This window comes from Pedobacter antarcticus (assembly GCF_900103515.1).
In the GTDB taxonomy this organism is placed as follows: Bacteria; Bacteroidota; Bacteroidia; order Sphingobacteriales; family Sphingobacteriaceae; genus Pedobacter; species Pedobacter antarcticus.
Window position 1 is genome coordinate 1 of sequence record NZ_FNGZ01000016.1, and the last position, 47,888, is coordinate 47,888.

A 47,888-nucleotide genomic window follows, 5' to 3' on the forward strand; every position below is an offset into this window, starting at 1 on the left:
CCGGCTTCTGGCCAGTAGTTGCTTCAGTGTATCTCCGATTGATAGTACCTCAGCTCGAAAGCTGGTCTTGGATTTTCTGGCTTGGTCAATAGCTTCATTTTCTGCATCTAAAGCTTTCCATCGGTATTTTATGCGCATCTCCTGCAGCGCTTCAGTTGCTAATTTCTGAACATGGAACCTGTCAGTTACCCGAACTGGGTAATAGTAAGCTTATTAAAGAATCGTAACCCTCTTGCATGAACTAAGAAAATATCAAACCCAAAACTAGAAATTTAATACCTACTCCACAAGTTTATGATTTGATCCAAAAATTGAATATTTCGGGAGATTCTTTAAATCAAAAAAGCCCTTAATCGTGTGATTAAAGGCTTTTGAATGTTTTACTACTTTTTTTTGCGGACCGGACGGGACTCGAACCCGCGACCTCCGCCGTGACAGGGCGGCATTCTAACCAGCTGAACTACCGGTCCGTTTCTCCCTTGCGGGGCTGCAAAGATAGAAAATAGAATTTCAATTGCAAATCTATTTCTGTTTTTTATTCTTTTTCTTTCTTCCCAGCCAGATCATCAGGCCTGATACGGGTAAGCTAGCAGCTACAAGTCCCCCAATTAGTGCTAGGATTTTGCCGGGCAGGCCTAAAATTGCGCCCACATGAATATCGTAGTTCATTGCCGATAATTTTTCGCCGGCATTCATTTCATCGTAATTTCTCCTATTTAATAATTTGGCGGAATACTGGTCAAACTGCAGTACATCAAAGTCGTAATACACTTCTTTGCCGCGTAGTCCGGTAACAAAAACTGCTGCTTCCTCACTGAGTGGCGGACTGACTGCAATTCGGTCTGTTTCTTTAAATAACTTTTGTGATTCGATAAATATTCTGTCTAATGGTTTTCCTGTAAAAGGAGCGGGGGTAGATACCTCGTACTTAATTTCAGGCTGCTCAAAAGTACGGGCAGCAATTACGTAAACCGTTTTTTGAAACCAGGGTAATGCATATACCAGTCCCGATAACGCTAAGATTAGTGTGATAAACATAGTGTAGAAACCGGGTACATTATGTAGGTCGTAATTCAGTCTTTTAAAGCTGGCACCCCATTTAATCGTAAAGCTCTTCTTGATGTTGGTTTTGCTCCATTTTTTTGGCCACCATAAGATTATTCCCGTAATCAGCATGAAAACAAAGATTAAGGTGCTGTATCCAACAATATATTGCCCATAATCCGGATTCAATAACAGTCCCCAATGAAGATATTTAATGATATTGAAAAAGTCATATTTATAATCATAGTGACCGGTTATCTTTCCGTCATATGGGTTGACGAATATCGATTCATAATGTGCTAAGGATCCGAAATAAGTAAGTGCCTTCGGGTCACCCGCTTTATAAGTCATGAACTCCCATGCTCTTGCCGGATCTTTATAGGTCACAGTATAATTTATGGCTTTATCTTTTCCCAATGCGGTTGAAGCCTGGCTCAGCAGGTAGCTGAATGGCAACTGAGTCTTTTGGGCAGGAGGTTGTATGAAGAATGTCTTTTTATGAACCAGATCGGATATTTCTTTTTGAAACACAAATAAACAGCCTGTTATGCTAACTATGAATACGATTAAACCAGTTACCAGGCCGAGCCAGAGATGTATTTGTTGCGTAGCCTTTCGAAATTTTGTCATTATTTATAGGAGTGCCTTATTTAGACTTGTTAAGGTTTAACAAAGCACTGCAAATTTATTTAATCGAACAAATTTGCCTGCACAAATATTTACCTGGCCTGAAAAGTAGGGAGCTACCCGGTTTTCACTGTTAATGCCCGGCTATTATAATAACTATTAATCGGAGTATTGCCTGTGTTTTGTGTGGGTCTTGCGTGTACCAGGTTTTAGCCTTGTTCGACTGGAACCCGAACTTTTATTGAGCCCAACCCGATGTTGACCCGAAGCCGACCCGAACGTTACAAATCTTATTTTGCAATCATCGTAATGATGATGCCACCTTGCAGATTTTCTAGATTCAAAGAAAAAAAGAGCAACTTGTATAATTGAATAGGAATAACAAATTTGCGTGTATAGTCTATCTAAAATTAATTCAGTAAACTGTATAGCCATTTCAGGATAAGACAAGGATAAGACATCGATAACTATCAATTGGAGTATTGTCCGTGTTTTGTTCGGGTCTTGATGGGGTGAGCTGTTACTGTTGCTCCTGTAAAACCCACATGAACCCTACAACATACCCACATGAAACCCACATGATACCCACAAGACTATGTGTTATTGGTAAGGTCGCTGACGATAATTGAGATTTTTAGTCGAATCCGACTCCTGCAAGACTAAAATGTACCTGGTCACAGCCTTGTTCGGGTCTTGTGCTGGTGTCGGTCTTAGTTGGCCCATTTTTTACCGGGGTTGGCCTATCTAAAGCCCATCCTTTGCCCAATTATATGCTTAGAAACACGTTTTTTTATAATAGAAATAAGCTAATTGTTCCATTAAGTGTAAATGGAAACTAAACTATAACTATCTGATTGTTAAATATTTGTAGGTATAATTATTCAAGTTTTGACAGAAGTCGTGTTCAGGATTAAATATAAAAAATGGAACATTTCGCTTGAACCCTAGTCGACGTTTTATGTGGACACTGCAAAATGTTCCGCCTTGTGTTATATAATATTCGTTAAATGAATAAAAAATGGATTTTCGAAGAATGTGAGGCTAATATGCTGCTGTAAAGCGCTCACGGATATGAGCCGGTTTTTCCAGCTCGTCCAGTACTGCCACAGCTAAATCTTCTACTGAAAGCTTGCTCCGGCCGTGTTCATCAAAAACGGGAGTATCTTTCGATGTTCTGTATTTTCCGGTTCTGGTACCAGGATTGCCTACATTCATTTCAGGTGCCGGGCTGAAATAAGTCCAGTCCAGTTCGTTTTCTTGTCTGATGATATTCAGATAGTCTCTTGCTGCAGATGCACCTGGTTTGTAGGCTTCCGGGAAATCAGGAGTATCGATAAGCTGTAATCCAGGTTTAATTTCAAGGCTGCCTGCACCACCGATAACAATAAGCCGCTTCACACCAGATTCTTTGACACCTTGTTGTATAGCTTTAGACCCCGCGATAAAATCATCATAAATATTGGGGTTAGACCATCCGGAATTGTAAGCGCTAATTACTGCGTCATTACCCGATAATGCATCCTTTACCTGTCCGATGTTAAGAATGTCAGTTTTAACAATTTTCAAATGCTCGTGGTGTACGCTTAATTTTCCAGGGTTTCTGACCAGCGCTGTAACCTGATGGCCTCTGTTTAATGCTTCGTTTAAAATGGCTGAACCTACAAATCCTGTGGCTCCAATGATTGCAATATTCATAAAATTCTGTTTTAAGGTGAAATTCAATTCCCTGCCATTTTATTGCTTCGCAGGCCTGCGCGTTTTTGGCTGGACAGCTTCCACCGGATAAAAAAGAACCCGCATGAATAGTTCAATGCGGGTTCTTTAGAACTGGATTTAAGATTTTTTTCTTTCCTCTAAGATGAAGCTGTTTCCTGTTTTTCTTTTGCCGGAGTGATTAATGACAATATTATATTGATTCAGGAATGCCGCACCAACCAGATGGTGGGGGAAAGCTGTGCTGAGTGTAATTTGTTGATTTTTAAGAGTTAAACCGTTAAACTGTAACTCCGGTACCTGTATTTTATAGATTGTATCTACGAGTTTTCTTGCATGTACTGTAGAGGTGAGTGTAACGCGGGGGCGTGGCTGATATTTTTTCAGCAGGGCCTGGCCAAGCGGACTTTCTGTGTTTACCTGAAAGGACGCACCAGAACCCAGATCCAGTTTGAAGTCTTCTATAATACCATCAATTCCCACAGAGACCTGCGGTGCAGTGTTTTTGGCAAAGGGGATAGCAGTGAACTCATTAGAAGGCAGAAAGGCACCTTTAGAGAAAGCCAGCTTCTTATTATCATTATCTATGCTCCAGTTATATCTGCTGAGCATTTTTGTGCCGGTAGATCCGGTAACCAGTGAATCTGGAAATGCATAGTTAACCAGTACAGGCAGTGATCTGACTTTGGTTTTGCCAATCTCCATCTTAGGCAGATTAAATATGAGCCTTCTATGGCTTTTCCCGTTTCGGTCCGTCTGCGTCATGTATTCCCAGCCAGGAAATAGCTCTTCCGTCTTCTGAAAATAGGAACTCAGACGTACAGGTTCTCCGAATGTACTGAACAATAAAGTTGCAGTGTCTTTGCTAATCTTTACCGGGAAGAAGATCCGCCCGAACTTGTCCTGCTGGAAATCCACCTGTTCTACCGGCTTTCCCTTCACCGTCGTCTGCGCTGAGCCTGCTTCCGGGTTAAAAGTCAATAATCCGGATATGCCTGCCACGGTAAGCATAAATTTTCTTATTCTCGATTGGATTATATTAGAATTGTTCATATTCTTCTATTTTAGTATAAAAATACTTTAGAAACAGGCCAAAAACAAATTCTCCTGTCAAATGTTTATCATTAAATAATTTACGCCTACTCTATGCCAATCTGGTTAAAACGTGTCCTGCAGGTATTTACTGCCCTTATTTTATTGATTATCGTTGTGTTCATTGGCCTTGGCATTTACGTAAGTTCTCATAAAAAAGAACTCCTGGTTTCGGTCACGAAAGAGCTGAATAAAAGTCTGAACGGTACTTTAACAGTAGGTGGTATGGAGCCAAGTTTTTTAAAGGGTTTCCCCGGTGTTTCCGTTAAATTATCAGATGTGGAACTTAAAGATAGTCTATGGAACACTCATAAACATACTTTCTTAAATACGAAGGATCTTTCTGTTTCTGTTAACGCATTGGCCTTGTTAAAAGGGACTGTTGAAATTCGCAGGATATATATCAATGATGCTGAGATTTATCTCTATACAGACAGCACCGGATACAGTAACACATCGATATTTAAATCCACTAAAGATACGACCAGAACTAAAGAAGATAAGTCATCTCCGGCAGAGATTAGACGTTTTGATTTAAACAATGTCCGTTTTATTCTGGATAACAGAAAGGGGAACAAATTGTTTCTGTTTGCCGTTGATGAATTCAGCGGTAAAGTTGACTATCCATTTTCGGGCTGGAAAGCAGATATTAAATTAAAAACACTCGTCAGAAGTCTGGCTTTTAATACCAAACGCGGATCCTTTATTAAAGATAAAGTGCTGGAAGGTAAAATGGATATTTCGTACAGCAACAGCACCGGTATCCTTACCGTGGAGCCAAATAAGTTAAACATCGGCAAAGACCCGTTTGTCATAGGTGCGAAGTTTAATATCAAAAGTGATCCTGTAGATTTTGCAATCAATATAGAAGCTAACGGCATTTTATGGCGTAATGCTTCTGCTTTGCTTGCACCGAATATTACCGCCAAACTAAATATGTTTAACCTGGAGAAGCCGATAAATGTAAAATGTATTATATCTGGCAATATGGGAGCGGGCGATCCTTCAATTTTGGTAAATGCATCTGTGAAGGATAACAAATTAACCAGTCCTGGTGGCGCAGTAGAAGACTGTAATTTTGCAGGCGTGTTTACCAATAATTTTATTAACGGAAAGGGTTTCACCGATGCTAATTCGGCTATTAAGCTTTATCGTTTTTCCGGGAAATATAAAGACATGCCATTTACAATCGATACAGCTTTTATTCATAACCTGGATAAGCCGATAGCTACGGGTACTTTCCGCTCTAAGTTTGAGGTTACTAAACTAAATCCTGTTGTTGGAGAGGATATTCTGAAATTTACGAAGGGAAGCGCAGACTTAGCCTTGCATTATAGTGCAGATATTGTAGATTTTAAATTGGTCAAACCAGTAGTTACCGGTTTGGTCAGTGTAAAGAATGCAGATGTGAGTTATGTACCCAGAAATGTCAATTTTAAGAATACTTCCATAACGCTGGACTTTAAAGGAAATGATCTATTTATACGTGATATCCGCCTACAAACCGGAAAAAGTATAATTAATATGGACGGCAGTATTGCCAACTTCATGAATCTGTACTATAACGCTCCCGAAAAAACCCTGTTAAAATGGAAGATGTACAGTCCCCAGATACATCTTGGAGAATTTATGGGATTTCTGGGTAGCAGAAAGGGCAGGAAACCGGTTGCTAAAGCTAAAAAGAATTCAAATTTCAAGGATCAGATGAACGAGATGCTGGAGAAAGGCAAAGCTGAAATCGAGATGAAAGTTGACCAGGTTCATTATGGGAAGTTTATCGGCACGGGTATGAATGCCAACGTTTTTCTTTCAGAAACAGGTCTTGAGCTTAAGAATGTAACTATGAAACATGGGGGAGGTGCAATTCGTCTGAATGGGAGTTTAACGCAGCAGGGCAGCGGGAATAAATTTAAGCTGAATTCGGTGGTTGACAACGTAAATATCCGAAGTTTCTTTTATGCTTTTGATAATTTTGGCCTGAAAAGTCCGACCTATAAAAACCTGAAAGGTAATTTCTTTACGAAAGTTAATCTTAGTGGAAATATCTCGAATCAGGGAAAGATGTTACCTGGATCTATGAACGGGGATATACAATTTGACCTGAAAAGAGGGGCCCTGCTTAATTACGACGCGGTGAAAAGCGTCGGTAAATTTGCATTTCCATTCCGTGATCTTGATAATATTACATTTGACAATTTACATGGCAACTTTCTGGTACGGGGTAATCTGATTACTATTAAACCTATGCAAATTAATTCAAGCATTCTGAATGTAGATTTGGAAGGGGTTTATTCGATGGGTAAAGGAACGAATATCTATTTGGACGTACCGCTAAGAAATCCTAAAAAGGATGATGGTATTCAAGATAAGAAAGAAATAAAAGAAAGAAGAATGAAAGGGATCGTCGTGCATATTCTGGCCACGGACGGCGATGACGGGAATATCAAATTTAAGCTGATTCGCAAGAAAGATAAGAACGGCTAGGCCGTTCTTTAGGACTGCAGGCTTTCAAATTTGTCACCAATTAATAGGATCAGGTCTTCTTCAAGTCCGTTCTCGTCATTGGTTACCCATTCATCATCTTCTGACAAGAATATTTCAAATTTTTCTTCACCGGGTATTTCTACATAAAAAAATACTTCTTCGTCAATTTCAGTTTCGGTAATTCTTACCTGAATCTCTGCTCCTTCATAGGATACAGTAAAATTGTATATGATATCTTCCATCGGCGGCAAAGATATTTATATTTGCCTTATGAAGTATTTTTTAGCCTGTTTGTTTTTATGGGTTTTTCATTTCAATACAGCCTCGGCACAGAATCTTGCCCTGGAAGATTTGAATGGCTACATTGGACAAACTGTTTTCAAAGTTAATGAGTCCCTAAAAAGTAAAGACTGGGTTCTTCATCCTGAACTTTCCGGAGAGCAGCAGAACCAGCTTTACAAAACATTTGCCTTCGGTAATGCCGAAAATGAACAGGGAAAAGCGATTTCCTGGTTCCGTCTCCATGCAGACAACCAAATGGTTAACCAGCTTTATTATCAATTGCCAGGTAAGGCAGAACTGGAGAACTTAGTTGCTGCTATTATCGCGGGTGGCGCACAGAAGAAAAATATAGACGAGATTTCTAATGAGCAGCTCAGTTCTTACTATATCGGTTATGATCTGGTTTATCAGACTATAACCGGGAAAGACAGCTATACACTCATGGTCGTTAAAAAACCTCTCCAAGATTGATCTGAAAGCCAGAGAAACCTTTACTGAAACCGTAGTCTATCGCAATATTAGTATTAGATGCCTTATTGAATTTTATTCTCAGTCCTGTACCTGCTGCCGGATGAATCTTCTTAAACTGATTATTGGCTTCTGTCACTGAGGTTGCGTTGGCAAACACTACGAAACCAAATAATCCATTATCTGTAATGTCCCTGCGGTATTCTCCCTCCATATAAAATAAGCCCTTTCCACGATAGCGATTCTGATCTATTCCCCGTCCCGATTTGTTATATGGATCCCAACCAATACTAGGCAGGTTAAGGTAGGGGATATTGCTGGATAGTCCGGTCCAAAGATAAGTCCAGAGGGCGAGTACATTTTGCTGGTGAGGTCTGGTGTTCAGGGGGATATATTTACGTGCATCAATATAAAGTGACTTCCAGTTGGTTTTACTACCCAGAAATACAGGATTGTTTCTCACAACCAAGTTAAGGTAGGCACCCGGAAGTGGGTTAATTGAACTGTTTCTAGTATCATATAATACGTTCAGTGAAATTCCGGAAGAGAAGGAGTTATTGCCTTGTTCTGTGCCGACATCGTAACCTGAAAATTCCTGCAGGCGCTGTTCTGGTGTTTTGATATTCACAAAGTAATCTACATTGTAACCCAAACCGACGTAAAGAAAAGGTTTGATTCTTTTCAAAGCACTCTGATAGAACCTAACATATTTATAATCGACCAGCATTTTCTCATCTTCCTTGCCGCTACCTATTCCCCAGGTATACTGCGGATACACGAGAAAACGGGTGTCTCCCTGAATATTCCAGGAGTTATCCGAAAGCCAGATACTGGAACGTAAAGGTAATCCGAAACGGCTTTTGAAATTCCAGTAGGGCGTGAAAGTAACGTTGGAAATATCGGTAGTTTTTCTATCCCCGAGATAAAAACCCGCACTGGTGGAGGTAATCAACGCACGGCCACCCCCCGGCACAGTAGCACCTATTGGAAGCAAAGAAAACATAACCTTCTTAGGGGTTTCCTGACGCGCAGGCGAAGTTCTGATATGAAATATAGATTTACCTATATCAATCAGATCTCTCTTCCTCGCCGTGTCCCGGACTTCATTATTTACTTTAAGCGCATTGTTCGCATTTTGCGCGCTGGCGTTATAAGAAATGAATAAAAAAAGGAGGAACGTTGTACTTTTATGCATATAGAGCCGAATTTGTAATTCGCATATGCAATTAGTTTGCCAAACGAATAACTAAAGCATTTTTGCTTAATTGATACAATTAATGGCTATCAATAAAATGCCCGATACGCCCTGCGATGGGTTTCAGAACATTGTAAACGGTTGTCCACTTAGCCTCGGGTTGGCTTACTGTATCCTTTAAAAGAATTCCCAGTAAAGAGCCGTCACAAAAAATGCGGTACTCAGTGTTGTCTTCTTTGCCGATGATTAATAACTCTCTTGCTTTACCTCTAAAAATATCCTTATATATATACTGTTGCACGGGCCTAGATAGCTTTAATTTGTATTCTGTTGAGTTTAAATACTGCATACATAATTACCAGTGACATAAATATTAGTATCATGTAGCTGTAACTCAGGTTTCTTTCGTCACTTGCCGGTAATAATGAAATGATCCCATAACTCATCATGGATACAATAACATAATTTATTCCGCCTGTAAGTCCGCCCGCAATTCCTGCATTTTTAGGAAACTGACTCAGACAGTAAGTAAAATAATTATTAAAGGTGAAACCGGCACCCACGTGTATAACAAATGCAAAGCCTAATAATGTATAGAGGTTGTTTATATATAACGTGCTGATCCACATTAGTGCTACAAAGACAACCTGAATAGATACATTGACGATTAGTCTGTTAAAGAAAGGTTTATTGATAGTTGCCTTGCCAATAAAACCACCCGTCATCCAGGCAAATCCCAGGAATAGTGAACTGTATCCTGCAATGATCGGAGAAAGTTTGAAATGATGTTCTATGATGAAAGGACCAGACATATTATAAATCATAACCATCGAATAGGCAAGCCCAAGCATGATAATTCCCAGTGTAAAACTCCAGGTACGGATCATGTCGGCGTAAACCAATGTGATCTTCTTCAGGTTAAATTCCATAGCGTGTTTAAGCGTTTCTCCGCTATAAACAAATTCCAGTATGGCCAGCAGGATGGCAAAACCGCCCAGGAAATAAAAATTGGATTCCCAGCCCATAGAAGTTTGAAGATACCCACCTATAAAAGGGGCTATAATCGGGCCTGTAGACCATATAATAGAAAATAAACTTAAATAGTGTTTGAGTTTTTCGCCGGTAAATAAATCTACGAAATAAGCTCTTTTAGCCACAACGATTGTACCCACTGTTAGACCATGAATAATTCGCATCAGGTAAATCAGGTAAATCTGGTGGGTTGTTGCAATTACAAAACTGGCTCCCGCAAATATCAGCAGACTGATCAGACTGAGCTTATATCTGCCAAAGCTATCCAGCACACTACCTATAAATAGTTGCGATAATCCGTAACTGATTAGAAAAAGACTTAATGTTAACTGGACCTGTATGTCGCTGACCTGTAGCGATGCAGCCATTGAAGGTAGTGAAGGTATGTAGACATCGGTGGCAAAGCCAGATAGCGGCAGCAGCGCGAATGCAAGCAGCGTAGCCATCCCCTGATTCTTCGATTTGATTGTTTTATGTGTTAACTTGCTCATCATAATAAGGGCGCAAAAGTACAGCTTAAAATGATGCGTTATGACAGGACTACGTCAGATTGTATTTAGTACTTGTCTATATGGAGTATATTACTTAAATTATGCAATATAAATTCAGGAACTGATCAAGATAAAAAAGTCCTGTGAGCGGGCATCCGCGAAGGGCAGGCACACCATAAACGAATGTCCGGTATACTATACAGAAGGCCCGCATTTATTGCAGGCCTTCTGCGTCGATAAGCATGGCTAACCTTGCTTTCTTACATATTTGGTCAGGATAACAATCAGCTGTCCTTCTACTTTTCCTTCGATCTGGTCTGTGTTATCTTCAACTATTCTAATGTTCTTTACTACCGTACCCATCTTCGCATTTAAAGTAGATCCTTTAACATCGAGCGATCTGGTGAGCACCACTGAATCTCCGGTCTGCAGAATGTTTCCGTTGGCGTCTTTGTGGAAATCTATTGTTGTATCATTCTCATGATCACCCGTGCTTTTTGCCCAGGCCAAAAGGTCGTCATCCAGATACATCATATCCAGGTTATCAATTGCCCAGCTTTCGTTGCGTAGACGATTAAGCATCCTCCATGAAACGACCTGCACAGCCGGAACTTCCGACCACATACTTCCGCTTAAACACAACCAGTGCTTGCTGTCAAGTTCTTCTTTCTTTTCCAGCTGCACTTCGCATTTACTGCAGATTAATATTGTATTGTCTGTTGTACTTCCATTAACTGGCGGAACTTCGTATAGTCTCAGCGAGTCTTCCGATCCGCATAACTCACACTTATTCTCACTTCGTTGTTGTATTTGTTCTTCCAGTTTCATATTTGTACTTTGTTAATGAACGGCGAAGATAAATATTTTATGCAATAAGACCTTGTCTGTAAATGTATTGCTAATATTGATAGTTAACCGAACCCGGAATAGCTATTTTTATCCTAATTTAATTAGTATATTTCCTGCTGAGGAACCGCTGCCAATTGCCGGTTCCATAATCATTAATATTGCTTATGAGAATTGAAGAAACTTACATTATTGGTCTTCCTGTGAGAACTACCAATGAAAATGGCCAGTCGGCAAAAGACATACCTTTATTATGGGAGCGTTTTTTTTCAGAGAATATTGCTGCGGGGATACCTGGTACGACAGGGCCGGAGGTCTATTGTATCTATACTGATTATGAAGATGACTATACCAAGCCTTACACTACCATATTAGGATGCCCGGTTGCGGACCTAAGCCAGATTCCGGAAGGATTAACCGGTCATACTATTGCTGCCGGAAACTATAAGCATTTTCAGGCTAAAGGGAAATTGAATGAAGGAATAGTTTATAAAGAGTGGACCGGCATTTGGAATTCCGATATCCAAAGGACTTATGATTCCGATTTCGAAATTTATGGTGAAAAGGCACAAGACCCTGAAAACGCAACGGTGGATATTTTTATTTCCGTCCCCCGATAATGAATTCCGTACAGCCTTTGGAATTAATATAAACTTAACACAGGCTGAACGTGGGTTTACCGCGCCGACCTTAGTTTTGCCCGCAAGCCATTATTGGCGGGCAAAACTAATCAAGACGGAATTCAGGTAAACTAAAATAAATGAAAAGAAGAGATTTTTTTAAGAACAGTACCCTTGTCGCGGCGGGTTCATTGCTGGCCCCTTTATACGGCTTTTCAGCCGGAACAGACTTGGCCGGTTCAGCAAGCGGAACGGCTAAGAACATTATATTTCTGGTTAGTGACGGAATGAGTATCGGGACGTTAACACTGGCCAATCTCTTTGCGCAACGTAAATTTGGTAAGGTAACAAACTGGATTTCATTATATGAGCAGCAAAAGGCAGTTAGAGCACTAATGGATACTGCATCTGCAGATGCGTTAGTAACAGATTCTGCTGCGGCAAGTTCTGCGTGGGGTGGAGGAGTGCGGGTTAACAATGGCGCCATCAACGTCGGGCCGGATGGTACTTTTCATAAACCTATTTTGCAGAAATTTAAAGACGCAGGAAAAGCAGTAGGCTGCGTAACTTCTGTTCCTATTACCCATGCCACACCTGCAGGTTTTTGTGTAAATAGCGATGCCAGAAGTGACCAGGATGGAATTGCATTGCAATATCTTGATTTACGTTTTGATGTGATGCTGGGTGGCGGAGAAGAATTTTTTGATGGTGCAAAAAGAAAAGATAAAAAAGATCTTTTTAAAGCTTTTAAAGAACGAGGATATTCGGTGCTCCGTAATAGAAAAGAACTTCAGGCTCAAGATTCAAAAGAGACCAGACCGGTTTTGGGTGTTTTTTATGAAGATGGCCTGCCTTATGCACTTGACAGAAACAGTAGTTCTGAATTGACCGCGCAGACGCCTTCTCTCGCTGAAATGACCAAAACTGCAATTCAGCTGATGGACGGCAAGAAAAACGGCTTTGTGTTACAGGTAGAAGGCGGAAAAGTTGACTGGGCAGCACATGCTAATGATGCTGGAGCATTAATATCCGATCAGCTCGCTTTTGATGAGGCTGTTGGAGTTGCTGTTGAATTTGCGAACAGGGATAAAAACACATTAGTGATCATTACTACTGATCATGGGAATGCAAATCCTGGTTTGTTCAGTGCTGAAGGCGATGTCAATGCTAATTTTGACCGGTTTATGTCTTTCAAGCAAACCAACGAATGGGTATTAAAGGGAATTACTAAAAATGATTCTCCGGTCCAGGTTATCGACAGAATTGAAGCCGCGCAGAAATTGGTGTTCACGAAGGCTCAGGCTACAGAAATTCTATCTCACTACCTTAAACTGGACGACACCGGTTTGTATAACCCTAAAAAACTGCCTTTCAAATTATATGGAGAGCTACAATCTAAACATACATCTGTGTCTTTCGGCTCTATGAACCATTCGGCAGATTTTGTAGAACTAGCGATGTTGGGGCCTGGCAGCGAGCAATTAAAACCTTTTATTAAAAATACAGATTTGCATAACCTGATGCTGAAAGCAACAGGCGTGATGAAATAAATTGCTTATCTGCAGCAGGTTTATGAATTAAATCTGCTGCAGATATCTACTAACTCTATTCTGATATGTATTTTTGCTATCAAGCCATCGATAAAGGTGGATGAGACCTAAGAATATGATGTTTTTTAAAAAAATGGCTTTCTGTGCACTGTTTATGTCCATTGCCAACTCTGGTTTTGCACAGCATAACGTTTTACGGCAAAAAGCAGAGGAGTTGGTGAAATCTAAACCAGCCGCTATTGGTTTTTCAATTATAAACCTGAAAACAGGAGACACACTTTCTGTAAACGGAGAGAAACATCTGCCTATGCAAAGTGTTTATAAATTTCATCTTGCCCTGGCGGTACTAAAGCAGGTGGATCAAAATAAGTTCACACTTGATCAGAAGATCCTGGTTAAAAAAAAGGATCTGCTACCAAATACCTGGAGCCCCCTAAGAGATAAGTATCCAGGGGGTAATATAAAATTACCGCTATCGGAAATCTTGTTCTATACTGTCGCTCAAAGTGATAATAATGGCTGTGACATTTTATTCAGACTCCTGGGTGGCCCGGAAATAGTAAATAAATATATCCATAGTCTGGGTATCAAAGATGTAGAAATAAGATCTACAGAAGAACAGATGCACGCTGACGATCAATTGCAATTTAAAAACTGGACGACCGCAAATGCTGCTACGCAGCTGTTGAAACGTTTCTACATGGGTCAGTTACTTAAACAACCGACAAATGATTTTCTGATGAAAATTATGGCAGGAACAACTACAGGTACAGGAAAGCTCAAGGGAAAACTACCCACAGGAACAGAGGTTGCACACAAAACAGGCTATTCCGGTCAGAATGAAGCCGGAATTATTGCAGCGACCAACGATATTGGCATTATAACGCTGCCAGATGGAACTCATTTCGCTATTGCCATATTTGTATCTATGACCGCATTAGATGAGAAAGCATCAGACCAGATTATTGCTGAACTTGCAAAACTGAGCTGGGATGAATTCGCTTCATAAACCGGATTAAGTCTTTAGTAAAGCGCTCCGGATGCTGATAATGAATATTATGTGTTGTGTTTTGGTAGATAATGTATTCTATCAACCGCGAATGTTTTTGGTGTAAAGCCTGATTCTCTTTTTCAAAAGGCATGGGATCATTTTCGCTAACCGGATCGAGCAGGAGTAGGGGAACATTTAGGTTTCTGAAGATGGCCCCAGGATCCATTGTTACAATTGATCTCGCAAATAAGGGGACGGAGAATGGCCTTAAAATTAGGTCAAGAAATTGTTTGCTGCTTGCCATGTTAAAAAGAGGCATCATTTTATCGTAAATAACAGACCATTTTTTTGCAGAATCCATACGAAGCAATGCTAGAATGGCGAATTGATTTCCATTTTCATCAGGTTCATACAAGGCTTTGTAGGCATCAAATTCAGAGGTATAAGTGGTGTCCCAAGGCATTTTTTCTGTCAGGTCAAATTCGGTGGCTTTTTGCGTTAAAGCTTCGGTTCCAAGTTTATGATAATAGTTGCTGAAAGGCACAGAACCTCCATCCTCAAGAATTAATCCTTCAACTTTTTCAGGATAAGCATCATAAAAGGCAGTCGCAATATACCCGCCTCTGGAAAAGCCGCCTATAAATGCTTTTGGTATATTAAGCTTGTCGAGTAAGAATCTGATATCATCAGCGACGTGGTAAAGCGATACCTCATGTTTTGGGATTGCAGTTTGTCCATGTCCGTAGTAATCTATTGCGATCACATAAAAACCAGCCTTTACAAGACTGTCAGCGATATTCAAGAGCTCATATCCATTATTCATACTGCCATGAACCCAGATCAGGCATGGTTTTTCACGATCTCCCCAGCTCAGGTAATGCATATTGACATTGTTTGTCTGACTAAAATTCCCATGTTCACGCTCAAAAGTTTGGAACTGATTTTTGGCGCTCAGATAGCGTTTCTTCATTTCCGCATCATCGGCTGTTTTCAGTTGCGCCATTGCAGGCAGACTGAAATGGGTTGTCATTATTAATAACAGAAATAGTATCAGCCTCATAGCTCAAAATTAGAACTTAATGTCAATTTTTTCTATTTTTGCACCAATCGCAATGAGAAAATTAGATAAAGTTTCATATAACCCTGTGACAAAGCACTGATCCGTTTTTGAATCCATCCATACTGATCTTATTCCTGATCAGGTAATTCTACTTGTCTCTTTTATTTACATTTTTCTTCGATATGTCTTCACGTATTCGTTTTTTCGACTTTTCGCAAAAAGTTAATTATAAAACCGAAATTTTAGCTGGCCTGACTGTGGCGATGACCATGATGCCGGAATCTTTATCTTTTGCAATTTTAGCAGGATTTCCACCACTGGCTGGTTTGTATGCTGCGTTTATAATGGGTTTAGTCACTTCGGTTTTTGGCGGGCGCCCCGGCTTGATTTCCGGTGGGGCGGGTGCAGTGGTGGTTGTTTTAATAGCCTTGATGAACTCTCACGGAATTGAGTTCGTTTTCGCGGCGGTGGCGCTGGCGGGTGTAATCCAGATTATGATCGGGCTCTTCAAGCTTGCCAAATTTATCAGGCTTGTTCCTCAACCGGTTATGTATGGTTTTGTAAATGGTTTAGCCATAATCATATTCATGGCACAGCTTAAGCAATTCAAAACCATTTCCGGTGGGACGGAAGTCTGGCTGACAGGTATGCCTCTTCTCATAATGGGGAGTCTGGTTGCATTAACTATTGCGATTGTTATATTCCTGCCTAGGTTCACGAAGGCAGTTCCACCTTCTCTTGTTGCTATCGTAGTCGTCTTTTTTATTGTGCTTATTTTTGGTATCCAAACCAAAACTGTCAGTGACATCGCCTCAGTAAGTGGTGGTTTTCCACCGTTTCATATCCCGAATATTCCGTTAAATCTGGAAACGCTTCAGGTTATATTTCCCTATGCTTTAATTATGGCCGCAGTTGGTTTAACAGAAGGCTTGCTTACCCTCAACCTTGTGGATGAAATTACAGCGACCAAGGGTAATGGAAATAAGGAATGTATCGCGCAGGGGAGCGCAAACATTCTCAATGGTTTTTTCTTTGGTATGGGCGGTTGTCCGATGATTGCGCAAACGCTGGTTAATCTTTCTGCAGGTGCAAGGGCCAGGCTTTCTGGAATTGTCGCTTCATTGACGATATTGTTGATTATTTTGTTTGGCGCGCCTGTGATCGGACGGGTTCCTATGGCAGCGCTAACCGGTGTAATGATTATGGTGGCGTTCGGGACTTTTGAATGGGTAAGTCTTAAGATCTTTAACAGGATGCCCAGACAGGACGTATTTGTAGGGATACTGGTTGCAGTAATTACCGTTTTATTGCATAATCTTGCCTTGGCTGTATTGATAGGGGTTATAATTTCTGCACTTGTTTTTGCATGGGAAAGTGCTAAACGGATCCGGGCAAAGAAATATATGGATGAAACTGGTGCCAAACACTATGAGATTTATGGTCCGTTGTTTTTTGGATCCGTTGCGGCGTTTAATGACAAATTTGACATTATGAACGATCCGCGGGTGGTAATTATAGACTTTAAAGATAGCAGGGTTGCCGATATGTCTGGAATTGATGCGCTGAATAAATTGACAGAGCGTTACCATAAAGCGGGTAAAAGCCTTCATCTTCATCATCTGAGTGAGGACTGTATTAAACTGCTAAAAAACGCAGGTGACGTGATCGAAGTGAATATTCTTGAAGATCCTGAGTATAAGGTCGTAGCCGACTAGTGACTGGGTGATTAATGATATAAAACCACCAAAAAAGCGATGACTCTTTTGGTGGTTTATTGTACGTAATCTTTATTTATAAAATTCTGGAATTGGATTTAATTTCAGATTTAAACGCTGATGCCAGTATGGATAAACGGGCTCGACTTCACTTGCTTTATCCAGACGTTTAATCTGATCTGTGGTTAAGTTCCAACCAGTGGCGCCAAGATTTTCAATTAATTGCGCTTCGTTACGTGCACCGACAATTATACTCGAAACGGTAGGTCTCTGCAGTAACCAATTGAGCGAAATCTGAGATATGGATTTTCCTGTTTCTTCTGACAGTTCTTCTAAGATATCTGTAATTTTAAACAGATGCTCTTTCTCCAAAGTTGTCTCTGGTACCGGGCTTCCACCCTCTATTACACGGCCTGTGCTTGGCCAATCCTTTTTCCGGCTGAATTTTCCACCAAGACGGCCTCCGGCTAAAGGACTCCAGATTAGAGAACCTACATTCTGATCCAGACCCAATGGCATCAGTTCCCATTCGTATTCCCGGTTGCTTAGGGAATAATAGACCTGGTGTCCTACGTACTTGTTCCAGCCATATTTCTCTGCGATACCCAACGACTTCATTAAATGCCAGCCCGAGAAATTCGAAGCAGCGATATAACGTACTTTCCCGCTCTGAATTAAATCGTCCAGGGTGCGGAGTGTTTCTTCTACGGGCGTATTACCGTCGAATCCGTGCATATGGTAGATATCCAGATAATCGGTACCTAATCTTTTTAAACTGCCTTCAATCTGTCTGAGTATATGAAATCTGGAAGAACCCTGGTTATTTGGAGCTTCTCCAAAAGTAAATGTGCTTTTGCTGGATAGTAATATTTTATCCCTTTGCTTGCCGGCAATGGCTTTTCCTAATACCTCTTCAGCTAAACCGTCTGAATAGATATCGGCGGTATCGAACAGATTTACGCCATGCGCTAAACATGTATCTATTAATCGGGTCGCTTCTGCTACCTGCGTCTGTCCCCATGCTTTGAAGAACTCATTACTTCCTCCAAATGTCCCCGTCCCAAAACTTAGTACCGGAACAAATAAACCAGATGCTCCTAATTGTCTGTATTCCATTTTATAGTGATTTAGTGTTAATAAAAACCGTAATAAAAAAACAGTTCATTATTTATAACACAATAAATATCAGTGAATAGTTCGGTTAGAGGATTAAATTTTAAAATGACTACATCCAGATTACAATTTCTCAACCTTCATAATTTGTCACCTGGAAATTGATTCCAGCACCGATTTACGTAAGTATTTACTGATCGGCACCCGATATTTCTGAATGGATATGATATTACCCTCGATGGAATCTATATTATTTATGCTTGCGATGTAGGATTTGTGCGTTTGTATAAAACGTTTTACAGGTAGTTTCTCCAACAGCGCTTTAATCGTACTTAACGTAATTATTTTTTTATCCCGGCAATAAATTGCTACATAATTTTCCATGCCTTCAATAAACAGAATGTCATCAAAAACGATTTTCTCTAACCGACCGTTTGTTTTTACGAACAGATAGGGCAGCTGATCTTTACATTGTTTGAGCTCAAAATAATTTCTGGCCTTCCAGGCGGCTTTAATGAACCGGTCGTAGGAAATTGGCTTAAGCAGATAGTCTATTACTTCCAGTTCGAACCCTTGAATGGCATACTGTTCAAATGCGGTTGTGAATATAACTTTCGGCGGGTTTTGCACAGTTTCCAGAAACTCAATTCCAGAGATAAAGGGCATCTGTATATCCAGAAAAAGGAGATCTACTGGTTGGTGGCTCAATAAATCACTGAGTTCAATCGCATCTTCACATGAACCTCTGAGTTCAAGAAAATCTATTTTTTCGATATACCCTTGTAATCCTTTACGGGCATAAGGTTCATCATCTGTTATAATACAACTGATCGGGTTATTCATAGTCAATTTTTATAGTGGCTTTAAAACTGTCCGCCTCTTTTTTAAGTGTCAGTTCATGCCGTTCTCCGTAGAGCAGGTCCAGTCGTCGTTTTAAATTTTCCAGGCCAATACCACCAGACTTTAAATGTCCGTTAGTGATTAGTGGTATGGAATTTTGTACACTGAAAATTATCCATTTTTGATCTATACTGGCATTCACACTCATTTTATAGGCCCCACCGATAAATTTAAACGCATTTTCGACCAGTGGTAAAAAAAGCAAAGGATAGACCAGCTGATCACTCAGCTTTTCGTCGAAAAACAGCTCCAGTATAAGCCGTTCACTACTACGGATCTTTTGAAGATCTATATAACTTTTAAGATAAGCTATCTCTTTAAAAACAGGAACTTTTTGCTGCTGATCGTAAAGCTGATAGCGTAATAACTCTGAGAATTTTTCAATACTCTTTTTTGCGCCCGGTAAATCCTCATCCATTTGAAAATAAACTGTGTTTAACGCGTTAAAAAGGAAGTGAGGATGATACTGTGCTTTTAGAAATTTAAGTTCAGTTTCCAGTTGCTGATTAGTTATTTTTTCCAATAGTAACCGATTACCGACATAAGCTTTAAGCCAAAGCCTACTGCGCGCAATGCCGTAATAAATCAGCGCATAAAGTGTCGGTATGATAGTGAGGTCAGCAAGATCTCCCCAGGATAGCCCATCATCGGTCAATGCACACATTGGAATAAATACGGTGCTTACAACAATTAAATTCGCGATGACCAACAAAGCCAGTTCCTTTAATACGCCCTGATAATTACTTTGTAATGCGCTGGTAAGATCGTAAAAACGGAAGAGTTTTTCGAAGGTATATACGCATAAATAGCCAACGAGTACACTACAGGCCATTTCCAGCAAATTTAACATCCAGTCCCGTTTCCAAAACTGTTCGTCGACAGCCAGGTCATGCAGCAATCTTATGGTGAAGTAAATGAGTAGTCCGTAGAAAGCCGGGGAAATATATTTACGGAATGTATTCATCTGGTGCCGGTTGATTACTGATTGGGGTTTTCGGCTTCATGCCGAATAGCAGATGCGTTAATGCAAAAGGACGGATCAGTAAATGATAAGTAAGCAGGGTAATAAAAAATGTGAACCCTAAAGTATAAATATATTTAGATAAAATACTTTCGTGTTGTAATGGAATTAAGTAATAAACCAGAATAACAATGACAGTTTGATGCAGAATATAAAAGGGATATGCGGCCTGATTCATGTAATTGAGTGCTGAGGCTTTACGATTTAAATAGTGTTTGCCATAACCGACGAGTGCGAGTACCCAACCCCACGCGACGATTGGTTTGATGGCATCAAAGAGGTACACATACAGGTGGCTGGTAAAAGGCCAGTCCTGATTGCCCGGTTCTATTTTATTCCATCTAAGATAATTAAGGAACATGATTGCTAAAAAGCCTGTAGTTAGTGCAAAACGTCGGTTTCTTTCCAGGCTATCCATTAATTTTGGTTGCACAACACAGATAAACCCAGCCAGCAGGAAAAAGATCCAATAGATAAAATAACCGCCGTCATTTATCAGGTCGTTGGTTTCCGGATATTTCCTGCTGAAAAGGGCATACCAGATCACACCTGGAATTATTAGTAAGTAAACCCTCTTACCTCTGGTTAATGATTCCAGTAAATTTTTAAAGGTTTCACTTTTGCCGGCACTCATCCAGGAAAAAAGAGGTGCAAGCATGATGTCGTAAATAAAGAGATAAGCTATAAACCACAGATGATGCCAGCTGAAACTGCCTTTAGGATACAGTATGAAGTTAAAAACATCAGGATACCAGCTCCAGAAATTGCCCTGATATCCGCTAGCGAGTCTTTCCATATAGATCTGTGGGGGAACAATTATAAACATTCCGGCTAGAAGCGGAATGAAAAGTCTGCGAAACCGGAGACCTATAAACGTTACTGCAGAACGTTTTTGCATCATATAATAGCTTACCGTTCCTGAAATAAAGAATAGCAGGGGCATACGGAACAGATGCAGGAAAAAGTTAGACTCCATTAATAAATTACTGGTTTCCGCATTTTTAAGGTGCCATCCATCTTCGGCAACAAAAGGCATTGCTGAGTGAAAAAATAGTACGCCCGCAATAGATAAAATTCTTAACCAATCCAGGTAGGTCTGTCTTTCTGTATTTTTCATTTACATTTTCTTTTGATGCAAAAGAAAGATTTAGACTTATCGGATAAGATTTTTCTTGACCAGGGGGTATATTTCACTGATAAGCGGGCATTATTCTAAAATTGAATATCTTCAGCATTGATTAATTCCTAAATTTACCAGATACCTATTCTTAAAATTATGAAGCCGACTATTGTTTTTATCAAAAGAATCCTGTTCAGTTTTTCACTCTTATTCTGCCTTTTTCTTGGAGGGACGAAGAGTTACGGACAGACTGCCGTTTTACCTTTGCAGGACATTTCTTATTATAATAAGGCAGAATCTGGTGACGATTCTTACCTCAATGCGCAGTGCAAATTAGATGTTTATTATCCAAAAGGCGTAAAGAATTTCGCGACAATTGTTTGGTTTCATGGAGGAGGAATTACTGGAGGGAAGAAAGAAATCCCGCAGGAATTAAAAGATAAAGGTGTTGCCGTGATCGGTGTTGGATACCGGTTATCGCCTAAAGCTAAAGCACCCGCTTATATTCGGGATGCTGCGGCAGCGGTCGCCTGGGTTTATAAAAATATTGAAAGTTATGGAGGAAATAAAAAACTAATCTTTATTTCCGGTCATTCTGCAGGTGGTTATTTGGGAATGATGATTACCCTGGACAAGCAGTATTTAAATAAGTACCAGATTGATGCAAATAGCATTGCCGGGCTTATTCCGTTCAGCGGACAGGCAATTACACATTTCACAGTCAGACAGGAAGCCGGTATAAAAGATACACAGCCGGTAATTGATAAATATGCTCCTTTATTCCACGTAAGGGAAAACGCACCACCTATGCTGCTCATTACAGGAGACAGGGAGATGGAATTGCTTGGGAGATACGAAGAGAATGCATACCTGAACAGAATGATGAAACTAGCAGGGCATCATTCAACGAGACTTTTTGAACTGCAGGGATTCGATCATGGTGGAATGGCTCAACCGGCTTTTCCACTGCTGCTGAAAGAAGTAAATGCGCTTAGTAAGAAAATACTGGCAACTAAATAAGGATGGATACAAGCTTGTTTGATGAGGCTATTTTAAAAGAATTTACACTTTCATTTAAAACTATAGAGGTTCCAATTCACCCATATTCCGCAAAAGAATGGGAAAAACCATTTTAAAAAGACTGTTTGTTTACCAGAAGCTCTTTTTATCAAGGATAAAATGTCGGCAGTCTTCCGGCAGACGCACTCCGGCAATTGTTCTCTGTTGTACTTCCGGATGTTTACGCGCTCGCAGCCGCGGGTAAGTTGAAAATCGACACGGTAAGCGCCAGGCTGGCAGACGTAGAAACCGATTTTTACAAAGAGGTTGCTGCCAGCAAGAGACTGGTATTCGAGATTTAATCTGATTATAGAGTTTACTTGTCGCACAACTAAGCGGAGTGAGTGACAAACTACAGCTTTAAATGCAGTAGTTTGTCTTTATAAAGCATTAGGTGGCGGCTGGAAGTTGTAAGAGACTTATTTTTCTGTGAGAGCGACTTTTATACCAAGTAGAATGAAAATAAAACCAGATGTTTTATTCATGATCTCTTCGGCTCTTTTATGTCTGTTGAAAAGTACCGCGACCTTACTACCCAGCAGTGCAAGCAAGGTGCACCAGATCAGCGTAATCAGCAGGATTATTGTACCCAGGATAAAATAGGGAGCCGGGCTGTTTATGGCTGCGTGGTTTACGAATTGAGGGAGGAATGCAAGGAAGAAAATGGCAATTTTAGGGTTTAACACATCACTGAGAAAGGCGGTGTAAAACATCTTAAAATTACTTCCTGATTTTGTAGTTACCACAAGTTCAGTTGGGGCCGGTTTTGCGGTAATGGATTTATATCCGATATAAATTAAATACGCCGCGCCGAGATATTTGATAAAACTGTAAGCAAATGCAGACTTTGCCAGGACAAGTGACAGACCGAAAGTAGCGGCAGATGTATGCACCAATAAACCCATACTAACTCCAACGGCAGAATATAAACCTGCTGTTTTACCTTTAGAAATACTTCTGGTTAACACCATGATGGTATCTACTCCAGGACTGATTACAACAATTATAGCCGTTAATATAAAAGCAGAAAGATTTTCTATACCGTACATAAGCGGATGATGTATATGTTTGTTTCAAATATAAAATTTTGTATTATAAATAAGGATTTTTGTAATCATGAGTTCAGATTATGCCATGCGGCCGGGTTAAACTAAAATGATGCGCTATTATAACTAAGATTAATTGGTAAATTTGGACTCTTTATTCTTTTCCGGAACAACTCCATGAAAAATATCCTCACCCATAAGCCAGGGGAAACCTCCAATAATCTGCGTAAAGTATTTATACTTTTTTTAGCGTTTACATTTCTAATGGCAGCAGGCTCATTATTACTTCGGCATTCTATTTTTCAAAAGCTGCACATACTCAGCGATAAATTAAGAGAACATGCACCAGGGCAGGAAATCAGCAATATTCTGCTGGATCTGAATGGTGCCGAAAGTGATTTTCAGCAAGCTATTTTATCCGGAGAAAACGAAAAACTCGAAAATTATAAGACTAAGGTTAGCAATATCTTTATTCAGATAGAAGCTATTTTAAAAAAATACGATCTGGACAGCGGTCATGTACTCGCTAAAAGCAAAGATAGGATTGGAGAATCATTTGAGCAGAAACTCGAGCTTTCCAACCAGGTTTTTGGTCTTAAACACAATTTTGACTCTTTGCTTAAAATTACAACAATTCAGAAGATCTCTGGTTCTTCGTCAAATGATATACTTGGTAAATATCAAATTAGACGAAGTATTAAAGGTACAGTATCAAAGGCAGATACATCTGTAAGGATCATTAATGGGGAGCCTGGTAAAAAGGGTTTATTTAAGCGCTTACAAGACGCTATTGCAAATAAACAGGAGGGTGGCCAGTCGGTGAAAGTAGTGACTGTTAACCGCGAAAAGGAAATCCGGGATTCTATCAGCCGAACGCTGGCACACAAAGATTACAGTTCACAGGGTGGGCTACTGAGGAGGTTAAATGAAGAGAATAGCCGTCTGGCAAAATCTAATCAGCAACTTATTTCTACAAATTTAAGTCTGGTAATCGGATTGCACGAGTTAGTACAGCAGTTGAAAGATATTCATCTGACTGAATGGGAGCAAACCCGTGCCGAGATGCTAAACCAATACCAGTCAGCGACTGAAGATATGAACACTTTTACTGGGGTCGCTGTTCTGATGGTATTAATTTTTATTGTGCTCTTGATTATCTACATCCGGAAGGCAGGTGAAGCAGAGGACAACTACCTGCTTGAAAATGAACGTGCAGTTGCATTAGCAGAACAAAAATCAGAAATGCTGGCCATTATGAGTCATGAGATCAGAAATCCTTTGACCGCGATTACAGGCATCATTTATCTGCTGAACCGGTCTGAAATGACGGAAGATCAGAAGAAAAAGCTTAATTCGATAAATCTGTCTTCCAATATGCTGATGGAAACCGTTAATGACATTCTGGACGTCAGTAAAATTGATAACCAGAAAGCAGGTGCACTACATATTGTATCCTTTCAGCCTTGCGTGGAAATTAAAGAAACGATAGCCGCAATGAGTTTTTCTGCAGAAAGAAAACATATTAAACTGCAGGCGGAGTTTACGGGAGACCAGGAGATTACCGTAAAAGGGGATCCCTTTAGATTGAAGCAGATTATGATTAACCTGCTTAATAACGCGGTCAAATATACAGATCAGGGGGGAGTAACGGTAAAAGTAACGATCGGCTCGCATAGCGATACAGAATTATTGACAGTTAGCATAATTGACACAGGGATAGGAATTCCAAAAGAGCAGCAAGCTAAATTATTTACACGATATTATCAGGCCAACCGGTCCGCAGGAAAACCTGGCACTGGTCTGGGTTTGTATATCTGCCAGCAACTGATACAGATTCAGAAAGGAAGTATCAGTGTGGAAAGTGAAGCAGGGAAAGGTTGCCATTTCAAATTTGAAATCCCGTATGCCGCTGATAAACCAGATTAGGAAGACTCCTTAAACGATCTTAACCTACATCAAGGCCGGACTGGTTATAGTTTCTTATTTTTGAATAAATAAAAAATAAGGAGAATTATGGAACTAGGAATTGGAATGTTTGGCGACTTATCATTTGATCCTCAAACTGGAAAACCCCGTCAGGCAGGAGTTAAACTTCATGAAATTCTGGAGCAGATTAAACTGGCTGATGAAATCGGACTGGACGTATTTGGTTTGGGCGAACACCACCGCCCTGACTACGCTGTCTCTTCTCCGGAAATCGTTTTGGCCGCTGCTGCAAGTATCACAAAAAATATAAAACTAACGAGTACTGTAACAGTATTAAGTTCAGCCGAGCCTGTAAAAGTATATCAGGACTTTTCTACCATAGATTTGATTTCGGGCGGACGTGCCGAAATTGCTGTTGGGCGTGGTAGCTTTATCGAGTCGTTTCCGTTATTTGGGTATGACCTTAAAGATTATGACCAGCTGTTTGAAGAAAAACTGGACCTGCTGTTAAATATTAATAATAATGAAGTGGTGAACTGGTCTGGAAAATTAAGGGCACCACTGGTTAATCAGTCTGTATTTCCAAGAGCTACAAATGGGGGGAAACTGCCTGTATGGATTGCGGTCGGTGGTACACCTGAATCGGTTTTGCGTGCTGCCAGATTAGGGTTGCCGTTAATCGTTGCTATTATAGGGGGAATGCCAAAACAGTTTCAGCCGTTGATTGAATTCTATAAAGCTGAATATATTAAGAATGGTCATGATGTTAGCCAAATGCAGATCGGTATTCATTCACATACATTTATGAGTGAGGAAAGTACTGCTATAGATCAATATTATTCAAATTATGCTTCACAGATGAACAGAATAGGCTCGAGCAGAGGCTGGCCTCCATATAGCAAAGCACAATATGATGGCGGAAGGTCGAAAGAAGGGGCATTGTTTATTGGATCACCGGAAGAGGTGACTGAAAAAATCTTATACATGCATGAGTTATTTGGGATAACGCGTTTTATCGGACATATGGATGTCGGCGATCCTTCACATGCCGATATGATGAAAGCTATTGAATTATTCGGGACTCAAGTGGCCCCTGCAGTAAGAAAAGCTTTAGCTTAAGTATTTTAACAATGGCTGGATCGAATTTCCGGCCATTGCTTTTTAATGCGAGTTGGTTCCTTTAATGATTAATCTGGTAGATTTTAGCTTTACCGATAACGATACCTTTCTTGATTTCCGGATTTCCCTTGTAACCTATTTTGGCCTCTCCGAAAGCGGTAACCCTGATTACATCAGATACATTTAATTCCAATTCTGATTCACCATAGAGTGTTGCTTTCGCTGTTTTACCCGTTACGGCGAGCGTATTTATCTTACTTTCCCCATAAGCGGTAAACCTCTGATCTATAATGTTTCCGGACTTAATCTCCAGCCTACTCTCGCCGTAGATCGTTGTACCTAGTTTTTTTAACTGAACATCGTCAAAGGATACTCTTGCTTCGCCGTAGATTAGTAAATGGAAGCTATCCTGTTCTAGTTTACTTTGCAAGCGGATAGTTTCTTCTCCTCTTAAAGATAATTCCTGCAGGGTTTTGTAAGAAATCGAAACGGTTAAAACTGTTCCGGTGTAGATACTCTTTTTTATTTTACGACCATTTTCTTCTGTTTTTTCATTACCGGTTATCTCTTTAGCACCTTCCAGATAGACTCGTAAAGTATTGCCCTTCGACTCGATATTCACTTTTTGACGGCTCACCGTGCTGTTCTCGATAGTAACACTTTCCTTGTCACCTTTTATGAAGACAACCTGTACGTGAGGACTAATGATAACTTTATCGAAATGATCAACGGATACAACTTCCTGGGCGATTATCCTTCCAGAGGTGAACAGTGTGAAAAGGCTCAGGATTATCACGTGTTTTCTTAAATTAAGCATGGCGAAACTATTGTTTTGGGTTTATCGAAGATTGGTTTTTATAGCTATTGAGATACTAGCAATTGCGCTGCCGATCTTCTATTTTTCGTTAAGTGGTTGAAAATAAGAGTAATAATATGAATGCTTATTTGTTTTTGTCCGGATTCGGACACTTGTAATCCGAATCCGGACAGTTTAACTGATGGAAACATGATCTATATATAATTCCCTATTCAGAATTGACCACTTTGCAAAAATTTGGACAGGTAAGGGGCAGTTTTGCTTTCGCTGATTTTTGCAAATACTTCAGGTGTACCGGAAGCAGTTACCTTTCCGCCGAGATCTCCTGCACCTGGTCCGATTTCAATTACCCAGTCGCTGTCGGCAATTACCTGCATGTCATGTTCAACTACGATTACTGTGTTTCCCTGGTCAACAAGCCTGCCAAGCTGGAGCATGAGTCTTTCTACGTCTGCGGGATGTAACCCGGTAGTAGGTTCATCAAGTACATACAGCGAATTTCCATGTTGAGTTCTCTGTAGCTCAGTGGCGAGCTTAATACGTTGCGCTTCTCCCCCGGAAAGTTCAGTTGCAGATTGACCGAGTTTAATATAGCCAAGTCCGACCTGGCGAACAATATCCAGACCGCGGTGTATTTGAGGTTCATCTTTAAAAAATGCCCAGGCTGAGTCAACGCTCATTGCCAGGACTTCTGCAATGTTCTTATCCCGATAGTTGATTTCCAGTGTTTTGGCATTGTATCTCGTTCCCAGACAAACCGGGCAGGGAGTGTAAACACTCGGTAGAAATAAAAGTTCGACCATTACAAATCCCTCACCCTGACAATGGCCGCACCTGCCTTTTGCGATATTGAAAGAAAAGCGCCCCGCATCGTATTTTCGTCTTCTGGATTCAGGAAGGGTGGCGAAAAGTTTACGAATTGGGTCAAAAAGACCTGTATAAGTTGCAAGGTTTGAGCGTGGAGTTCGGCCGATCGGCTTCTGGTCGACTACGACCAGGCGCTTAATAGCGTCCATTCCCTTAGCGATTTTGCCTTTCGGAGCAACGCTTATTTCTTTTTCCAGTAGGTTTATTTGCGTGTCATCGCTACCAAGTTGTTTCAATCCAAGTTGCGCTGCCACTAAAGAAACAAGCACCTGGCTAACCAGACTGCTCTTTCCTGATCCGGAAATGCCTGTTACACTCGTGAAAACTCCAATTGGAAATGATACATTCAACCCCTGCAAATTATGATGAGTAACTTTTTCAAGTTCCAGCCATCCTGCAGGCTCCCGATTATCCTTTTTCTTCTTTATTTTCTGGCCATAAAGGTAATCTCTGGTTTTAGAGCCTTCGGCATTTTTTAAACCTGCTGCAGGCCCGCTGTAGATTATCTGTCCACCATTTTCTCCGGCACCCGGGCCGACATCTACGATCCACTCTGCATGGCGGATCACATCGATTTCATGTTCAACCACAAATAATGAATTGCCCGAAGCTTTTAACTTATCAAGTGCCCGGAGCAGTGCTGCTGTATCGGCTGGGTGTAAACCTGCAGATGGTTCATCCAGTACATAGACCACTCCGAACAGATTAGATCTGATCTGTGTTGCCAGGCGAAGCCGTTGTAACTCGCCTGGCGACAGGGTAGGTGTACTTCTGTCCAGCCCGAGATAACCCAATCCGAGGTCAAGCATGACGGCTAGCCTTGCAATAATATCTTCGGCTATTGTCTTGGTAACAATATGTTTCTCCGGATGTCTGTGATCTCCGGCTTTCTTTTTAGCTGTTCCATTTGCATAGGGTGTAAAAATCTTGTAAAGTGAATTTATAGGTTGCGCCGAAAGTTCAGTGATATCCATTTCGTCGAACAATATAGAGAGTGACTCTTTTTTGAGCTTTTTTCCGTGGCATACCGGACATTCAGCACTTAGCATGAATTTACTAACACGGTTTCTCATCAATTGACTTTGTGATCCGGCAAAGGTTTGCAGTACATAGCGCCTGGCACCGGTAAAAGTACCCATATAGCTTGGCGGAATGTCCTTCTTTATGGCGTCTTGCACCTGGACTCCATTTAGGCCTGGGTAGACCGGAACGACGGGCTTTTCTTCTGTAAATAGGATCCAGTCACGATCCTTCTGAGAAAGATCTTTCCATGGAGTGTCGACATCGTAGCCGAGGGTAATTAGAATGTCGCGTAAGTTTTGTCCCTGCCAGGCAGTTGGCCATGCAGCAATAGCACGTTGTCTTATGCTGAGAGTATCATCCGGGACCATAGACCTTTCGGAAACCTGGTAAACCCTTCCCAGACCATGACATTCCGTGCAGGCGCCTTCTGGTGTATTATAAGAAAAAGCCTCTGCGTACAGAATATTCTGCCCTTCGGGATATTGGCCCGCCCGGGAGTATAACATGCGTAGCAGGTTAGATAAGGTAGTTATACTTCCCACTGAAGATCTGGAGGAGCCCGATCCGCGTTGCTGCTGTAATGCGATTGCCGGCGGCAGTCCTTCTATTTCATCAACTTCCGGGACAGACATCTGGTTGAACAACCGTCTTGCATAAGGAGATACAGATTCCAGGTACCTGCGTTGTGCTTCAGCATATAAGGTCCCAAAAGCAAGGGAAGATTTTCCTGAACCCGAAACCCCTGTGAAAACGACCATTGCGTCTCTGGGGATTTCCAATGATACATTTTTCAAGTTGTTTTCTCTGGCTCCTTTTACGCTGACAAATCCATTATGTTGGCTTTTACTCGCGGTTGATTTCCTTTTCATATCACTTCTGAAACAGCAGTCAGGTTGGATTGTTTTTCGCCAATGGAAGCGCCTTCACATTTCTGTGAGGCGCTTCCGGCTACTAAATACTATGTCAGGTATAACGTCTTTTTACTTTTCGCCACCATAGTAAAGCACCAGTAATAGAAAGCAGGCCTGGTGACAGGCCGACGATCACATAAAGGATTTTAATGGCCATGCCTCCAAAGCTACCCACATGCAAAGCAAAAAAAGTAGCCTCTATCTTTTCCCATAAACTTCGGGTCGATAATCTTTCTACAGATTTAATCACGCCGGTAGATGGGTCAACAGACACAGTGTTACCTTTGTAGAATAATGCCAGTTGATGTTTTACTGGACCACTGATCCGGAAATCTTTCTCCGGCTGGGTGGGTAGGTAGACATTCTGTATGATCAGATCCGGCATACTTTTTCTAGCTGTAACTAACATTTCGTCTATAGATTGTACTGCAAAGGTATTTGCAGGAGCAGAGACTATTTGTTTTTGCCAGTAAGAGCGGTCCATGGAGAACTTGTTCATCCAGAATCCGGTGAAAAATATAACTACGTTAAACACCATTGCCCAAACGCCCACTATTCTGTGGAGACCTGAAGAAATGGTCCGCCAGTTATCCCATTTAATGCCGACCTGGAAAATCAGGACTTTCCATACATATTTCCGGTAAATGATGAAACCGGAAATTGTAGAAAAAAGCATTGTAATCCCAAAAATAGTCGCCAGTAACAACCCTGGAATTCCCAATTGAAAGCTCCAGTGGAATTGTATTAACCACTGCAGGAAACCTGTATTCATATCTTTCAGATTACCTTCGCGTAATGTTTCTCCGGTATATGGATTGATGCTGATCATACCCAGGTCATAAGTAGTTAACTTTCCATCATTCTGATAGAGCCTGAATTCATAGGCATCATTAGGCGCGGCATCTGCATTTAACCAGCCAATACCCGCTAAATTTGGATGGTCAAAACCAATCTTCCTGTAAATAGAGTCCAGTGATTGCCTTTTTCCCTTCGGTTGTACAGTCAGCAAATCTGCATTGAGTACATGATCTATCTCTTTCAGAAAAACCAGAGCAGAACCGCTTAACCCAAGCATAAGTAGAAAAACACCACTGATCAGTCCAAGCCAGCTATGAACGGAAAAGGCGATTTTGGTGGTTGAGTTTACTTTTTTCATCGGATCTGATAGCTAATTCCTATGCGATAATTGAAAGGGTCACCCAATCCAGCAGTTACAGTACTGGATCTGCTGCCTGTAAAATAATGCTTGTTCGTCAAATTGTAAGCATTAAACTGTATGTTGTAACGACCTCTCTGGTAGTTTACCGCCGCATCAAATACAGTGTATTCCGGAAACACGAAGTTTTGATTGCTGATCAATCCAACCTGGTCGCTCACATATCGTACACCGGCCGCCAACCCTAATCCTTTGGCAGCTGTAGTACGTAAATTATATTTTAACCAGAGGTTAGCGATATGTTTGGGTGCATTTGCGAAACGGTCACCCTTTTTGCCAAATGCGCTGTTACTCAATACAATATGTTCATTATAGGCATATCCGGCGATAATGTTAAAATTACCGATCGTTCCCGTCGCTGATAATTCTACACCTCTGCTTCGGGTTCCATCTATAGCTGCCTGACGGTGAGAATTTTCTTCAGTAGGGGCTGCGGTCAGAATATTAGCATAATTGATTTGATACAAGGATAGTGTGGCCGACAATTGTTCATTAAAGAAGTCTGCCTTCGAGCCTAACTCATATTGCGTTGCCGTTCGTGTTGGAAATGGCCCTCCCGAAAGAACATTATTAGATGTTTGTGGGTTGAACGACCGGAGAAATGTTCCGTATACGGAAACGTTGGTCATTGGTAAATACACCAGTCCAAATCTTGGAATCCAGCCAGTCGCCTGAAGTTCATCACCCTGTTTATTATCTCTGGCGGAAAGTGGCGTTTCCTTCCCATTGTAATTATCATATCTGATGGAAAGCAGCGCTTTAAATTTTTCGCTGAAGCTAAGTTGATCCTGTATATAGAGGCCAAGTAGATTGGTAATTCTCTTATTATCATCAGACTCTTCTGCTTCTACACTTGAGGCGGGAGGGTCGTTACTGTAATCGGGATTGAAAATCGAGATCCGTGTAGATGGTTTGTATTGATAATCATTTTTTGTCCAGCCATAACGGTTATAATCGGCACCAATAATAAACTGGTGTTTAATTGAACCGGTTTTAGTTGTATAAGTCCCATAAGCGGTGGTTTGCAGGCTAAAGCGGTCTGTTCTCCAATCCTGGTAGGCTCTGCTGACAGAGTCGTTCCTGATCTTGCCGACGGGAATATGATCTGTAAAATCGAGCACATTTCTTACCGCACGCTGTACTACAGTTAAGTCTAGATCTTTAGCGAACCTATGATTAAAGGTCAATGTAGCTGAGGCATTATCGGTCTTTCCGTAGTCTGATGGACTTTGAATGGTCAAATTGTCTGGATAGTAATTGAAATCAAAAGTCCCATCCGGACGGGTACGTATAAATGTTCCATTGTCATATTGCTGAACAGCTTTCTGGTGAGCATAATTCAGTTCCAGATTTAGATTTGTATTTTCAGAGAAGATGTACGTCAGGGACGGAGCAAGGAAAATGTTCTCTTTATCCTGATTATTGCGGAAACTTTTCGATCGGTCATAACCTATAATTGCACGATAGAGCAGCTTTTTATTCTTTGTTAAGGGGCCTGTCAAATCCAGTGATGCCCTGCGGAAATTCCAGCTGCCTAATGATAGATCGACATTATACCTGGCTTCCGTTAAAGGCTTCTTAGTTACAAAATTGATTACCCCTCCCGGAGCCCCTTCACTGAAAAGAGCTCCTGAAGGACCGCGCAGTAATTCGACAGATTCTACGTTATATAATAATGGTTGCTGACTCCATAAGAATAGGTTTCCGCGTACGCCGTTATAAAGCAGAAAACTGGCATCGGTAGGAGAATAAGCAGTGAATCCACGCATATTGAAGGAACCGTTACCATTATTGGCTTTCATACCGGTAAATGTACTTGCAATCTCATTCAGTGTAAATGCCTGTCGGTCCTGCATGACCTCTGATGAAACAACCTGTACCGATTGGGGGGTAGAAAGTAGAGGGATATCCATTCTGGTAGAGCTATTAGACCGTTTCACCTGGTACCGCGTTTTGGTCGTATTGATCGCCACCTCCTGGAGTTCATTTTTACTTTCAGAAAGCTGGAGGTTAAGAAACGTGTTTTTTCCTGATGCAATGACAAGGTTTTGTTTTAGAGCGCTGTAGCCGATATTTGATACGACCAGAACGTAGGTTCCTGCAGGAACTCCGTTTAGACTAAAACCTCCGTCTGCGTCTGTTTGCGTTGTGATTTTTGTATGCTGGAACTGGACCGTTGCGCCTCTAACAGGCTCATTGTTAATTGTAACTATGCGACCCTTTAACATACCTGTGTTAATTTGTGCAAAGGAATTCGTGGTGACTACTATAAATAGCACCAGTAATGTGAAAATATTGATTTTCATTTGAATGATAAAAATTGGTAATGACAGCACTTTTTGGCGCTATCATTTATACCCGATAAATATTCGTGAACACTAAAAGGCCATATAGACCAGCGGTAGCCAATATCAGTCCAGCCCGTATTGAGCTTTGTCACAATCTGGCGTTCTTGCAGTATTGTGTTAAAAAAACGGAAAAGGCTATGCGGAAAGCTTCTGTGGTGGTTTGAAGATATCGTTTGCGAAAAGAGAAGGTTTGAATTTCAGGTAAAAGGGATTGAATGTCAAGGGCCCATTTTCGGACACGGATTCATTTACCTCAAGCTTGTTCATTCTACAGAAGAACAGGATATTTGTTTTTTCAAGATTTTCTACTCTATGCTTCTCCTCATTCTGCTCTGCCTGCTTTATTTTCTTAGCAAGAAAGCATCTCCCGTTGCAGTTCATTTCCGGCTTGTCTTTATTTTCACAAAAACTAGCCGTAATGTATTCCTGATTCACTTTAAAAGCCAGGATTAAACCAAGTTTATTAAAGGACTGGGTGATCAGGGTGAGCAACAATAAAAGGCAAATGAATCTTTTCAAAGGTTTTATTTAACGCCTGCGAAGGTATATATTTTTTACGATCATTCGGAAAAGTTATGGCCGATAATGCCGCTATTTCTGAATGAGTCCGGCTATTATATTAATTGTAAATGCTACAATGAAAGTATTAAATGCAAATGATAGCAAACCGTGCATTAAGGCTAACCTCCGGATTCTCCGGGAAGTAATCTGAACGTCCGATACCTGAAAAGTCATACCGATAACAAATGAAAAGTAAGTAAAATCCAAATAATCAGGTTCTTGATCATTTGGAAAGATCAACCCTTTATCTTTGATATGTTTTCCCTTTTTATCATTGTCTGCATCGAAATAATAGAAGTCGGCATACCTCAGCGTGAAAAGAGTGTGTACTAACCACCAAGAGCTAATTACACAGGCAAGTGGGATAATAATAGAAGTAGATAACTGTTCTTTGGACTGTGCTGAAGCTCCCTGCAAAAGAATAATAATGGCGAACAAACTTGCGAAGGCTGCAACTATTACAAAGATAAATATCACTTTACGGCTCGAATCCTGGGCACGGGCTTCATGTTTGACATCAGCAGGGTGACTGGTTAAAATAGTTATCCAGGATAAACCGACACTGGTGAACACATAGGTTAGCCAGCTGAGCATTAGACGAATCTCAGGTTCTAGATGCATTATTGGAGTAAGAAACGTCAGCAAGGCAGCTCCTAGTGATATATAAAGCTTGTGATGTGCGTCGAGTCTGTTTATTTTTAACTGCAATTTACCGATGAAAGACATAAGAATTTTCTCTTTTTGACGACTTTTACGAAATGTTGTTTAGTAAATATATGCAGAAAGAATACTAAAATAGCGGGAGTTAATACGATTGTGTACTCATTTCGGTGTGCTGTTTTATATTTGGGAGAAAACCTGCCGGAGCACTGGTAAATTAGTCAGTTTACAACATTCCATCTTAGAAAAAGAGATGGAGCTGTTTTAGCCGCAAGTGGTTTAGATTAAGTATTTTTGAATTCAATAACATCTCATATGTATATCCCTAATGGTTTTCAGTTCGACAACGACGAGGAAAAAGTAGCTTTTATGAAGCAATATAGCTTCGCCACAATAATTACCACAAAAGACAATTTTCCGATAGCTACACAGCTACCTTTTCTTGTAGAAAAGAATTCAGACAAGCTGGTCTTAAGTTCGCATTTTGCCCTGGCCAATGAACAAGCTAAGATTATAACGGAAAATATCTCACTGGTTATCTTCACGGAACCTCATGCGTATATTTCACCCAAACACTACGAGAAAAGGGAGAGCGTACCAACATGGGATTATATTGCCGTACATGCCTATGGAAAGGCTAAGATTTTAGATGATGAAACATCTAAATTGAAAATACTGGAACGGATGATACATTTCTATGAAAAAGACTACCTACAGCAATGGGATGGTCTAACTGAAAAATTTAGAACCGGAATGATGCGCGGCATAGTTGCTTTCGAATTGGAGGTGTCAGACCTGCAGGGGCAAAAGAAATTAAGCCAGAATAAAACAGTGGCAGAGCGTGACAGAATTATAGAACAACTGGAAAACGGTGGTAATACAGTAGAGAAAGATCTTGCAAAATATATTCGTGAAGAAAACAAATAACCAGCTGTACCACTGTTAAATCGTAATTTAAAACGACCAAATCAGGTATCTTGTATCTGAGGTTCTACCAGCTTTGCCAATTTTTCCAGAGATTCCTGCCAGCCTAAATAGCACATCTCTAAAGGGATAACTTTGGGAATACCCTCCTGAGTGATTTTTATCTCGGTGCCTGCAAAAGTTTTTCGGAGCCAGACTGAAGTTGTCATCTCACCCGGGAGATTAGGGTCATCAAATTTATTTGTGTATTTCAGGAACTCGTTGGGTTCAATACTAATATAGTATCCGCCAAATGAATGGCTGTTGCCGGTTGAGAAATTTTGGAATGACATGCTGTAAGAACCTCCGGTCTGTACATCCATTTGATGGACGGTACAGAGAAATCCATAAGGAGGAAGCCAGGAAGCAATTGCCAGGGCTTCAGTAAAGGCGCGGTATATCTTCTCCGGAGATGCCTTGAGGATTCTGTGGAGTGAAACGGCATTGTCTGACATATGATTTAGTTTTAGGTTAGAATCAATAACATAAAGATGGCATGAAAATTTGGTTTTTAAAGGGGGGGCTGAATCTACATTCTCGTTTCTATTTTAAGATTATGATTGTTTAGATTGACTATTGTTTTTTTTAAATTCACTTGGGCGCATTCCATATTTTGATTTGAAAACTGTTGAAAAGTAATTTGGGGAGGAAAAGCCTACCATATAGGTGATTTCTGCGATGCTGTATCTTTCGTTAATTAATAGGTATTTTGCTTTCTTTAATCTTCTGCTCATGATGTAGTCGGTTACACTGCAGTCTAACAGCGCTTTGACTTTTCTATACAACTGCACCCTGGAAATTCCTATTTCTTTACTGATTTCATCTACACTAAAATTTTCATTGGAAAGGTTTTGTTCTACGATTCCGGAAAAGTCATTTATGAATTTTTTGTCCAGCGATTTTGATATAGGTGGTTTTCCTGAACTGCTGATGTCGCTCATATAATGGCTTTTGAGCAGGTAGCGGTTTTTTAACAAACTCTTTACGGTGGCCACCAGATAGTCGTAGTTGAATGGCTTTATAATGTAAGCATCCGCCATGCTTTCCATTCCATTAATTTGCTGTTCCAGGCTACCGTGAGCAGATAATAAGATGATAGGGATGTGTGAGGTCCTGATATCCGATTTTAGTTTTTCGGTTAGCGAACGTCCTGATAAGCCCGGTAGAATGAGGTCTGATATAATCAGGTCTGGTACCTGTTCGTATGCCGAAGCTATTCCATTTTCACCGGTGTTTGCTAGGAAAACTTCATAATCTTGTTCAAGTTTATTGCCCAGGTAATTCAGAAGGTCAGCATTATCTTCAATAATTAATACCGATTGCGGTTTTATTGTTCTTAATAAATCCGGGTTTGTATACTCAGGGATGTCATTTAGCCCCGTAGTGTAGATTTTTGCATCTTCATATAATAGGTCTTTATTAGCTTTCCCTCTTAATTTTTCTTGTTCAGTAAAGTGATCCTCTCCCAATTGAAGCTGAATGCTAAATTTGGTTCCCTGGGATTTTGTGCTTTCGACGTTAATATTACCATGATGGAGGATCATCAGTTCCTTGGATAAGGATAAACCAAGTCCCGAACCTTTGGCCGTATTTGTTTGAGCTTGATAGAAATGCTCAAAGACATGATCAATCTCTTCTGCGGCAATTCCGGGCCCATTGTCTTTAATCGAAAGCGTTACAGACGTCGAAGTATGAGTTATTTCTACGTAAATGACCCCATTGGCGGGTGTGAATTTTAAGGCATTAGATAATAGGTTGAAGATAACTTTGTCGAGCATATTGACGTCCAGCCATACCTTAATGTTCTGGGCATCTGTGAGGAGTCTGATTTCAATATTTTTCTTTTTTGCACTATGCTGGAAGCTTTCCAGTATGTCAGCTACAAAACTGACAATATTGTTCTGAGAAACACTTAATAGCATTTTATCATGTTCAATCTTGCGATAATCGATGAGCTGGTTGATGAGTCTTAGCAGCCGATAAACGTTCTTTTGAATGAGATTTAGGTTGTTTTCTGCCCCCGCCTTGATTTTTTCATTTTGTATCAGGTCTTCTAAAGGGGATAAAATCAGGGTGAGTGGCGTGCGAAACTCGTGAGACATATTGGTGAAGAAGTTTAGTTTAGCTTCTGTAGCTGCCTCAGCTTTACTCGACATTTCTATCAATTGATTCCGCTGATTTAATATTTCAATGTTATTTGTTTCCAGGTTTTTATTAATTTTTCTGTTTTCTAGCAAAGCGTAGAGGGCAAGTCCTCCAAAAACTACAGAGAGCACAAGAGCGATTACTGTTACATTAAGAATGATTTGCTGGTTTTTGAACAGGGCCTTCTGTTCTTCCAATAAACTTCCCTGTCGTTCAATGTCTTTCTGCTGACTGATAAATTTGTTCCATTGGAGCTTCATGAGCTCAACATTTGTAGAATCGATTACAAGCGACTGTAAAATGTTTTCTTTAGAAAAGGATTCTTTGTTGAGGATTTTAAAGGCAGTACTTATGGCTTCTTTTCCTCCGGTGGGATAAACCACGCTTGCGGTTAAACTTCCACTACTAACCATCTCCAAGCCTCCCCCTTGTCCTGGCAGGGCATCAACCCCGATTACTTTGATCTGTTTTTTATCCAGGAGTGTATTTATAACTTTTCTGCTTGCTGAGGCCATCTGATCGTTATGTGCAAAAATGGCATCTATGTTTATCAAAGAATTTTTGATTTTATTCAGCTGCTCTTTGGTGTCTTCTCCGAGCCAGTTTCCATAAACCTGATTGGTAATTTTAATATCCGGGTATCTTTTCAATCCCTGGATAAATCCCCTCTGCCGCTCTATAGTGGGTGAGGAACCTGGGAGTCCTAAAACCTCCACTATATTTCCTTTGCCCTTAAGTACTTCGCCAGCATATTCGCCTGCCATTTTTCCAATCTGGAAATTGTCTGCACCCACGTAAGCAGTATAAGCTGATGAAGCTGTTTTTCTATCTATGATAATTACAGGGATACCCTTATTGTAGGCTTGTTCCACAACTGGCGTCAGGGGTTGGGCCTCATTTGGCGATATGATCAGTATATCAATTCCCTTACGAATCATGTCCTGGGCCTGCAACACTTGAAGTTTACTATTTCCATTGGCTTCTTTATAGATCAGTTTGGCACCCGGGTGTAAGGAAAGTTCAATTTTAATCTCTTCAAGCATGGTTTTTCGCCATAGGTCTGAGCCAATGCATTGTGAAAAACCAATGGTATAGGTAGGGTTTTCCTTCTGCTTTTCACAACTACTGAAGCCGAAGGTTAAAAGAAAAAGTAGGATAAAGCTTTTAGGCAGGTAAAATTTGGTTTTCATGGTATTGTTTCAAATTCCAGAGCGGAACAGCGGAAATAAGTAATAGTTGGTGATGGTTATGCAGGGAATTAATTTAAATATATAGAAAAGGCAGAGATAACAGAAATACGGTCAGTCCAGAGCTAATCGCCGTTGAGTTATGGAGGTATCAAAACCTAACCTTATTTGATTCGAAATTGAAGGTTTATAATAATCAGTGTTAGCTTTGAATTATAACTGTCTGATTATTAGTCTTTTGTTTGTTTATTGAAATTTGTAGTTTTTAGAAACGATTTTGATGGTTTTGCTTCAGGCTTTGATCTAATTTACGATCATTAACCAATATAAACTTGAGCATGAAAAAATATTCCGTCCTGGCATGGTCCATGGTCGTAGCCCTGGGTGGCTTTCTTTTTGGATTCGATACAGCAGTTATTTCCGGTGCTGAAAAATCAATCCAGCAATTTTGGCATTTATCTTCTTTTGAACATGGCTTTACAATTTCGATAGCACTAATAGGTACAGTAATCGGATCACTTATTGGCTCCAAACCTTCCGATCAATTTGGGCGTAAAAACACTTTGTATTTTGTAGCTATCGCTTATTTGCTTTCTTCTATAGGTACTGCACTGGCTTTAGATTGGTCTGTATTTCTCACTTTTAGATTTCTTGGTGGATTGGGCGTGGGAATATCCTCTGTGACTGCGCCCATCTATATATCGGAAATCTCCCCTGCGCACAAAAGGGGACAGCTTGTTGGTTTATTCCAGTTCAATGTCGTTCTGGGGATCCTGATTTCTTATTTATCAAATTACCTGATTAGTCAGGGGGGCGAATCCTCCTGGAGATGGATGCTTGGAGTTCAGGCATTTCCTTCTTTATTGTTTTTGGTGCTGATTTATTTCATACCGGAGAGCCCTAGATGGCTGGTGTTAAAAAAGGGTGCTAATGAAACTGCTTTGAAGATACTAAGAGTTATTAATCCAGTTAATTGCGAACAAGAACTTGCCGCTATTCAGAACTCAGCATTAAAATCAACATCAGGAAATGATGAAAATCTTTTCAGTAAGAAATATCGGACTCCGGTGATGCTAGCCATACTTTTTGCATTTTTTAATCAGGTTTCTGGGATTAACGCCATTATATATTACGCACCCCGGATTTTTGAGATGGCAGGATTAGGCGCCCACTCTTCTTTACTCTCAACAGTAGGGATTGGCATGGTCAATTTTATTTTTACGTTGATTGCCATCAATTTTATCGATAGAATTGGTAGAAGGGTGCTGATGCTGGTGGGGTCTTTTGGATTGATTGCTTCTTTATTCCTAGTTGGATTTACCTTTTATACAGAGAATTTCTCTGGCTTTGCAATCCCTGCCTATATCATGCTATTTATCGCATTTTTTGCTTTTTCTCAGGGAGCGGTCATCTGGGTTTTTATTTCTGAGATTTTCCCCAATTCTGTTCGCGCCAAAGGTCAGACCCTCGGTAGTTCTACGCATTGGATCATGGCCGCAATTATTGCATTTTGTTTTCCTTATCTGGCAGAAACATTTGGAGGGGCGACCACCTTTTTCTTCTTTGCAGCGATGATGTTGCTTCAGCTAATTTTTGTTTGGAAACTGATGCCAGAAACTAAAGGCAAATCATTAGAGCAAATAGGGACTAATTTAATCATGCATTAATCTTAATAAGATATCGGTATGAATCTTTCGAAAATAAAATCGGTGGTATGTTTTGGCGAAATTCTTTGGGATATTCTGCCAGATGGAAAAAGGCCGGGCGGTGCTCCGATGAATGTAGCCTATCACCTGTATAAATTAGGCCTCCAGAGTCATTTGATAAGTAGTATCGGAAATGACAAGGCCGGGATAGAGTTATTAGATTTTTTAAACAGAATAGGTGTATCATCGGACTGGATACAGACTAATGCTCACTATGACACCAGTCAAGTACTAGCCTCTATTAACCAGGCAAATGAAGTAAGTTATGAGATTGTAGCACCGGTGGCCTGGGATTATATCCATTGGGACAATGAGATGGAACAATTAATCAAAGCAGCTGATGCATTTGTGTTTGGAAGTCTTGGCTCCAGAAATGAGACTTCCAGGGCTACCTTAATTAAGATGTTGGAACATGCTAGTTATAAGGTTTTTGACGTAAACTTAAGGGCACCACATTACAGTCCTGAATTTGTATCAGATTTACTTAGGCATGCTGACATGGTCAAAATAAATGCTGCTGAACTCTGTTTGATTGCAGAATGGAATGGGATTGATTATTCAAAGGAACTGGAATGTATTGAAGCCATTTTTAGCAAGTTTGGGATGAATGAAATCCTGATTACTAAAGGCGCGCATGGCGCGACCTATTACAATAGAAACCTGACCTATGAATATCCTGCATATAGTATCAATGTAGCGGATACCATAGGGAGCGGCGATTCTTTTCTTGCTGCATTCCTCGCTATGAAGCTCGCTGATGAGCCATTAGAGATAGCGTTGGATTATGCAGTGGCCATGGGTGCCTTTATCACAGCACAGTCGGGGGCTTGCCCTGAGTATTCAAAATTCGATTTTGACAGATTCATCTGGAAACGAAAATGGTGTGAATCACTCAAACTAACCAAATAGGTCTATTTTACTATAAATGTCATAGCTCACCATCCATGCCGCTCATTAAAAACTAGAACACATGAATATGAACCGTAAAACTTTAATGATTGCTTTTTTTAGTGTAATAACATTAGGAAGTTCTTTTTTAAACGTGGTAAAAGCCCAGCAGCAAGCAGCTGCAGGAGCTGAACAATATCGTCCTCAATTCCATTTTTCTCCAAAGGAACATTGGATGAATGATCCCAATGGAATGGTTTATTATAAGGGTGTCTATCACCTTTTTTATCAATATTATCCTAAGGGAACCGTGTGGGGCCCGATGCATTGGGGCCATGCCACCACTAAAGATCTGTTCAATTGGCAGGAAAAACCAATTGCGTTGTTTCCCGATAGCCTGGGATATATTTTTTCGGGAAGTATTGTGGTCGATAAAAAGAATACTTCCGGGCTTGGTAAAGATGGAAAAGTACCTCTTGTTGCCATATTCACACACCACGATCCTAAGTTGGAAGAGAAAAAATTAAATACATTTCAGACTCAAAGTATTGCTTATAGTCTGGATGAAGGAAATACCTGGAACAAGTATTCGGGAAACCCGGTGATTAAAAACCCTGGAGTCACCGATTTTAGAGATCCAAAGGTGATGTGGTATGAGTCTGGGGAAAAATGGATCATGACGCTGGCAACTAAGGATCGAATCACCTTTTATTCATCCAAAAATTTAAAGGAATGGAAGAAAGAGAGCGAATTTGGAAATGATTTGGGAGCACATGGTGGAGTATGGGAATGTCCTGACTTATTTCCTATGGAGCACAATGGAAAAACCATTTGGGTTCTGCTAGTGAGTATCAATCCAGGCGGGCCTAATGGTGGTTCTGCGACACAGTACTTTACGGGTAGTTTTGACGGTAGTAAATTTATAGCCGACTCAAAAATAGAGAAGTGGCTGGATTATGGGACTGACAACTATGCAGGTGTTACCTGGTCAAATACGGGTAAGCGAAAAATATTTATTGGATGGATGAACAATTGGCAGTATGCTAACCAGGTTCCCACTAAGGCCTGGAGAGGAGCGACTACTATTCCCAGAGATCTATATTTAGCACAAACATCTGGACAATATTATCTACGTTCTGTTCCTGTGAAAGAAATGGATCAGCATCTAAGCTCGGTTTATAAAAAAGCAACTTTAACGTTCGGCAACGAAATTGACCTTTCCGGTTATACCAAAGATCTGAATGGACAATTAAAGTTGGATTTCAACTTCAATGCGACAAGTAGTATGGAGATTGTATTGAGCAATAAGGCAGGGGATAAACTATTAGTCGGATATGACAGCAAAAGCAAAATGTATTATATCGATCGTACCCATTCGGGTGCCACAGATTTTGAAAAAGATTTTGCTAAAAAACATAGCGCCCCGAGGATAGCTGTATCTGAGAATGCCAAAATCAGTTTGATACTTGATGTTGCATCTGCGGAACTTTTTGCTGACGATGGATTGACAGTGATGACTGACGTGTTTTTTCCAAGTACGCCAATTGACAGTGTGAAATTATCTGGGAATGAAAATCAAAAATTGACTAATCTTTCAATTTCTTCAATTCCAACATTTAAGTAAAGTTAAAATGCTTGTTTTTCATGAACTGATTCATGGGTTACCGGTTAGATACTAAATAGACGGGGAAATCACCGCAAGCATAATTTTTTGCTTTTCATGTAAAAATTTAGTCGCTGATTATTCATTTTTCAAAGGTGATCATTGGATAAACCGTAGTTTTTGGCATAACAAAAGCCTGCAATCATTTGATTGCAGGCTTTTGTTTGTTCTGGTACTATTTCACGTGATCCCGCTGGGATTTAGATCTTTGCGAAAATCAGCGTTTATTCATTAGGTCGAAGGTTTTGAAATTGATACTCACCGCTTGAACGTGTGCCTAATAAGTCACTTAGTTCATTTTCAGATAAATCATTTGTTCCGTTCGAAACTTTATAGCTTCTATTGGATTTGGATAAGAAACAGGATAACGTGCTAGTTCATATTCTTTGATTAATAGGCTTAAGATTTCTAATTCATCAGAAATTGCAGAGCCTTCTACGATATCAGTTTGCATCAACTCATACACATGAGCCAGAGCATCATCGTATTCTTTCTCAGTTTTAATTGGTTTTAACATTGTATATTTTTGCTGAAAATGCCATTATTGAAGATAATTATGAAATGTCCAAATACTATTTTAAAGTATCCGTTCTAAAATCATCAGTGGAATATTGTTCTACAGAATATCGACATCTCTTCTAAAAGCATCATTTTTCTTTGCTAAAATCATTGAACAGTTTCACTATAGATTTTATTCAATTAATAGGTTAAGCTATAATTACATCTTCACTCCATCAAACCAGATCTCAGGAATATCCTGTTGATTTTCGTCAGATGTCGTCAGATGTACCAGACCGAAGTTGAATGAATCATAAACTGATTTTCCTTCCCCCAAAGCTTGATAGAAGCCTTTTGAAAATTCCGTTGCTGCCACAACACCTACAGTATCATTCATACCAATTACGTACATGTTTTGTTGTGAAATAATCTCTGCCTGATTACTGGAATAACATGAACTTAATATAACACAATTTATTTTCCCCTTGAATAACTTGAATAACCTTTCCAGTGAAGAATTTGGTACGAGGATTGTGCTCCCATTATCTTCCTCCATAGCTATACCGCTAATATCACCATGTCCCGTGAAATGGAGTATTTGTGGTTCAAACTGCATCAACTCTCTAGTTAAAGTAGCTAGTTTAGCACCATGTTTAAAGCTAATTTCAAATGTGTCTCTTTGGGTTGAAAGTTGAAGAGCTTCCTCAATCAATCTCTGTTCCATGCCTGCATTTAAGATAGACTGATCATTTGGGCTTGAAGCAATAAACAAGATCTTAGTACGCTCCTTTAGTGTTTTTTCCATTGTGTTTTTTTCAATAAGCCAATAAATTTTATTCTTTATTGCATCCTCCCAATCGGCCAATTTTGGGTCATACTTGATAACCGTCCATCCTTCATTATCGAAAATAGACTTTGCACTGTCGTGGATTTCCTCATACTGTGTAAGCCCAATAATGCTTTCTGGCTTAGATATTTCTCTTCGTCGACTTATTTCCTTTAAGAGTTTAAGGCCAGAATCTTTTTTTGGATATTGGAGGATAGCCGGCAAATTTTTTTTTAGTGTGTCATAGCGATCTATTAGTGCGAAATCTGAATCATAATTTAATACGAATACATATTGTCTATTAATTCCTTCAAAGTTGATTGGGTCTAACTTAAATCTGAGGTATTCTACAGCGTCTAATTCATCATTACCATATTGTATGATATGTTGTTGTACCTGAGAATCATACTGCCAAGCAGAAATGTTTTTTTCAATCCGAATCCTGCCCATCTCTGACACAACTAAAAATTTCATATTAATTTTATCAGCAGCGAAAAACTCATTTATAATATCTTTGTTGATTTCACTCTCACCTGTTAATGTATTAATATAAAATTCTGACAGCAACCCATAGTACGAGACAGAAATTGCATTTTCCAGCTCCTCTAATTTCGTCCACGCTTGCTCAATTTGACCGTTGATAATGAAAATTTCGAATTCTCTTCTTAAAGTGATGTATTGATTTATCCTTTTATTGAATTGTATAAGCAAATCAAAACACCAAATTAGTTCTTGAGAAATATATGGTTTGGAGCTAATAATGGGGCTGTTTTCACAAATACTTATATAACTAAAAGGAAATGGAGTACTATATACTAAATTCTGAAATTTCACAGGTAGCTTAGCATAGACATATTCCCTGACCTTTGTATCGAATTCGTATTTAAACATCCCCTTAGCTTCAAAATCGGAGATTTTATTTTTTTTTAAGTTATTTATAAACTCTACACGTCTATCTCTTGTTTTCTTAGCCATTAATTTATTAAAATATCATTTAAGATTTAGTTGTTTTTAGTACTCGAATTTAGCCTGAAAAAACTGGAATTTTAACTAATTTGGTTGTACGTACCCTGATATATTGAAAGGCTTATCCTTAGGGGTAAACATTATAGCTGCAAGGGTAATCAATTTCTTTTGCTTCGGTAAGTAGTGAGGCGTAGAATAAAGGTTCAAACTTTTTACTAAACCTAACGAATTGAATAAGCTTAGTGCATTGTATGATATTTGACTCTAGTCTGAAAATGTTTCCCCATCATAATTAGGCCTAGCTCTAACAACCTGTGGAATATCAACAACAGTTGCCATTAAGGGTATTAGGTCTGTAATGACAAAGAAGTTTCGGAAAACCTCATTTATATTTTTATCTGAAAAATTACTATTCTCCAAAGAGACTGTTTTATCGAATTTATGCCAGAGATAAGAAACAATGTTGTTGCGTTTTTCAACTTGATCCTTGTTGTTCCTCAAATCTTCAACTCTATTATTCATAGTGGAACCTAATTTTATAGTAAAGCTATAGATAATTTGTTTATGGTTGATATCTTTATAACTTTAAAATACTGATGACAAAAAAACTCTCAAAAATGCAAAGTTCGGAACTAACAGAACAACTCTTACGTAATGACTGTGATTCCGAAAACTTTCACACCTTTGGTTATGCAAAAATCTTCTCTGGAGGAGTAATTACCATAAGATTTTAGCTTTTGTAACTCAAATTTGGTTTATAATACCTGCTCTAATTGGAATAGTAGTTTGGGTTATGGTATTGATTATCCTGTTCTGAAACTATTAGTTTATTTAGCAATCCCGTTAATAGCCATACAATTTATCTTTTCCTTATGGGCTACACTCTCAGGATGAAACGAAGTATATGCATTAGAATCGTCAGCTCGTTACAATACTTTAAATTCAAAGTATAAAACCTAGCTGTTTTTTTAGATACAGACCTTAATAATTTAAAATCCAAGTTTGAGCAACTTGAAAATTGAATATGATTCCCCTAAGTTCTTTACGTTTTTAACCACATAGTTATTCTCGCAATCTTTATCGGATCTTAAATAATAGTCAAAATCATTCAGGAAGACTTGATCTACTCTTTTAATGTCCATATCCGCCAGATCGTATTTAGAAAAAATAAAAGCTGATAAGTGTTTTTCTAAGACCTCATAGCGGTTCAATGTGCCCTGTACGTAACCTTTACCCACCAAGGACTGCATCTTTTGGTTATGATCTTTGACTGCCTCTAGTAGAATATGAGAGCCATCCATTTTGCCCAGATACCTGCATTTAATGGCTTCGGAGGTTATCCCGAGACCGAAACCAACCAACTCCTGATGTGCCTGATAAAATGGAATTTTGCAGTTGATCCAAATAGGAATTAAGCATCTTCGCATCTTCTTTAGTTCCGATTAGTCGGCTGGCTCGCTTACTCCAACGGCTTGGGTTGCAATCCCTGCTGGACGCGATTTCTGCACATTACCATCAACCGTAATTCTCATGTAAATAGGGGTGTTGCCGCTGATGTAGTTCTTTTTCTTTTTCAGATAAAAAAGCAGGCTTAAGTTCGTTTTCATCATTCAATCATTAAGGGTGAAACAAAATTAGCTTTGCAGTTTGACGATCACAAGATGTTCAGTTGGTAACTACCTGTTCAGTATTTGAATATGTCTCATTCGGTGAGTAGGGCAAATTTTCCAAACGACTCACCGAATCGCTCACTTTTTTTATGAGAATCGGGGATCAAGTTATAAACTTGTGGAGCAGGCTCTTTTTTAAGCATACATTTGTGTTAGGCGATACAAGAAAAACTCAGTGCTTCTTAGTCCTCTAAACTGGCTTCTAAATGCCTTTATCTTTGCATTGAAAGACTCAGCTGAAGCGTTCGTTGATCTCTGATCAAAGTAGTTTAGGATAGTCTCATAATGATGTTTGATTGAGCGGGATATTGTATTGAAAGATTTAAATCCAGATTGTCTGACGCTTTCGTGCCACTTAGCTAACCTTGCCAGACCATAAAGTTTGTCGGTGGTTTTCTCGAAGATGTTACTCAGGTTTAGGCTTAAGTTGTAAGCTTGCTTAAGTTTAGGATATCTTTC

Annotated in this window: 41 protein-coding genes, 1 tRNA gene and 1 pseudogene; 13 read left to right on the forward strand and 30 right to left on the reverse strand. The window is 39.9% G+C overall.

Annotated features, from left to right (window positions below):
- The 5 genes and pseudogenes from BLR53_RS18905 to BLR53_RS18925 all read right to left on the reverse strand — a co-directional run.
- A pseudogene (locus BLR53_RS18905) lies at nucleotides 1-183 on the reverse strand (ISAon1 family transposase); the annotation flags it as partial.
- Between the two features lie 213 nt (nucleotides 184-396).
- Nucleotides 397-470: transfer RNA gene (locus tag BLR53_RS18910), tRNA-Asp, on the reverse strand.
- Between the two features lie 52 nt (nucleotides 471-522).
- Nucleotides 523-1,674: a PepSY-associated TM helix domain-containing protein gene (locus BLR53_RS18915; RefSeq protein WP_074591788.1), complete on the reverse strand. Its 1,152-nt coding sequence runs from the start codon at nucleotides 1,672-1,674 to the stop codon at nucleotides 523-525.
- Between the two features lie 1,038 nt (nucleotides 1,675-2,712).
- Nucleotides 2,713-3,366 (reverse strand): NAD(P)-dependent oxidoreductase, encoded by a 654-nt coding sequence (locus BLR53_RS18920; protein WP_037444312.1) that lies wholly within the window; start codon nucleotides 3,364-3,366, stop codon nucleotides 2,713-2,715.
- Between the two features lie 138 nt (nucleotides 3,367-3,504).
- Nucleotides 3,505-4,437 (reverse strand): hypothetical protein, encoded by a 933-nt coding sequence (locus BLR53_RS18925; protein WP_074591789.1) that lies wholly within the window; start codon nucleotides 4,435-4,437, stop codon nucleotides 3,505-3,507.
- Nucleotides 4,438-4,530: 93 nt separating this feature from the next.
- Here BLR53_RS18925 and BLR53_RS18930 point away from each other — a divergent pair, with 93 nt between their 5' ends.
- Nucleotides 4,531-6,960 carry an AsmA family protein gene (locus tag BLR53_RS18930; protein ID WP_074591790.1) on the forward strand — a complete coding sequence of 810 codons (2,430 nt, stop codon included), beginning with the start codon at nucleotides 4,531-4,533 and terminating at the stop codon, nucleotides 6,958-6,960.
- Between the two features lie 8 nt (nucleotides 6,961-6,968).
- Here the strand turns inward: BLR53_RS18930 and BLR53_RS18935 are convergent, their stop codons facing one another.
- Nucleotides 6,969-7,202, reverse strand: coding sequence for a hypothetical protein (locus BLR53_RS18935; RefSeq protein WP_074591791.1), 234 nt, complete (start codon nucleotides 7,200-7,202; stop codon nucleotides 6,969-6,971).
- A 28-nt stretch (nucleotides 7,203-7,230) separates the two neighbouring features.
- On the opposite strand from BLR53_RS18935, the gene BLR53_RS18940 reads away from it, so the two are divergent.
- Nucleotides 7,231-7,713, forward strand: coding sequence for a hypothetical protein (locus BLR53_RS18940; RefSeq protein WP_143007914.1), 483 nt, complete (start codon nucleotides 7,231-7,233; stop codon nucleotides 7,711-7,713).
- Here the strand turns inward: BLR53_RS18940 and BLR53_RS18945 are convergent.
- From BLR53_RS18945 to BLR53_RS18960, 4 genes are all read right to left on the reverse strand, one after another.
- Nucleotides 7,691-8,905: a BamA/TamA family outer membrane protein gene (locus BLR53_RS18945; protein ID WP_074591793.1), complete on the reverse strand. Its 1,215-nt coding sequence runs from the start codon at nucleotides 8,903-8,905 to the stop codon at nucleotides 7,691-7,693. The genes BLR53_RS18940 and BLR53_RS18945 overlap by 23 nt on opposite strands.
- A 79-nt stretch (nucleotides 8,906-8,984) precedes the next feature.
- Entirely contained in the window at nucleotides 8,985-9,206 is a 222-nt protein-coding gene (locus BLR53_RS18950; protein ID WP_143007915.1) for a hypothetical protein, read from the reverse strand.
- A 4-nt stretch (nucleotides 9,207-9,210) separates the two neighbouring features.
- Entirely contained in the window at nucleotides 9,211-10,431 is a 1,221-nt protein-coding gene (locus BLR53_RS18955) for an MFS transporter (protein ID WP_425312233.1), read from the reverse strand.
- A gap of 243 nt (nucleotides 10,432-10,674) precedes the next feature.
- Nucleotides 10,675-11,256 (reverse strand): PhnA domain-containing protein, encoded by a 582-nt coding sequence (locus BLR53_RS18960; RefSeq protein WP_037444291.1) that lies wholly within the window; start codon nucleotides 11,254-11,256, stop codon nucleotides 10,675-10,677.
- 185 nt (nucleotides 11,257-11,441) lie between these two features.
- On the opposite strand from BLR53_RS18960, the gene BLR53_RS18965 reads away from it, so the two are divergent.
- From BLR53_RS18965 to bla, 3 genes are all read left to right on the forward strand, one after another.
- A complete protein-coding gene (locus BLR53_RS18965) occupies nucleotides 11,442-11,894 on the forward strand; it encodes a GyrI-like domain-containing protein (RefSeq protein ID WP_037444289.1) in 453 nt (150 codons plus the stop codon).
- A 140-nt stretch (nucleotides 11,895-12,034) separates the two neighbouring features.
- Complete coding sequence (locus BLR53_RS18970; protein ID WP_037444287.1) at nucleotides 12,035-13,444, forward strand: alkaline phosphatase; 1,410 nt, start codon at nucleotides 12,035-12,037, stop codon at nucleotides 13,442-13,444.
- A gap of 115 nt (nucleotides 13,445-13,559) precedes the next feature.
- Nucleotides 13,560-14,453 carry a class A beta-lactamase, subclass A2 gene (gene bla / locus BLR53_RS18975; protein ID WP_074591813.1) on the forward strand — a complete coding sequence of 298 codons (894 nt, stop codon included), beginning with the start codon at nucleotides 13,560-13,562 and terminating at the stop codon, nucleotides 14,451-14,453.
- Here the strand turns inward: bla and BLR53_RS18980 are convergent.
- Nucleotides 14,407-15,495: an alpha/beta fold hydrolase gene (locus tag BLR53_RS18980; protein WP_074591796.1), complete on the reverse strand. Its 1,089-nt coding sequence runs from the start codon at nucleotides 15,493-15,495 to the stop codon at nucleotides 14,407-14,409. The genes bla and BLR53_RS18980 overlap by 47 nt on opposite strands.
- Before the next feature lie 182 nt (nucleotides 15,496-15,677).
- Here BLR53_RS18980 and BLR53_RS18985 point away from each other — a divergent pair, with 182 nt between their 5' ends.
- Nucleotides 15,678-17,210, forward strand: coding sequence for a SulP family inorganic anion transporter (locus tag BLR53_RS18985; RefSeq protein WP_074591797.1), 1,533 nt, complete (start codon nucleotides 15,678-15,680; stop codon nucleotides 17,208-17,210).
- Between the two features lie 72 nt (nucleotides 17,211-17,282).
- Here the strand turns inward: BLR53_RS18985 and BLR53_RS18990 are convergent, their stop codons facing one another.
- The 4 genes from BLR53_RS18990 to BLR53_RS19005 all read right to left on the reverse strand — a co-directional run bounded on the left by BLR53_RS18990 (nucleotide 17,283) and on the right by BLR53_RS19005 (nucleotide 21,361).
- Nucleotides 17,283-18,326 (reverse strand): aldo/keto reductase, encoded by a 1,044-nt coding sequence (locus BLR53_RS18990; RefSeq protein WP_037444281.1) that lies wholly within the window; start codon nucleotides 18,324-18,326, stop codon nucleotides 17,283-17,285.
- Between the two features lie 147 nt (nucleotides 18,327-18,473).
- On the reverse strand, nucleotides 18,474-19,166 hold the full coding sequence (locus BLR53_RS18995) for a LytR/AlgR family response regulator transcription factor (RefSeq protein ID WP_074591798.1): 693 nt from the start codon (nucleotides 19,164-19,166) through the stop codon (nucleotides 18,474-18,476).
- Nucleotides 19,159-20,187 (reverse strand): sensor histidine kinase, encoded by a 1,029-nt coding sequence (locus BLR53_RS19000; protein WP_074591799.1) that lies wholly within the window; start codon nucleotides 20,185-20,187, stop codon nucleotides 19,159-19,161. Before BLR53_RS19000 ends, BLR53_RS18995 begins: the two co-directional genes overlap by 8 nt.
- Nucleotides 20,171-21,361 carry an acyltransferase family protein gene (locus BLR53_RS19005; RefSeq protein ID WP_074591800.1) on the reverse strand — a complete coding sequence of 397 codons (1,191 nt, stop codon included), beginning with the start codon at nucleotides 21,359-21,361 and terminating at the stop codon, nucleotides 20,171-20,173. The genes BLR53_RS19000 and BLR53_RS19005 overlap by 17 nt, the downstream gene beginning before the upstream one ends.
- A 159-nt stretch (nucleotides 21,362-21,520) precedes the next feature.
- Between BLR53_RS19005 and BLR53_RS19010 the strand changes: the two genes are divergently transcribed.
- Entirely contained in the window at nucleotides 21,521-22,384 is an 864-nt protein-coding gene (locus BLR53_RS19010; RefSeq protein WP_083332142.1) for an alpha/beta hydrolase, read from the forward strand.
- 458 nt (nucleotides 22,385-22,842) lie between these two features.
- On the opposite strand, the gene BLR53_RS19015 is transcribed toward BLR53_RS19010, so the two are convergent.
- Complete coding sequence (locus tag BLR53_RS19015; protein ID WP_037444272.1) at nucleotides 22,843-23,472, reverse strand: LysE family translocator; 630 nt, start codon at nucleotides 23,470-23,472, stop codon at nucleotides 22,843-22,845.
- Between the two features lie 174 nt (nucleotides 23,473-23,646).
- Between BLR53_RS19015 and BLR53_RS19020 the strand changes: the two genes are divergently transcribed.
- Together BLR53_RS19020 and BLR53_RS19025 are read left to right on the forward strand one after the other, a co-directional pair.
- The gene (locus BLR53_RS19020) at nucleotides 23,647-25,395 is read left to right on the forward strand and encodes a sensor histidine kinase (protein ID WP_051760219.1); all 1,749 of its coding nucleotides are present in this window, start codon (nucleotides 23,647-23,649) and stop codon (nucleotides 25,393-25,395) included.
- Nucleotides 25,396-25,482: 87 nt separating this feature from the next.
- Nucleotides 25,483-26,514 carry an LLM class flavin-dependent oxidoreductase gene (locus BLR53_RS19025; protein ID WP_037444269.1) on the forward strand — a complete coding sequence of 344 codons (1,032 nt, stop codon included), beginning with the start codon at nucleotides 25,483-25,485 and terminating at the stop codon, nucleotides 26,512-26,514.
- Nucleotides 26,515-26,575: 61 nt separating this feature from the next.
- On the opposite strand, the gene BLR53_RS19030 is transcribed toward BLR53_RS19025, so the two are convergent.
- From BLR53_RS19030 to BLR53_RS19055, 6 genes are all read right to left on the reverse strand, one after another.
- Nucleotides 26,576-27,331, reverse strand: coding sequence for a head GIN domain-containing protein (locus tag BLR53_RS19030; RefSeq protein ID WP_074591801.1), 756 nt, complete (start codon nucleotides 27,329-27,331; stop codon nucleotides 26,576-26,578).
- 212 nt (nucleotides 27,332-27,543) lie between these two features.
- The gene (gene uvrA, locus BLR53_RS19035) at nucleotides 27,544-30,090 is read right to left on the reverse strand and encodes an excinuclease ABC subunit UvrA (RefSeq protein WP_074591802.1); all 2,547 of its coding nucleotides are present in this window, start codon (nucleotides 30,088-30,090) and stop codon (nucleotides 27,544-27,546) included.
- A gap of 94 nt (nucleotides 30,091-30,184) precedes the next feature.
- The gene (locus BLR53_RS19040) at nucleotides 30,185-31,288 is read right to left on the reverse strand and encodes a PepSY-associated TM helix domain-containing protein (RefSeq protein ID WP_074591803.1); all 1,104 of its coding nucleotides are present in this window, start codon (nucleotides 31,286-31,288) and stop codon (nucleotides 30,185-30,187) included.
- Nucleotides 31,285-33,654, reverse strand: coding sequence for a TonB-dependent receptor (locus tag BLR53_RS19045; protein ID WP_074591804.1), 2,370 nt, complete (start codon nucleotides 33,652-33,654; stop codon nucleotides 31,285-31,287). The genes BLR53_RS19040 and BLR53_RS19045 overlap by 4 nt, the downstream gene beginning before the upstream one ends.
- A gap of 177 nt (nucleotides 33,655-33,831) precedes the next feature.
- Nucleotides 33,832-34,215: a hypothetical protein gene (locus BLR53_RS19050; protein ID WP_074963982.1), complete on the reverse strand. Its 384-nt coding sequence runs from the start codon at nucleotides 34,213-34,215 to the stop codon at nucleotides 33,832-33,834.
- 72 nt (nucleotides 34,216-34,287) lie between these two features.
- Nucleotides 34,288-34,983, reverse strand: coding sequence for a DUF1345 domain-containing protein (locus BLR53_RS19055; RefSeq protein WP_074591805.1), 696 nt, complete (start codon nucleotides 34,981-34,983; stop codon nucleotides 34,288-34,290).
- A gap of 249 nt (nucleotides 34,984-35,232) precedes the next feature.
- Here BLR53_RS19055 and BLR53_RS19060 point away from each other — a divergent pair, with 249 nt between their 5' ends.
- Nucleotides 35,233-35,844, forward strand: a complete 612-nt coding sequence (locus tag BLR53_RS19060) for an FMN-binding negative transcriptional regulator (protein ID WP_074591806.1) — start codon at nucleotides 35,233-35,235, stop codon at nucleotides 35,842-35,844.
- Nucleotides 35,845-35,885: 41 nt separating this feature from the next.
- Here BLR53_RS19060 and BLR53_RS19065 read toward each other — a convergent pair whose 3' ends face one another.
- Nucleotides 35,886-36,335, reverse strand: a complete 450-nt coding sequence (locus tag BLR53_RS19065; RefSeq protein ID WP_074591807.1) for an SRPBCC family protein — start codon at nucleotides 36,333-36,335, stop codon at nucleotides 35,886-35,888.
- A gap of 99 nt (nucleotides 36,336-36,434) precedes the next feature.
- On the reverse strand, nucleotides 36,435-39,215 hold the full coding sequence (locus tag BLR53_RS19070) for a hybrid sensor histidine kinase/response regulator transcription factor (RefSeq protein WP_074591808.1): 2,781 nt from the start codon (nucleotides 39,213-39,215) through the stop codon (nucleotides 36,435-36,437).
- A 323-nt stretch (nucleotides 39,216-39,538) separates the two neighbouring features.
- Here BLR53_RS19070 and BLR53_RS19075 point away from each other — a divergent pair, with 323 nt between their 5' ends.
- The 3 genes from BLR53_RS19075 to BLR53_RS19085 all read left to right on the forward strand — a co-directional run bounded on the left by BLR53_RS19075 (nucleotide 39,539) and on the right by BLR53_RS19085 (nucleotide 43,430).
- Nucleotides 39,539-40,879 (forward strand): sugar porter family MFS transporter, encoded by a 1,341-nt coding sequence (locus BLR53_RS19075; RefSeq protein WP_425312235.1) that lies wholly within the window; start codon nucleotides 39,539-39,541, stop codon nucleotides 40,877-40,879.
- An 18-nt stretch (nucleotides 40,880-40,897) separates the two neighbouring features.
- Nucleotides 40,898-41,827, forward strand: a complete 930-nt coding sequence (locus tag BLR53_RS19080; RefSeq protein WP_037444245.1) for a carbohydrate kinase family protein — start codon at nucleotides 40,898-40,900, stop codon at nucleotides 41,825-41,827.
- A gap of 61 nt (nucleotides 41,828-41,888) precedes the next feature.
- Nucleotides 41,889-43,430 (forward strand): glycoside hydrolase family 32 protein, encoded by a 1,542-nt coding sequence (locus tag BLR53_RS19085; RefSeq protein ID WP_218123003.1) that lies wholly within the window; start codon nucleotides 41,889-41,891, stop codon nucleotides 43,428-43,430.
- Between the two features lie 328 nt (nucleotides 43,431-43,758).
- Here BLR53_RS19085 and BLR53_RS19090 read toward each other — a convergent pair whose 3' ends face one another.
- The 6 genes from BLR53_RS19090 to BLR53_RS19110 form a co-directional block, all read right to left on the reverse strand.
- The gene (locus tag BLR53_RS19090) at nucleotides 43,759-43,986 is read right to left on the reverse strand and encodes a hypothetical protein (protein WP_234797542.1); all 228 of its coding nucleotides are present in this window, start codon (nucleotides 43,984-43,986) and stop codon (nucleotides 43,759-43,761) included.
- A 201-nt stretch (nucleotides 43,987-44,187) separates the two neighbouring features.
- Complete coding sequence (locus BLR53_RS19095; protein ID WP_074591810.1) at nucleotides 44,188-45,768, reverse strand: CHAT domain-containing protein; 1,581 nt, start codon at nucleotides 45,766-45,768, stop codon at nucleotides 44,188-44,190.
- A gap of 255 nt (nucleotides 45,769-46,023) precedes the next feature.
- On the reverse strand, nucleotides 46,024-46,281 hold the full coding sequence (locus BLR53_RS19100) for a hypothetical protein (RefSeq protein WP_074591811.1): 258 nt from the start codon (nucleotides 46,279-46,281) through the stop codon (nucleotides 46,024-46,026).
- 467 nt (nucleotides 46,282-46,748) lie between these two features.
- A complete protein-coding gene (locus BLR53_RS19105; protein WP_074591812.1) occupies nucleotides 46,749-47,186 on the reverse strand; it encodes a phage integrase SAM-like domain-containing protein in 438 nt (145 codons plus the stop codon).
- A gap of 15 nt (nucleotides 47,187-47,201) precedes the next feature.
- The gene (locus BLR53_RS20015; protein WP_176763565.1) at nucleotides 47,202-47,369 is read right to left on the reverse strand and encodes an Arm DNA-binding domain-containing protein; all 168 of its coding nucleotides are present in this window, start codon (nucleotides 47,367-47,369) and stop codon (nucleotides 47,202-47,204) included.
- 195 nt (nucleotides 47,370-47,564) lie between these two features.
- The coding region (locus BLR53_RS19110) for a transposase (RefSeq protein ID WP_143007916.1) at nucleotides 47,565-47,888 on the reverse strand (324 nt) is incomplete at its 5' end.

Coding starts and splice junctions, on each gene's coding strand:
- BLR53_RS18915 (WP_074591788.1), bottom strand. CDS start 1,674: ATGACAAAATTTCGAAAGGCTACGCAACAAATACATCTCTGGCTCGGC.
- BLR53_RS18920 (WP_037444312.1), bottom strand. CDS start 3,366: ATGAATATTGCAATCATTGGAGCCACAGGATTTGTAGGTTCAGCCATT.
- BLR53_RS18925 (WP_074591789.1), bottom strand. CDS start 4,437: ATGAACAATTCTAATATAATCCAATCGAGAATAAGAAAATTTATGCTT.
- BLR53_RS18930 (WP_074591790.1), top strand. CDS start 4,531: ATGCCAATCTGGTTAAAACGTGTCCTGCAGGTATTTACTGCCCTTATT.
- BLR53_RS18935 (WP_074591791.1), bottom strand. CDS start 7,202: ATGGAAGATATCATATACAATTTTACTGTATCCTATGAAGGAGCAGAG.
- BLR53_RS18940 (WP_143007914.1), top strand. CDS start 7,231: ATGAAGTATTTTTTAGCCTGTTTGTTTTTATGGGTTTTTCATTTCAAT.
- BLR53_RS18945 (WP_074591793.1), bottom strand. CDS start 8,905: ATGCATAAAAGTACAACGTTCCTCCTTTTTTTATTCATTTCTTATAAC.
- BLR53_RS18955 (WP_425312233.1), bottom strand. CDS start 10,431: ATGATGAGCAAGTTAACACATAAAACAATCAAATCGAAGAATCAGGGG.
- BLR53_RS18960 (WP_037444291.1), bottom strand. CDS start 11,256: ATGAAACTGGAAGAACAAATACAACAACGAAGTGAGAATAAGTGTGAG.
- BLR53_RS18965 (WP_037444289.1), top strand. CDS start 11,442: ATGAGAATTGAAGAAACTTACATTATTGGTCTTCCTGTGAGAACTACC.
- BLR53_RS18970 (WP_037444287.1), top strand. CDS start 12,035: ATGAAAAGAAGAGATTTTTTTAAGAACAGTACCCTTGTCGCGGCGGGT.
- bla (WP_074591813.1), top strand. CDS start 13,560: ATGATGTTTTTTAAAAAAATGGCTTTCTGTGCACTGTTTATGTCCATT.
- BLR53_RS18980 (WP_074591796.1), bottom strand. CDS start 15,495: ATGAGGCTGATACTATTTCTGTTATTAATAATGACAACCCATTTCAGT.
- BLR53_RS18985 (WP_074591797.1), top strand. CDS start 15,678: ATGTCTTCACGTATTCGTTTTTTCGACTTTTCGCAAAAAGTTAATTAT.
- BLR53_RS18990 (WP_037444281.1), bottom strand. CDS start 18,326: ATGGAATACAGACAATTAGGAGCATCTGGTTTATTTGTTCCGGTACTA.
- BLR53_RS18995 (WP_074591798.1), bottom strand. CDS start 19,166: ATGAATAACCCGATCAGTTGTATTATAACAGATGATGAACCTTATGCC.
- BLR53_RS19000 (WP_074591799.1), bottom strand. CDS start 20,187: ATGAATACATTCCGTAAATATATTTCCCCGGCTTTCTACGGACTACTC.
- BLR53_RS19005 (WP_074591800.1), bottom strand. CDS start 21,361: ATGAAAAATACAGAAAGACAGACCTACCTGGATTGGTTAAGAATTTTA.
- BLR53_RS19010 (WP_083332142.1), top strand. CDS start 21,521: ATGAAGCCGACTATTGTTTTTATCAAAAGAATCCTGTTCAGTTTTTCA.
- BLR53_RS19015 (WP_037444272.1), bottom strand. CDS start 23,472: ATGTACGGTATAGAAAATCTTTCTGCTTTTATATTAACGGCTATAATT.
- BLR53_RS19020 (WP_051760219.1), top strand. CDS start 23,647: ATGAAAAATATCCTCACCCATAAGCCAGGGGAAACCTCCAATAATCTG.
- BLR53_RS19025 (WP_037444269.1), top strand. CDS start 25,483: ATGGAACTAGGAATTGGAATGTTTGGCGACTTATCATTTGATCCTCAA.
- BLR53_RS19030 (WP_074591801.1), bottom strand. CDS start 27,331: ATGCTTAATTTAAGAAAACACGTGATAATCCTGAGCCTTTTCACACTG.
- uvrA (WP_074591802.1), bottom strand. CDS start 30,090: ATGAAAAGGAAATCAACCGCGAGTAAAAGCCAACATAATGGATTTGTC.
- BLR53_RS19040 (WP_074591803.1), bottom strand. CDS start 31,288: ATGAAAAAAGTAAACTCAACCACCAAAATCGCCTTTTCCGTTCATAGC.
- BLR53_RS19045 (WP_074591804.1), bottom strand. CDS start 33,654: ATGAAAATCAATATTTTCACATTACTGGTGCTATTTATAGTAGTCACC.
- BLR53_RS19055 (WP_074591805.1), bottom strand. CDS start 34,983: ATGTCTTTCATCGGTAAATTGCAGTTAAAAATAAACAGACTCGACGCA.
- BLR53_RS19060 (WP_074591806.1), top strand. CDS start 35,233: ATGTATATCCCTAATGGTTTTCAGTTCGACAACGACGAGGAAAAAGTA.
- BLR53_RS19065 (WP_074591807.1), bottom strand. CDS start 36,335: ATGTCAGACAATGCCGTTTCACTCCACAGAATCCTCAAGGCATCTCCG.
- BLR53_RS19070 (WP_074591808.1), bottom strand. CDS start 39,215: ATGAAAACCAAATTTTACCTGCCTAAAAGCTTTATCCTACTTTTTCTT.
- BLR53_RS19080 (WP_037444245.1), top strand. CDS start 40,898: ATGAATCTTTCGAAAATAAAATCGGTGGTATGTTTTGGCGAAATTCTT.
- BLR53_RS19085 (WP_218123003.1), top strand. CDS start 41,889: ATGAATATGAACCGTAAAACTTTAATGATTGCTTTTTTTAGTGTAATA.
- BLR53_RS19090 (WP_234797542.1), bottom strand. CDS start 43,986: ATGTTAAAACCAATTAAAACTGAGAAAGAATACGATGATGCTCTGGCT.
- BLR53_RS19095 (WP_074591810.1), bottom strand. CDS start 45,768: ATGGCTAAGAAAACAAGAGATAGACGTGTAGAGTTTATAAATAACTTA.
- BLR53_RS19100 (WP_074591811.1), bottom strand. CDS start 46,281: ATGAATAATAGAGTTGAAGATTTGAGGAACAACAAGGATCAAGTTGAA.
- BLR53_RS19105 (WP_074591812.1), bottom strand. CDS start 47,186: ATGCGAAGATGCTTAATTCCTATTTGGATCAACTGCAAAATTCCATTT.
- BLR53_RS20015 (WP_176763565.1), bottom strand. CDS start 47,369: ATGATGAAAACGAACTTAAGCCTGCTTTTTTATCTGAAAAAGAAAAAG.